The 57,671-nt window shown below is 42.9% G+C and carries 42 protein-coding genes, 1 tRNA gene and 1 pseudogene (1 of these 44 running past the window's edge); 32 read left to right on the top strand and 12 right to left on the bottom strand.

Annotation, left to right across the window (positions count from 1 at the left end):
• The first annotated feature begins 276 nt into the window (after window positions 1–276).
• The 9 genes from ES754_RS09200 to rpoC all read left to right on the top strand — a co-directional run bounded on the left by ES754_RS09200 (window position 277) and on the right by rpoC (window position 13,383).
• A tRNA-Trp gene (locus tag ES754_RS09200) sits at window positions 277–352 on the top strand.
• 51 nt (window positions 353–403) lie between these two features.
• Entirely contained in the window at window positions 404–889 is a 486-nt protein-coding gene (gene secE / locus ES754_RS09205; protein ID WP_147223911.1) for a preprotein translocase subunit SecE, read from the top strand.
• Window positions 890–997: 108 nt separating this feature from the next.
• Complete coding sequence (gene nusG, locus ES754_RS09210) at window positions 998–1,528, top strand: transcription termination/antitermination protein NusG (protein ID WP_147223912.1); 531 nt, start codon at window positions 998–1,000, stop codon at window positions 1,526–1,528.
• 78 nt (window positions 1,529–1,606) lie between these two features.
• Window positions 1,607–2,038: a 50S ribosomal protein L11 gene (gene rplK / locus ES754_RS09215; RefSeq protein WP_147223913.1), complete on the top strand. Its 432-nt coding sequence runs from the start codon at window positions 1,607–1,609 to the stop codon at window positions 2,036–2,038.
• Window positions 2,038–2,739 (top strand): 50S ribosomal protein L1, encoded by a 702-nt coding sequence (gene rplA / locus ES754_RS09220; protein WP_147223914.1) that lies wholly within the window; start codon window positions 2,038–2,040, stop codon window positions 2,737–2,739. Before rplK ends, rplA begins: the two co-directional genes overlap by 1 nt.
• A 480-nt stretch (window positions 2,740–3,219) precedes the next feature.
• Window positions 3,220–3,747, top strand: a complete 528-nt coding sequence (rplJ, locus tag ES754_RS09225) for a 50S ribosomal protein L10 (RefSeq protein ID WP_147223915.1) — start codon at window positions 3,220–3,222, stop codon at window positions 3,745–3,747.
• A gap of 126 nt (window positions 3,748–3,873) precedes the next feature.
• The gene (gene rplL, locus ES754_RS09230) at window positions 3,874–4,245 is read left to right on the top strand and encodes a 50S ribosomal protein L7/L12 (protein ID WP_147223916.1); all 372 of its coding nucleotides are present in this window, start codon (window positions 3,874–3,876) and stop codon (window positions 4,243–4,245) included.
• A 623-nt stretch (window positions 4,246–4,868) separates the two neighbouring features.
• Window positions 4,869–8,987, top strand: a complete 4,119-nt coding sequence (rpoB, locus tag ES754_RS09235) for a DNA-directed RNA polymerase subunit beta (protein ID WP_147223917.1) — start codon at window positions 4,869–4,871, stop codon at window positions 8,985–8,987.
• Window positions 8,988–9,153: 166 nt separating this feature from the next.
• Window positions 9,154–13,383 carry a DNA-directed RNA polymerase subunit beta' gene (gene rpoC / locus ES754_RS09240; RefSeq protein WP_147223918.1) on the top strand — a complete coding sequence of 1,410 codons (4,230 nt, stop codon included), beginning with the start codon at window positions 9,154–9,156 and terminating at the stop codon, window positions 13,381–13,383.
• A 620-nt stretch (window positions 13,384–14,003) separates the two neighbouring features.
• On the opposite strand, the gene ES754_RS09245 is transcribed toward rpoC, so the two are convergent.
• The gene (locus ES754_RS09245) at window positions 14,004–16,655 is read right to left on the bottom strand and encodes a penicillin-binding protein 1A (protein ID WP_147223919.1); all 2,652 of its coding nucleotides are present in this window, start codon (window positions 16,653–16,655) and stop codon (window positions 14,004–14,006) included.
• Between the two features lie 239 nt (window positions 16,656–16,894).
• Here ES754_RS09245 and ES754_RS09250 point away from each other — a divergent pair, with 239 nt between their 5' ends.
• The 9 genes from ES754_RS09250 to ES754_RS09290 all read left to right on the top strand — a co-directional run bounded on the left by ES754_RS09250 (window position 16,895) and on the right by ES754_RS09290 (window position 27,315).
• Complete coding sequence (locus tag ES754_RS09250; protein WP_147223920.1) at window positions 16,895–17,950, top strand: pilus assembly protein PilM; 1,056 nt, start codon at window positions 16,895–16,897, stop codon at window positions 17,948–17,950.
• Window positions 17,950–18,624, top strand: a complete 675-nt coding sequence (locus ES754_RS09255; RefSeq protein WP_147223921.1) for a PilN domain-containing protein — start codon at window positions 17,950–17,952, stop codon at window positions 18,622–18,624. Before ES754_RS09250 ends, ES754_RS09255 begins: the two co-directional genes overlap by 1 nt.
• Window positions 18,621–19,355 carry a type IV pilus inner membrane component PilO gene (locus ES754_RS09260; RefSeq protein ID WP_147223922.1) on the top strand — a complete coding sequence of 245 codons (735 nt, stop codon included), beginning with the start codon at window positions 18,621–18,623 and terminating at the stop codon, window positions 19,353–19,355. Before ES754_RS09255 ends, ES754_RS09260 begins: the two co-directional genes overlap by 4 nt.
• The gene (locus tag ES754_RS09265) at window positions 19,355–19,903 is read left to right on the top strand and encodes a pilus assembly protein PilP (RefSeq protein ID WP_227677836.1); all 549 of its coding nucleotides are present in this window, start codon (window positions 19,355–19,357) and stop codon (window positions 19,901–19,903) included. The genes ES754_RS09260 and ES754_RS09265 overlap by 1 nt, the downstream gene beginning before the upstream one ends.
• Before the next feature lie 26 nt (window positions 19,904–19,929).
• On the top strand, window positions 19,930–22,473 hold the full coding sequence (locus tag ES754_RS09270; protein ID WP_147223923.1) for a type IV pilus secretin PilQ: 2,544 nt from the start codon (window positions 19,930–19,932) through the stop codon (window positions 22,471–22,473).
• A gap of 202 nt (window positions 22,474–22,675) precedes the next feature.
• Window positions 22,676–23,248 carry a shikimate kinase AroK gene (gene aroK / locus ES754_RS09275; protein WP_147224181.1) on the top strand — a complete coding sequence of 191 codons (573 nt, stop codon included), beginning with the start codon at window positions 22,676–22,678 and terminating at the stop codon, window positions 23,246–23,248.
• Window positions 23,249–23,294: 46 nt separating this feature from the next.
• A complete protein-coding gene (gene aroB / locus ES754_RS09280; protein ID WP_147223924.1) occupies window positions 23,295–24,431 on the top strand; it encodes a 3-dehydroquinate synthase in 1,137 nt (378 codons plus the stop codon).
• A 216-nt stretch (window positions 24,432–24,647) separates the two neighbouring features.
• Window positions 24,648–25,682, top strand: a complete 1,035-nt coding sequence (locus ES754_RS09285; RefSeq protein WP_147223925.1) for a hypothetical protein — start codon at window positions 24,648–24,650, stop codon at window positions 25,680–25,682.
• 364 nt (window positions 25,683–26,046) lie between these two features.
• Window positions 26,047–27,315 carry an FUSC family protein gene (locus ES754_RS09290; protein WP_147223926.1) on the top strand — a complete coding sequence of 423 codons (1,269 nt, stop codon included), beginning with the start codon at window positions 26,047–26,049 and terminating at the stop codon, window positions 27,313–27,315.
• Between the two features lie 81 nt (window positions 27,316–27,396).
• On the opposite strand, the gene ES754_RS09295 is transcribed toward ES754_RS09290, so the two are convergent.
• On the bottom strand, window positions 27,397–28,518 hold the full coding sequence (locus ES754_RS09295) for an ABC transporter substrate-binding protein (protein WP_147223927.1): 1,122 nt from the start codon (window positions 28,516–28,518) through the stop codon (window positions 27,397–27,399).
• Window positions 28,519–28,859: 341 nt separating this feature from the next.
• On the opposite strand from ES754_RS09295, the pseudogene ES754_RS09300 reads away from it, so the two are divergent.
• The 3 genes and pseudogenes from ES754_RS09300 (at window position 28,860) to ES754_RS09310 (ending at window position 31,922) form a co-directional block, all read left to right on the top strand.
• A pseudogene (locus ES754_RS09300) lies at window positions 28,860–29,657 on the top strand (3-oxoacyl-ACP reductase).
• An 84-nt stretch (window positions 29,658–29,741) separates the two neighbouring features.
• Window positions 29,742–30,005, top strand: a complete 264-nt coding sequence (locus tag ES754_RS09305) for a hypothetical protein (RefSeq protein ID WP_147223928.1) — start codon at window positions 29,742–29,744, stop codon at window positions 30,003–30,005.
• A 297-nt stretch (window positions 30,006–30,302) separates the two neighbouring features.
• Window positions 30,303–31,922, top strand: a complete 1,620-nt coding sequence (locus ES754_RS09310) for an AbgT family transporter (protein ID WP_147223929.1) — start codon at window positions 30,303–30,305, stop codon at window positions 31,920–31,922.
• A gap of 83 nt (window positions 31,923–32,005) precedes the next feature.
• Here the strand turns inward: ES754_RS09310 and ES754_RS09315 are convergent, their stop codons facing one another.
• The 3 genes from ES754_RS09315 to parC form a co-directional block, all read right to left on the bottom strand.
• A complete protein-coding gene (locus tag ES754_RS09315; protein WP_147223930.1) occupies window positions 32,006–32,848 on the bottom strand; it encodes a Cof-type HAD-IIB family hydrolase in 843 nt (280 codons plus the stop codon).
• Between the two features lie 104 nt (window positions 32,849–32,952).
• Window positions 32,953–34,071, bottom strand: coding sequence for a YecA family protein (locus tag ES754_RS09320; RefSeq protein ID WP_147223931.1), 1,119 nt, complete (start codon window positions 34,069–34,071; stop codon window positions 32,953–32,955).
• Between the two features lie 163 nt (window positions 34,072–34,234).
• Window positions 34,235–36,538, bottom strand: coding sequence for a DNA topoisomerase IV subunit A (parC, locus tag ES754_RS09325; protein ID WP_147223932.1), 2,304 nt, complete (start codon window positions 36,536–36,538; stop codon window positions 34,235–34,237).
• Between the two features lie 490 nt (window positions 36,539–37,028).
• On the opposite strand from parC, the gene ES754_RS09330 reads away from it, so the two are divergent.
• From ES754_RS09330 to ES754_RS09350, 5 genes are all read left to right on the top strand, one after another.
• Window positions 37,029–38,768, top strand: coding sequence for an AMP-binding protein (locus ES754_RS09330; RefSeq protein WP_147223933.1), 1,740 nt, complete (start codon window positions 37,029–37,031; stop codon window positions 38,766–38,768).
• 517 nt (window positions 38,769–39,285) lie between these two features.
• Complete coding sequence (locus ES754_RS09335; RefSeq protein ID WP_147224182.1) at window positions 39,286–41,022, top strand: AMP-binding protein; 1,737 nt, start codon at window positions 39,286–39,288, stop codon at window positions 41,020–41,022.
• A gap of 270 nt (window positions 41,023–41,292) precedes the next feature.
• On the top strand, window positions 41,293–42,009 hold the full coding sequence (gene rph / locus ES754_RS09340) for a ribonuclease PH (protein WP_147223934.1): 717 nt from the start codon (window positions 41,293–41,295) through the stop codon (window positions 42,007–42,009).
• A gap of 64 nt (window positions 42,010–42,073) precedes the next feature.
• The gene (locus tag ES754_RS09345; protein ID WP_147223935.1) at window positions 42,074–42,565 is read left to right on the top strand and encodes a hypothetical protein; all 492 of its coding nucleotides are present in this window, start codon (window positions 42,074–42,076) and stop codon (window positions 42,563–42,565) included.
• Window positions 42,566–42,795: 230 nt separating this feature from the next.
• Window positions 42,796–43,716: a hypothetical protein gene (locus ES754_RS09350; RefSeq protein WP_227677834.1), complete on the top strand. Its 921-nt coding sequence runs from the start codon at window positions 42,796–42,798 to the stop codon at window positions 43,714–43,716.
• A gap of 118 nt (window positions 43,717–43,834) precedes the next feature.
• On the opposite strand, the gene hemJ is transcribed toward ES754_RS09350, so the two are convergent.
• The 6 genes from hemJ to serB all read right to left on the bottom strand — a co-directional run bounded on the left by hemJ (window position 43,835) and on the right by serB (window position 49,497).
• Window positions 43,835–44,269 carry a protoporphyrinogen oxidase HemJ gene (gene hemJ, locus ES754_RS09355; RefSeq protein WP_147224184.1) on the bottom strand — a complete coding sequence of 145 codons (435 nt, stop codon included), beginning with the start codon at window positions 44,267–44,269 and terminating at the stop codon, window positions 43,835–43,837.
• Between the two features lie 108 nt (window positions 44,270–44,377).
• The gene (gene bioB / locus ES754_RS09360) at window positions 44,378–45,517 is read right to left on the bottom strand and encodes a biotin synthase BioB (RefSeq protein ID WP_147223936.1); all 1,140 of its coding nucleotides are present in this window, start codon (window positions 45,515–45,517) and stop codon (window positions 44,378–44,380) included.
• 188 nt (window positions 45,518–45,705) lie between these two features.
• Window positions 45,706–46,212 (bottom strand): hypothetical protein, encoded by a 507-nt coding sequence (locus tag ES754_RS09365; RefSeq protein ID WP_147223937.1) that lies wholly within the window; start codon window positions 46,210–46,212, stop codon window positions 45,706–45,708.
• Window positions 46,213–46,495: 283 nt separating this feature from the next.
• Window positions 46,496–46,897, bottom strand: a complete 402-nt coding sequence (gene aciT, locus ES754_RS09370) for an AciT family ciprofloxacin tolerance protein (protein WP_228267774.1) — start codon at window positions 46,895–46,897, stop codon at window positions 46,496–46,498.
• Window positions 46,898–47,096: 199 nt separating this feature from the next.
• Complete coding sequence (locus tag ES754_RS09375) at window positions 47,097–48,101, bottom strand: DUF368 domain-containing protein (RefSeq protein WP_147223938.1); 1,005 nt, start codon at window positions 48,099–48,101, stop codon at window positions 47,097–47,099.
• Between the two features lie 142 nt (window positions 48,102–48,243).
• Entirely contained in the window at window positions 48,244–49,497 is a 1,254-nt protein-coding gene (gene serB, locus ES754_RS09380; RefSeq protein WP_147223939.1) for a phosphoserine phosphatase SerB, read from the bottom strand.
• A 362-nt stretch (window positions 49,498–49,859) separates the two neighbouring features.
• Between serB and ES754_RS09385 the strand changes: the two genes are divergently transcribed.
• The 5 genes from ES754_RS09385 to ES754_RS09405 all read left to right on the top strand — a co-directional run bounded on the left by ES754_RS09385 (window position 49,860) and on the right by ES754_RS09405 (window position 53,471).
• Window positions 49,860–51,326, top strand: coding sequence for a hypothetical protein (locus ES754_RS09385; protein ID WP_147223940.1), 1,467 nt, complete (start codon window positions 49,860–49,862; stop codon window positions 51,324–51,326).
• A gap of 138 nt (window positions 51,327–51,464) precedes the next feature.
• The gene (locus tag ES754_RS09390) at window positions 51,465–51,701 is read left to right on the top strand and encodes a PA3496 family putative envelope integrity protein (RefSeq protein WP_147223941.1); all 237 of its coding nucleotides are present in this window, start codon (window positions 51,465–51,467) and stop codon (window positions 51,699–51,701) included.
• Window positions 51,702–51,852: 151 nt separating this feature from the next.
• Window positions 51,853–52,410: a UPF0149 family protein gene (locus ES754_RS09395; RefSeq protein WP_147223942.1), complete on the top strand. Its 558-nt coding sequence runs from the start codon at window positions 51,853–51,855 to the stop codon at window positions 52,408–52,410.
• A gap of 57 nt (window positions 52,411–52,467) precedes the next feature.
• On the top strand, window positions 52,468–52,929 hold the full coding sequence (locus ES754_RS09400) for a YbjQ family protein (RefSeq protein ID WP_227678000.1): 462 nt from the start codon (window positions 52,468–52,470) through the stop codon (window positions 52,927–52,929).
• A gap of 62 nt (window positions 52,930–52,991) precedes the next feature.
• Window positions 52,992–53,471: a YbjQ family protein gene (locus tag ES754_RS09405; protein ID WP_147223944.1), complete on the top strand. Its 480-nt coding sequence runs from the start codon at window positions 52,992–52,994 to the stop codon at window positions 53,469–53,471.
• 46 nt (window positions 53,472–53,517) lie between these two features.
• Here ES754_RS09405 and ES754_RS09410 read toward each other — a convergent pair whose 3' ends face one another.
• Window positions 53,518–54,651, bottom strand: coding sequence for a formate/nitrite transporter family protein (locus ES754_RS09410; RefSeq protein WP_227677832.1), 1,134 nt, complete (start codon window positions 54,649–54,651; stop codon window positions 53,518–53,520).
• A 298-nt stretch (window positions 54,652–54,949) separates the two neighbouring features.
• On the opposite strand from ES754_RS09410, the gene ES754_RS09415 reads away from it, so the two are divergent.
• A protein-coding gene (locus ES754_RS09415; RefSeq protein WP_147223945.1) for a valine--tRNA ligase crosses the window boundary here: on the top strand, window positions 54,950–57,671 show its 5' portion. It continues 245 nt past the right edge of the window; 2,722 of the gene's 2,967 nt are visible here — the first part of the coding sequence; it begins with the start codon at window positions 54,950–54,952; its stop codon lies beyond the right edge, outside the window.

Raw genomic sequence — 57,671 nt, forward strand, 5'->3', positions numbered from 1 at the left:
TAACGTTTAATACTTCTGTATTAGATGCTTAGCAGTGTCAGAGCAATCTGCTAGTCTGCTAAATGGTTAGTCAAAAAGCCGCTCTCTTTGTTGAGAGCGGCTTTTTTATGAGTGGCGAAATTTATTAAAAATAATGACTATAAAACGCCTATTTATTTCTCATACACATGAATTTTCATAAAGTATAAATCATTAATTATGTTGTTACAGCAAAAAATCATCTTAAAACTTGCATTCTAATTAAAGATAGGTATAATTATCAGCCTTAACACCCATAGGCGATTGGCTCAATTGGTAGAGCATCGGTCTCCAAAACCGAGGGTTGTAGGTTCGAGTCCTACATCGCCTGCCATCTTTGTATTATATCTTTGCTGTACCCTACCATCTCCAAAGCGAGTCCTTTATGAGCACTAATCAGGATAACCTCGATAATAAGTTATCTGATGCCAAGGCGACGGCTGGTGGAATGCTGACTAAAAATAACCATACATCGGCGAATAGCACTTCTGCCGTTGAAGTGGCTAAGACAGGGTCAGCGAAAGATGTCATGTTATGGTTACTTGCCATTGCAGTTTTAATCGGTGCGACTTTAGTTAATCAATATTTACCGGGCTACTGGCAACCTGCCAATGACCTTTGGGTACGGGTTAGCATTATTGTCGCCCTTTTTGTATTTGCATTAGTATGCTTGGCACTGACCCATCAAGGTCGTGCATTCAAAACTTTATTAAAAGACGCTGCTGTTGAATTACGCCGTGTAACTTGGCCAAGTAAAGACGAAACCTTTCAATACACATGGCAAGTTATTGTTGTGATTGCTATTGTTGGATTCTTTATTTGGGTATTAGATAACTTTTTTAATTGGTTTGTTGGCTTGTTTATTGGTTAGACAGGCAAAGTTGAGTGTCAAATCGTATACTGCGAGTCACCTCAACTGCTGATGTTTAATGCAGTTTTTTACTTATAACGACTTATTTATAAAGATCAGGAGCGTGACATGCGTTGGTATATTGTCCAAGCGTTTTCAGGATATGAAAAACAAGTGCAACGTTCATTAATCGAGCGCATCAATCGCAGCGAATTTGCTGAATTTTTTGGTGACGTATTGGTTCCTACTGAAGAAGTCGTCGAAATGAAAGATGGCAAAAAGCGTAAAAGTGAGCGTAAGTTCTTTCCAGGATATGTATTAATTCAAATGGAAATGAATGACAATACTTGGCATATTGTTAAAGAGTGTCCACGTATTATGGGCTTTATTGGTGGTACACCAGAGACGCCGGCTCCTATCACTCAAGTAGAAGCGGATCGTATCTTAAACCGTCTGAACCAGACTGAAGCTACTCCACGTCCAAAGACTCTATTTGAGCCAGGCGAAGAATTATTAGTAATTGATGGTCCATTTACCGACTTTAAAGGGTTGGTAGAAAAAGTGGATTATGAGAAATCTAAATTACAATTGACCGTAAACGTATTTAATCGACCCACTCAGGTTGAACTTGAGTTTAGTAAAGTTGAAAAACTAGACTAAACAACCACAAACCGGGGAGCTGTTGCTTAGTGACTTATTGACACTAGACTGGCGTTATCACCCATTTAGGAGACAGTTATGGCTAAGAAGATTGATGGTTACATCAAACTACAAGTCCCTGCAGGTAAAGCAAATCCTTCACCACCGATTGGTCCAGCATTGGGTCAAAAAGGCGTGAATATCATGGCTTTCTGTAAAGAATTTAATGCTGCGACCTCAAGCCAAGAGCCAGGTCTACCGATCCCAACCGAGATCACAGTATACAGCGATAAGTCTTTTACTTTTATCATGAAGTCTCCACCAGCTGCGTTCTTACTACGTAAAGCTGCTGGCGTTGCTAAAGGTTCGGGTACACCAAATATCGCTAAAGTTGGCACTGTGAACCGTGCTCAACTTGAAGAAATTGTGAAGACTAAAGATGCAGACTTAACCGCAGCTGACCTTGAAGCTGCTGTTCGTACCGTTGCTGGTACTGCCCGTTCAATGGGTATTACCGTGGAGGGTGTATAATGTCTAAGCTAACTAAACGTCAAAAAGAAATCAATAGCCGTATTGAAAACGAAAAATTATACACTATTGAAGAAGCAGTACAGATCTTAAACGATCTACCAGCACTAAAATTCAAAGAGTCTATCGATATTGCGGTAAACTTGGGTGTTGATCCACGTAAATCTGATCAAGTCGTTCGTGGCGCAACTAACCTTCCTGCTGGTACTGGTAAAACTAAACGCGTTGCTGTATTTGCTCAAGGCGCTGCTGCTGAAGCCGCTAAAGAAGCGGGTGCTGACATCGTTGGTTTTGAAGATTTAGCAGAATCAATCAAAGCCGGTAACATGGATTTTGATGTAGTTATTGCTGCTCCTGATGCTATGCGCGTTGTTGGTCAATTAGGTACAATCTTAGGCCCACGTGGTTTAATGCCTAACCCTAAAGTCGGTACGGTAACGCCTAACGTTGCTGAAGCGGTTACTAACGCTAAAGCGGGTCAAGCGCAGTATCGTGTTGATAAAGCGGGTATTATTCATACCACTATCGGTCAAGTTGGATTCACTGCTGAACAAGTCATGCAAAATGCCCAAGCGCTAATTGCTGATCTAAAGCGTGCTAAGCCTGCGACTTCTAAAGGTATTTTCATCAAAAAAATTACTATCTCTAGCACTATGGGCCCAGGCATCACTATTGATCCTATCCCTTACCGTGTTAATAAATAAGATAAGTAAACAATATACGTGCTTATTATCCCAATTTTCTAAATAGAATATTGTAAGTAATAAGCACCAATAAATTTTAAAAAATTAGGTCAGTGTAGCAGTCGCTACGCTGTCTAAGACCGTAGGTAGAAAGCATTTTAGTAGTATTGATAACTATTTTAAAGTTGTTCGCAATTCATAAAGTTGTTATTAGTACTAATAAGCTGGTTTTGTTAATCGACGATAGATGAAAGTCTTAGTTGGCCTACGCAGACGGTGGCCCATACAGTTTAAGACAGGAGCAGATAAGCTAGCATTTATGTTAATTTATCACTCAACGTCATTCTGATAACGGTGCCGTAATCAGGCATTAATTGTAAGCAGAATGCTTATAATTAATGTGTCGTATCAAGTTAGTCTTATTTCATATCTAAGTTGTTAAATACTTCGGTTTTTAACGATCTGGATAGTAAACAGACTGATAAGATTAAGGAGTCAACTATGGCATTAACGCTAGAACAAAAACAACAAGTTGTGGCTGAAGTGTCTGAAGTTGCTGCTAATGCGTACTCAGTGGTAGCTGCCGAGTATCATGGTATTGGTGTTGCAAAGCTTACTAAGCTGCGTGAACAAGCCCGTGATAAAGGCGTGGTTTTGAAAGTGGTAAAAAACACCCTAGCAAAACGCGCTTTTGAAGGTACTAGCTTTGAGTGTATGTCAGATAGTATGACTGGTCCATTACTTTTGGCTTTCTCAATGGAAGATTTGGGATCTGCAGCTAGAGTCATTTTCGACTTTAGTAAAGATCACAAAGCCTTAGAGACCAAATTGGTATCAGTTGGTGGCGCATTATTTGGTCCAGAAGAATTAGAACGTGTAGCGAAGCTTCCAACTCGCGACGAAGCGCTTTCTATTTTAATGGCCACACTGAATGCACCAGTGACCAAACTTGTCCAGACTATGAACGCAGTTCCTGGCAAATTTGTTCGTACTGTAGCAGCAATCAAAGACGCAAAAGAAGCTGCTTAATTGCTTGTTTTAACGTAACTTTAACATCGCTGATTGTAGTTTATTGCCAACCCTATTATAAAATTTGGCAAGCAATCCAAGCGATATTAAAATCAATTAATTTTTATCAGATAACGGAGAGTTCTCATGGCACTATCTAAAGATGATGTGTTAAACGCAATCGCTGAAATGTCAGTAATGGATATCGTTGAACTAATCAGCGACATGGAAGAAAAATTCGGCGTAACTGCTGCCGTTGCTGCTGCTGCACCTGCTGCTGCTGCTGCTGGTCCTGCTGCTGAAGAGCAAGACGAGTTTGACGTTATTCTTGCCAGCTTTGGCGAGAAAAAAGTTGCTGTAATTAAAGCCGTACGTGAAGCGACTGGTCTTGGCCTAAAAGAAGCGAAAGATTTGGTTGAAAGTGCTCCAGCACCAATCAAAGAAGCGGCTTCTAAAGCTGACGCTGAAGAGTTGAAAAAGAAACTTGAAGAAGCTGGCGCAACTGTTGAACTAAAATAAGTTTGATACTGTACCAAAAAAAGCTGGTAATGCCTTGCATTATCAGCTTTTTTTTATTATAATCACTAGCTTGACCTTTTGTGTCTGCCAGCATAATTACGCATCACCATGGTGGATACCCATCAAAAGGACAGACAACATATATGCAAGCACGCAAACCTGTTATTAAATTTTTTGATGTAGGCTAAACGTCAACTAGATGTTTGGCGATTTTTTGCGTCTGCATGTTTTCTTGTTGCTTTTATAATTTCTATTGGCTTTAGTGTTTATATCGTTTCTAGTAAACCGTAATATTTACTTATCCTAAAAGACTCACTTTTAGCTAGTCTAGCATGGTTTGACTGACAGTACTTAGGCTCATAGACTGTAAACGCCGATAACCACGTTGGTAACATCATAGAGTTTTTTTAGTAGCCTAATTAGATTTGAGCAATATCAGTCAAAAAATAATTATAGTATTAGCGCCAGGCGATTGACGAATTTTTATTTTTGATTCGATTTGATTGCTATCTATATTTTAAAGATTATTTCTATTATTATCGTTTACGTCGCTAAGTTTGCATAGTATTTGTGCAGGCTGGCCACGCTTTAATTTGTATCCACGTTTACTGTAAGGACTCTCGATGGCATATTCTTATACTGAAAAAAAGCGTATTCGCAAAAGTTTTGCTGAATTGCCTACTGTGATGGACATTCCCTATTTATTGTCTATTCAAGTAGATTCCTATGAGCGCTTTTTGCAAGAGCATAAAAAGCCTAAAGCTCGTGAGAATACTGGTTTGCAAGCTGCATACTCTTCTATTTTTCCAATTGAGAGTCACTCTGGTAATGCTGAGTTACAATTCGTTGAGTATTATTTAGGCACACCTGAGTTTGATGAGCGTGAATGTATTTTGCGTGGCTCAACTTTTGCAGCGCCGATGCGTGTTAAAATTCGCTTAATTATCAAAGATAAAGACAGCAAAGATAAAGACAGTAAAGCGGCGATTAAAGATATTCGTGAGCAGAGCGTCTATATGGGTGAGATGCCATTGATGACTAATAACGGTACCTTTATTATTAATGGTACTGAACGAGTTATCGTCTCTCAGCTACATCGTTCACCGGGTGTGTTCTTTGATCATGATAAAGGCAAGTCGCATTCGAGTGGTAAAGTACTTTATAACGCACGTATTATTCCTTACCGTGGTTCATGGCTTGACTTTGAATTTGATGCTAAAGACTTAGTTTTTGCTCGGATTGACCGTCGCCGCAAATTGCTGGCATCAATCATTCTACGTGCATTAGGTCTGAGTACCTCTGAGATTTTAGATTTGTTCTTCGAAAAAGTAGCCGTTTATAAAGGCGAAGAGCAATTTGAGATCGATTTAGTTGCTGATCGCTTGCGCGGTGAGATGGCCCAGTTTGACATCGTAACGCCTGCAGGTGATGTGGTTGTTGAGCAAGGTAAACGTATTAATGCACGTCGTATTCGTCAGCTTGAAGAAGCGGGTATGACTCGTATTGCTGTGCCTGATGAATATCTATATGAGCGTATTTTAGCCGAAGACATCATTGTTAACGATGAAGTAATTGCTAAAGCGAACACCTTAATTGACCATGAGTTACTGGTGAAATTAAGCGCGTTTGAAGCCAGTGACTCTATCAAAGAAATTAGTATTCTGTTTACTAATGATATCGATCAAGGCAGTTATATTGCGGATACTTTGCGTGCTGATAGTACCTCAACTCGTGAAGAAGCCTTGGTTGAAATTTATAAAGTCATGCGTCCAGGTGAGCCACCAACCATTGATACCGCTGAGAAACTGTTTGATAGCATGTTCTTTAATGCGGATCGCTATGACTTATCAAACGTTGGTCGTATGAAGTTCAACCGCCGTTTGGGTTTAGAGTTCAAGGATACTGATGATCCTGACATCCAGCGTGAGCGTAGTGTTTTAACTAATAATGACATTGTCAACGTTCTAAAAGAATTAATTGAGATTCGTAACGGTCGCGGCGAAGTCGATGATATTGACCATTTAGGTAACCGTCGTATTCGTTCAGTAGGCGAGATGGCGGAAAACCAATTCCGTGTCGGTCTAGTGCGTGTTGAGCGTGCCGTAAAAGAGCGTTTAAGTTCAGCCGAAACAGATAACCTGTCTCCACAAGATTTGATTAACTCGAAGCCAGTTGCCGCTGCTGTGAAAGAATTCTTTGGTTCAAGCCAGCTGTCCCAGTTTATGGATCAGAACAATCCGTTGTCTGAAGTGACTCATAAACGCCGTGTATCCGCTCTAGGACCTGGTGGTCTGACTCGTGAACGTGCAGGCTTTGAAGTACGTGACGTCCATGATACTCATTACGGCCGCGTATGTCCGATTGAGACTCCTGAAGGTCCAAATATTGGCTTGATTAACTCATTGGCCACCTTTGCTAAAACCAACAGCTTTGGCTTTTTAGAGACGCCTTATCGTCGCGTAGTTGACGGTAAAGTAACCGACATTATTGAGTATTTATCAGCCATTGAAGAAGTAGGCACTGTCATTGCACAGGCTGATTCACCAGTGACTGAAGACGGCGCTTTAAGTGACGAGATGGTTAGCGTACGTAGCTATGGCGAATTCGTTCGTATGCCGCCAGAAAAAGTAACACATATGGATGTGTCACCTAGTCAGGTAGTATCGGTAGCGGCAGGCTTAATTCCATTCCTAGAGCATGATGATGCTAACCGTGCCTTGATGGGCTCGAACATGCAGCGTCAAGCCGTTCCCACATTACGTGCTGATAAGCCGTTAGTAGGTACCGGTATGGAACGTCACGTTGCGCGTGACTCAGGTGTTTGTGTTATCGCCAAGCGTGGTGGTGTGATTGAAGATGTTGATGCATCACGTATTGTGGTTCGTGTTAATGAAGATGAGATGATTGCTGGTGAAGCTGGTATTGATATCTATAACCTCGTTAAATACACGCGCTCAAACCAGAATACTTGTATTAACCAACGTATTATCGTCAACCAAGGCGACGAAATCGCTTTAGGTGATATCTTAGCTGATGGTCCTTCAACGGATCTTGGTGAGTTGGCCTTAGGTCAGAACATCCGTATCGCATTTATGCCGTGGAACGGTTATAACTTCGAAGACTCAATCTTGTTGTCTGAGAAAGTGGTTAAAGAAGATCGTTTCACCACCATTCATATTCAAGAATTAACGTGTGTGGCTCGTGATACCAAATTGGGTACTGAAGAGATCACTGCTGATATTCCAAACGTCGGTGAAGCCGCTTTATCGAGTCTTGATGAAGCAGGTATCGTTTATATTGGTGCAGAAGTTGATGCCGGTGATATCTTAGTTGGTAAAGTGACTCCAAAAGGTGAAACACAACTGACGCCAGAAGAGAAATTGCTACGGGCTATTTTCGGTGAAAAAGCGGCTGATGTTAAAGACACCTCACTACGTGTACCAACATCAAGTAAAGGTACGGTTATTGATGTACAAGTATTCACTCGTGATGGTGTCGAAAAAGATACGCGTGCGCGTGCTATTGAAAAGTCACAGCTTGACAGCTATCGTAAAGATTTAAAAGAAGAGCTACGCATCTTTGAAGAAGCAGCACGTGGCCGTATTGGTAATCTCCTCAACGGGCAAAAAGTGAGCGGTGGTTCTGGTCTAAAAGCGGGTACTATTATGGCAGCCGCTGACATGAAAGAGATGAGCCTTGAGACGTTACTTGATATTCAGCCTGTCGAAGAAGAAATATCTGAGCGTCTCACGCAAATCGCTGAATATTTAGTCGATAAGCAAAAAGATATCGATAGTAAATTTGCTGAGAAAAAACGCAAATTGACCGCTGGTGATGATTTACAACATGGCGTACAAAAAATTGTTAAGGTTTATTTAGCAGTTAAGCGTCGTATCCAGCCAGGTGATAAAATGGCGGGTCGTCATGGTAACAAAGGGGTGGTATCGCGCATTATGCCAGTCGAAGACATGCCTTATGATGAACATGGTAATACGGTCGATATCGTACTGAATCCACTGGGCGTACCGTCGCGTATGAACATCGGTCAGGTACTTGAGACTCATTTAGGTATGGCTGCAAAAGGTTTGGGCGAGAAAATTGACGGTATGCTGAAAGCCCAAGCAGCTATTAAAGATTTGCGTGATTTCTTAGACCAGATTTACAATAAAGTTGGTGGTGAAAGCGTTGATTTAGATAGCTTGACTGATGATGAAATCATGACCTTATCAGATAACCTACGTGCAGGTGTACCGATGGGTACGGCAGTATTCGATGGGGCGCATGAACATCAAGTCAAAGACTTGCTAGAGCTTGCAGGTCTATCAAGAGATGGTCAGCAAACCTTATATGACGGACGTACGGGTCAGAAGTTTGACCGTAAAGTAACGGTTGGTTATATGTATATGCTCAAACTTAACCATTTGGTTGATGATAAGATGCATGCGCGTTCAACGGGTTCTTATTCATTAGTCACGCAGCAGCCACTTGGTGGTAAAGCTCAGTTCGGTGGTCAGCGCTTTGGTGAGATGGAAGTGTGGGCACTAGAAGCTTATGGCGCCACGTACACCTTGCAAGAGATGCTAACCGTGAAGTCGGATGACGTTGAAGGTCGTACACGTATGTATAAAAACATCGTCGATGGTGAGCAGTACATGGATCCAGGTATGCCTGAGTCGTTTAACGTACTGACTAAAGAAATCAAATCATTGGGTATCAATATTGAGTTAAAACAAAGCAATTAATGTTATAAGCGTGAAGGTTTTAAACTTGATTGTTAAATAAAAGTAGTACGCTCATTGCTGCTGCTTTTAGTGATTTATCTCAACCCTATTCATTGCCTTCATTCATCTTATTCGCGATGCTTTTTATGCCGCTTTTAGATGATTATAGAGATAACGGAGAAGCAACTTGAAAGATTTACTCGATATCATGCAAAGCCCTACCGGCAACGGTAACCAAGAGTTTGATAGTATTCAAATTACGCTCGCCTCACCTGACGTTATTAAGTCATGGTCGCACGGTGAAGTTAAAAAGCCTGAAACGATCAACTATCGTACGTTTAAGCCTGAACGTGACGGTCTGTTTTGTGCCAAAATTTTTGGCCCTGTAAAAGATTTTGAATGTTTGTGTGGTAAGTATAAGCGCCGTAAATTCCAAGGCGTTATCTGTGAAAAATGTGGCGTTGAAGTCACAACCGCTAAAGTTCGCCGCGATCGTATGGGTCATATTGACTTAGCGAGCCCGGTTGCGCATATTTGGTTCTTAAAATCATTACCAAGCCGCATTGGTTTGTTACTTGATATGACCCTGCGTGATATCGAGCGTGTTTTATACTTTGAAAGCTATATCGTGACTGAGCCAGGTTTGACCAGCTTAGAGAAGTATCAGTTATTAGACGATGAAGATTATTTTAAAGCGCTTGAAGAGTTTGGTGACGAATTTGTTGCTAAAATGGGTGCGGAAGCCGTCCGTGATTTGTTAAAAGATATCGATTTAGATATTGAAATTGACGAGCTGCGCGAAGCTATTCCACAAACTGGCTCTGAGACTAAGCTTAAGAAAATGTCTAAGCGTCTTAAATTATTAGAAGCATTCCGTGACTCTAATAATAAGCCTGAATGGATGGTCATGACCATCTTGCCAGTATTGCCACCGGATTTGCGTCCTCTAGTACCGCTAGAAGGGGGCCGTTTTGCGACCTCAGATTTGAACGATTTATATCGCCGCGTGATCAATCGTAACAACCGTCTTAAGCGTCTGCTTGAGCTGAGCGCTCCTGATATTATTGTACGTAACGAAAAACGTATGCTACAAGAATCAGTGGATGCCTTGCTTGACAACGGTCGCCGCGGTCGCGCGATTACGGGCAGTAATAAGCGTCCATTGAAGTCTTTGGCTGATATGATCAAAGGTAAGCAAGGTCGCTTCCGTCAAAACTTACTTGGTAAACGTGTTGATTACTCTGGCCGTTCAGTCATTGTAGTAGGTCCAACGCTACGTTTGCATCAGTGCGGTTTGCCGAAGAAAATGGCACTTGAATTATTTAAGCCATTTACTTATAACAAGCTATTATCACATGGTTTGGCTACCACGATTAAAGCCGCCAAGAAAATGGTCGAACGTGAAGAGCCACAAGTGTGGGATATGCTAGCGATGGTTATCCGTGAGCATCCAGTATTATTGAACCGTGCACCAACGCTTCACCGTTTAGGTTTACAAGCGTTTGAGCCGGTATTGATTGAAGGTAAAGCCATTCAGCTGCATCCATTAGTTTGTACCGCATTCAACGCTGACTTTGATGGGGATCAAATGGCCGTTCACGTGCCATTGACGCTAGAGGCACAGCTTGAATCACGTGCTCTGATGATGTCAACCAACAATATCTTGTCACCTGCTAACGGTGAGCCGATTATTGTACCGTCACAAGACGTGGTTTTGGGCTTGTACTACATCAGCCGTTCATCAGTAAATGCCAAAGGCGAGGGCATGATTTTTGCCACCGTCAACGAAGCATTACGAGCGATTGGCTCTAATGATTTGCATGTAAACGCTAAAATTAGAGTAAGGGTTACTGAAACGCATATTGATGATGACGGCAATCATACTAAAGAGACCAGCATCAAAGATACCGTTGCCGGTCGTCTGCTCATCTGGAACATCATGCCTATTGGTATGGTATTTGATGAATGCAACCAAGAGATGACCAAAAAGAATATCTCAAAATTGATTAACTCGTGCTATCGCAAGATGGGCGTTAAAGACAGTGTTATGTTTGCTGACCAATTGATGTACTTAGGGTTTGCTCAAGCAACCTTGTCAGGCGTATCTATTGGTCTAGACGACATGGTTATTCCACCAAGCAAAAAACAAATCATTGATGTTGCTGACGCTGAAGTTCGCGAAATCGAAGATCAGTTTGAGCAAGGTTTTGTTACTGCTGGTGAGCGCTATAATAAAGTAGTCGATATCTGGTCACGTACCAATGACAAAGTCGCAAAAGCGATGATGGATAATTTGGCAACCGACAAAGTAATCAATGCGCAAGGTGAGGAAGAAGAGCAAAAATCTTTTAACTCTATTTTCATCATGTCAGATTCTGGTGCTCGTGGTAGTGCCGCACAGATTCGTCAGCTTGCCGGTATGCGTGGTTTGATGGCAAAACCGGATGGCTCAATTATTGAGACGCCGATTAAAGCCAACTTCCGTGAGGGTTTGACCGTATTACAGTACTTTATTTCAACCCATGGTGCGCGTAAAGGTCTAGCTGATACGGCATTGAAAACGGCTAACTCAGGTTATCTGACGCGTCGTTTGGTTGATGTAGCACAAGATTTAGTTATCACTAGTGATGACTGTGGTACTGAGGTTGGTTTACTAATGACTCCGCACATTCAAGGTGGCGAGATCATTGAGAAGCTTGGTGATCTAGTGTTGGGTCGTGTGACCTCACGTGATGTGACTTATAATGATGATGCCGATAAAATCTTAATTCCAGCGGGTACTTTAATCGATGAGCATTGGGTTGATACCCTTGACGAAAATGCCATTGATGATATTTGGGTACGCTCAGTGATTACTTGTAATATCGCGCACGGTGTTTGTGCGCAGTGTTATGGTCGTGACCTTGCTCGTGGTCATAAAGTTAATATCGGCGAATCAGTTGGTGTTATGGCAGCCCAGTCTATCGGTGAGCCAGGTACTCAGTTAACCATGCGTACTTTCCACGTGGGCGGAGCGGCAAGCTCAGCATCAGTGGACAACAGCATCTCTGTACGTAATGCGGGTCAAGCCCATTTCGAAAATATGAAAACGGTTGAGCATATTGATGGTCATTTAGTTATCGTATCGCGCTCAGCTGAAATTGCTTTAACTGATGAGCTAGGTCGTGAGCGTGAGCGCTATAAAGTTCCTTACGGTTCAAGCGTGCTTGTGAAAAACGAAGATCATGTTGAAGGTGGTCAGACTATCGCTAAATGGGATCCGCACACGCATCCTATTATCACTGAATTTGCTGGTAAAGCACGCTTTAGTGATATTACCGATGGTTTAACAGCGACTGTAAAAGTTGATGACGCCACTGGTATGAGCTCGTTTGAGATTCTGGCGACGCGTGATCGTTCAAGCTCAGCAAAAGACTTACGTCCTGCTATTATCTTGAATACGGATGCGGGTAAAGAAGTGGTTTACTTCTTACCTGCTGAAACTATCATTCGTGTTGGCGATGGTGAAGAAGTGGCTGCTGGTTCAATCCTGGGCCGTGTACCACAAGCTTCGTCAGGTACCAAAGATATTACCGGTGGTCTACCACGGGTTGCAGATTTATTCGAAGCACGTCGTCCAAAAGATCATGCCATCATGGCAGAGATGAGTGGTGTCGTCAGCTTTGGTAAAGAGACTAAAGGTAAAAACCGCTTTATCATCACTAATGAAGACGGTGAAGTACATGAAGAGCTGATTCCAAAATGGCGTCAAATCAACGTCTACGAAAACGAGACAGTAGCACGCGGTGAAGTTATCGCTGATGGTCCACAGAACCCACACGATATCTTACGTCTGAAAGGTCAGACTGCGCTTGCTAACTATATTGTTAACGAAGTTCAAGACGTTTACCGCTTGCAGGGTGTAAAAATCAACGACAAACACATCGAAGTTATTATTCGCCAGATGCTGCGTAAAGTTGAGATTACTGATGCCGGTGATTCAAATCACTTTAAAGGTGATCAGGTTGAATATGTTGATATTAGAGCTCTAAATGACAAGCTCACTGCGGAAGATAAATTCCCAGTTCAGTATGAGCGTCAATTGCTGGGTATCACCAAAGCTAGCTTGGCAACTGAAAGCTTTATTTCAGCAGCATCGTTCCAAGAAACTACGCGTGTACTAACAGCAGCAGCAGTGACTGGTAAAGTTGATGAGTTACGCGGCTTGAAAGAGAACGTCGTTGTAGGTCGCTTGATTCCTGCCGGTACTGGTCTTGCTTATCATAAAGCGCGTAAAGAGAAAGCGGAGCAGAAGCTGCTCGATAAAGACATCAATGCAGCGTTTGATATGACAACTGCTAATAGCGACAATAAAGACTTTTCTAGCTTTGACGAAGCCTTTGCACAAGAGCTCAGCCAAGGCAGTCAAGCTGAATAGTTTTAAGTTAATCTAGGTGGCATTTGTCTATTAGATAGTATTTAACTAGTTAGTAAAAGTAATGTAAAAAAGCCAGCCTTGTTGCTGGCTTTTTTACGCATTGCAGAAAGTGAGAGAATAAATCACATTACTAAAATAAAAAAGTAAAGCGACGTTTAAGTATACTGAAATCTTAAGGCTAGAATAATATTGTATAGTTTACGAAGATTATATTATCAAGGCTTCAAATAGTGAATTGTTCTAAGAGAATACACTGAATGATTTTTACGACTTCCAAATTCGTATGTCTGTAACTACGATTGATATAAAACTAAGAGAGTTTATTATTCACGCCGTTATTTTAACAAATCAGTAGGTGTTAAATTAATAGGTACTAACTTACATATCAACTTACACTTAGCATCAGCCGTTTTTAGAGATGAGGTTATTAATATTAATAACTTTTAATATAGAAAAGTATTACAAAGTACAAAGTTTTTTTAGTAAGACAGGTAGGATAGTGATCAGTTTAGTATTATTAGCAACGATGTTTTTATAAAGCGACCATTAAAAAAGCACTTCCAGTTGCGTCTGAAAGCGCCTTTTTTAATGATTGTTTTATTGATTCTAGCTTTATTAGTTTATTCTGGCATTGCGGGCATACGCTCTGTTGGAGTAGCTTTCAGTGGTTTTGTTCCTTTACTATCAGGCGCTGATAACTTTTTATTATCAATACCCTCACTACTTTGTTCTGTAGTAAGTTCGGGTTCAGGCTGCTTACGTTGCTGCGTTTTTGGCATGACTGGTTTTACGCCTGTACCCATTTCGTCTTCATCATCATCAGGTGCGATAATGCCATCATCGGTCATTTCTATAATGCGTCGCTTTTGTTTTTCAGATTTAGCGCGGTTATTGAGGGATACCCATTGATAAGGTGTGCCTTTGAGCTGGGCCCTCATAAAGTCCATCCATACCGGCAATGCAGCTACACCGCCATACTCACGGCGGCCCAGAGTTTCTGGCTGATCGAAGCCCATCCATACGATAGTCGCATTGGTTGGATGAAATCCTGCAAACCATGCATCTTTAGCTTCGTTGGTCGTACCTGTTTTACCACCGATATCCGTACGACCCAAGGCTCTGGCTTTTACTGCTGTACCGCGCTGTACCACATCACGTAAAATATCAGCCATCTCGTAGGCGACACGTGGCTTCAAGATTCGCGGCGCTTGAGTCGCATGTAAGTATTGGACGACAGGAGCTTGTAGACGATCTGCTGTTGGGCTGGCATTATAAATACTCAGTTGAAGGGCTTTAACATATTGTTTAGCGTTGTCAGCATCATTTTTACTTTTAGCCTCGGTAGATATTTTTTTATTTTTATCGTTGTCTAAAGTTCCATCAATAGGCTTATTATGCTCTTCGATCCGTTTTTTATTAAGGTCATCGACTTGATCGTTAAAGCATAATGCACAAGCTTGCTGCGGATTCGCTTGAAACAACAATTTATTGTCGTAATTATAAATTTGTTCAATAAAATAAGGCTGAATGCGATGTCCACCGTTAGCAAAAGTTGCATACGCAGTCGCCATTTGTAATGGCGTAGCCTGCCCTGTGCCGAGGGCGAGAGATAAAGTCGTTGGCAGTTTTTCTTTATCTAAGCCAAATTGATCTAGCAAGTTACGGGCATCTGATATGCCAATTGCTTGTAGCAGCCGAATGGATACTAGGTTACGAGATAAATATAAACCGCGACGTAAGGTGATATCACCTAAGAAGCGTCCATCTGAGTTTTTAGGTTTCCAGTCACCGACTTGAATAGGGCGGTCTGAGACAATACTGTCAGGGCGATACCCTTTTTCTAATGCGGTAGTGTAGATAAGAGGCTTAATTGTTGAACCCGGCTGACGCCAGCCTTGTAGTGCCCGATTAAATTTGCTGTGGTTAAAGTCAAAGCCGCCGACCAACGCTCTGACCGCACCATTATCTGGATTTAAAGATACCAAGCTGCCTTGTACATCAGGAACTTGTGCTAGTTTCCAGTTACCATTATCCGTTTTTATTAAACGAATGATGTCGTTTTTACTGACAATTTGCGAGGCATTACCGGGATAATTGCCGATACGATCTGCTGAAAAATGCTTGCGTGCCCAGCTCATGCCCGACCAATTAACCGTCACATTTTCGCCGGAAGGTGTGGTAGCCTCAAAGCTGCGTGAGCTGACTTTAGTCACTTTAGCAGGGAGCATACTGCCATAACGTCGAAATTTTTCAAGTGGCTCATCATTGGCTTCAGCACCACGCCAGCCGTGGCGATGATCATAAGCGACTAAGCCTTTTAGCACCGCAGTTTCAGCATCTATTTGTGCTTTACTATCTACGGTCAGACGTACCCGCCAGCCACCGTTAACAACTTGCTCACCGTAACGATTAACTAGTGCGTAACGCGTCATTTCTGCTAAATATGGCATATTGACGTCAAGCTTTTCTTGATATAAGTTAAGGCCAATCGGCGCTTTAATAGCAGTGTCACGTTGCTCTGCATTAATATAACCAAGCTCATGCATGCGCCCAACAATCCAGTTTCGCCGCGTTAACGCTCTATCTGGGTTGGCAACAGGATTATACTTGGAAGGAGCTTTCGGCAACCCTGCCAGCATTGCCATCTCAGCAATGCTAAGGTGATCAAGCGACTTACTATAGTATTTTTTAGCGGCAGCGCGAATCCCATAGGCACCTTCGCCTAAGTAGATTTTATTAACATATAAGGTCAAAATCTCATTCTTGCTCAGCTCATCTTCCATTTTTCGCGCGACAAACAGTTCAGTAAGCTTACGATCTAAAGTACGCTCTGAGCTTAAAAAGTAGTTTTTTGCAACCTGCATTGTGATGGTAGAGCCACCCGTTTGGCTTTCGTCATCAGTGACCACTTCGGTCACGGCGCGACCAAGACCTTTAATACTAATACCACTGTGCTGGAAAAAAGATGAGTCTTCGGCGGCTAAAAATGCATGGGTTAAATCTTTAGGAATTTCTTCAAAATCAACAGGAAGGGACAAACGGTTGCCATATTGACCAATCAGCTTGTCATCGCTGCTATAAATCTGTAACGGCATCTCTAAACTTGCCGTTTTGATTTCTTGGATACTGGGCAGAGTAGGGGATAAATACATTGCCATTCCATAAAAACCAATGGGCACAGCAAGTGCTAAAATCACTGCCAACGCCAAGCAGGCAACGAAAAGCCCCACTAGAAAGTGAATGAGACGAGTGGTAGCAGGATTTTTGGTCATAATTAGACTTATCAGTTAAAATTTGCAACAAATGACACATTATACCTTGAACAAAACAAGCAGGTGATACTAAAAGTGTAATTTCTCTACTCAGCTCATTTTGGAAGTGTACTTATGCTACATAGTATTTTTAAATATAGTGTTTTTAAGTGCTTGAAACTGGCTGTTAAGTAACGTATTGTATTCGATTATTTAAAATTAGTTACTAAATTGTACATTTCATATAAAGGATAGAGGTTGTGAGGCTATTTTCTCCAAGAGGTCGACATTTAGTTGGAGTAGATGTCTGCGCCACCTCTGTAAAAATCGTTGATATACAGCGTCAGCAAGGGATATTTCACCTAAAGTCTTATGGTATTGAAAGATTACTGCCAGGGGTAGTGGTCGATAAGCTGATCGTAGATACCGAGACGGTTGGTAATGTTGTGGCAGGACTAGCTCGGCGTTGTCAGGTAAGCGGTAAGGATGCTGCTACTGCGGTTTCAGGCTCAGCAGTAATTACTAAGATTATTGATATGGATATAGTACTCACTGATGTTGAGCGTGAAGCTCAAATTCGCCTAGATGCTGAGCAATATATTCCTTACCCGTTAGAAGAGGTCAATCTTGACTTTGAAGTATTAGGCCCATCGCTGATAGGCGATGATTTAGTACAAGTATTGTTGGCAGCATCGCGCTCAGAAAACGTTGAGCAGCGTGTCGATGCGCTTACCTTTGGCGGTCTAAAGACGAAGATAATGGATATTGAGTCGCATGCGATTGAGCGCGCCTTTGGTCTGATGGTAGATAACCTAAGCAATATGCCGGAACTGGTTGCGCTGGTGGACATCGGTCACAATCAAACCACTTTATATGTTGCTAGAAATGGTGAGTTTGTCTATAGTCGGGAGCAGCTCTTTGGCGGCATACATCTGACTGAGGCCATTCAAAATCGTTATGGACTGTCCTTTGAAGAGGCGACCGTTAATAAGCGCGAGCGTACTTTACCCGATGATTATTATCCAGAAATATTAACACCCTTTATGGAAAGTGCTATTCAGCAGATTACACGCTCCTTACAGTTTTACTTTTCTTCGAGTCAATATAATAGTATTGACCATGTGGTGCTTGCCGGTGGTAGTGGCTCTATTCCTGGCCTTGCAGGTATGGTGCAGCAGAAGCTGGGTGTGCCGGTCACGGTGGCCAATCCCTTTATTAATATGACAATTGATCCTTATATAGACAGTGAGCAGCTGGCCATTGATGCCCCAAGCTTGATGGCTGCATGTGGTCTAGCATTGAGGAGCTTTGATTGATGGCTCGTATTAACCTACTGCCGTGGCGGCAAGAAGAACGCGAACGCCGTAATAAAGAGTTTATGACTTTAGTAGTAGCGGTTACGTTACTTGCGTTATTAGCGGCATTTGCGACATGGAGCTATTTTAACAATGAGCTCGATGAACAGCGCGATGCTAATGCCCTTATTGAACAAGAAAACAGTCGTCTAGATACCGCCTTGACTGAAATTGATAGCTTAGAGCAGCGCCGTGATGACATTATTGCCCGTATGCAGGTGATTCAAGATTTACAAGGCAAACGTCCTGTTCCTGTACGCTTATGGGATGATATTGCCAAAGCCATACCACCCGCCCTGTATTTAAATGGCTTGAAACGGGAAGGTGATTTGATTACCTTGACCGGTCTTGCAGACAATCCAAATGTCGTGTCGAGCTTAATTCGTAACTTAGACAGCAGTAAGTGGATGGGTAATTCTGCCGTACGTAATATTCAACAGAACATTACGGCGTATCAGCCCGCACCTGAGCTCAGTGAGACGGTTACCACCGGCGAGCAGCCTCGTCCGATCTATCCTGAAGACAGTTATGTTCAATTTGAGATTACCACCCAAGTGCGAGTAGAGACTGATGGAGTCGTCACTGACGAGGTTGCCGCGGCTGGTGCTACGCCAGTGTCTGGAGATGGATTGTGAAACTTGTGCGCAAAAAAATATTACTTAAAAAGAAGAAAACAGCGGGCCGTGCTAAAAAGCCCTTTGATTTTAAAGAGTTTCGTCGCAGTTTTGAATCTCTCGATACTGAAAACTATGGCAGCTGGCCGCTACCTGTCAAGGTAACCGTGCTAGGATTTATTGTGGCTTTAATAGCCGCCTTGTCTTGGGCGCTACCCATCAGTAGTAAAATCGATGAAATCACTGCCGCTGAAAGTGAGCAGCAAACCCTGCTTACCAGCTATCGTGAAAAAGAGTCGCGCGCCCGACACCTTGCCGCTTACAAAACCCAGGTGACGCAAATGGATGCCGAATTCATCACCTTGCTCGATCAGTTGCCTAAAGATACCCGGGTATCGGAGCTGTTAGAGGGCATTAACATGACTGGGGTCGGTAGTAATATTCGTTTTCAGGATATCTCAGTTGAGCCTGAAATTGAGAATGAATTCTTTATTGAGCAACCAATCCGTATTGCAGCTCTGGGTGAATACCATCAATTCGGCAGCTTTATTAGTGGCCTTGCTGCCTTGCCGCGTATTTTTACTATGCATGACTTTGAAGTGACCAATCCCCAGCCTACTTTAGATACGCTACCGGAGCTGAACTTGGTGTTACAGACCAAAACTTACCGCTCAAAAGAGATAACTGCCGAGGATGCCACAACTGATGAAACGGTACCCCCAGCAGTAGAAGATACGGCAGGAGCAAACTAATGCGTATTTTGCAATTTTCGCTCAAGCAATTGCCTGTGTTGCTGACGCTAAGCATTGCGACTTTATGGTTGACTGGCTGTAGCGATCGCATTGGCGTGGCTGAACAGGCGATGGATGCGATTCGTAATGAGCCGGCGCAACCTATTGAGCCGCCCCCAAAAGCTGAGTTAATAGAAGATTTTGTCTATAGTGCCAGTATGCTCCGCAGTCCATTTTTACCACCCAGCCTGGTTAATGTACAAGCGCCTGAAGCATCTCTTGATGGGGTTCGTCCTGATCTCACCCGTACAAAAGAGCCGCTTGAGCAGTATGAGATCGCTGAAATGACGTTTCGCGGTATCGTTATCTCACCGGAAGGTCAGCAGTACGCTTTAATACAACGCCCTGATGGTTCGGTTGCCAGCGTCAAAGTGGGTGACTATCTTGGTTTAAATGACGGCCGTATTGTTGAAATTACGCCGACTCAGATTAATTTGATTGAAATTGTGCCAGACAGCCGCGCAGGGTTCGTTGAAAGACCCCAGTCGCTGGTTTCTCCTATTAGCTAAGTTGGCAGATTTTTGAGGAATAAGTAATGACAGTACGCAACAACAAGGTAGTACGCACTAAAAATAAAAAGAGTATGACGATGAGCAGCCGGGTAACCGCTGCCTTCGCCATCTCCACGTCTACCTTTGCTATACCTGCATTGGCAGTTAGTATGATCGCAATTAGCAGTAGCGCCTATGCTGACCAGCGTATCAATAATGTTTCTGTGATCCAGACAGCGCCTGCTGTTACTCAATTACGTTTAGGGTTTTCAGGTGCACCCGTTTTACCTACCGCCTACCAGCTTGCTGATCCCAGCCGTTTGGTATTAGATTTTGAAAAGGTGCAAAATGGGCTGACCAGCCGCGCAACTGACTATAATATTGGTATGGTTAATGACGTCACTACCTTAAATAGTAACAGCACCACCCGTCTTATTGTAGGACTAAAGCAAGAGGGTAATTATTCGACCTCAATCAGTGGTAACGACTTATTATTGACGCTTACTGAAAAGAACCGTCCTATTGCGAATAGCTCTGTTGTGAATAGTTCCGTTATCAATAGCCCTGTTGCTAATAGAAGAATCGTCCGCTCAGCAACCGTGACCTCTGTACCGATAGTAACGCCGATTGTGACAACATCGACAAGTGTGACGGTTCCTAACGTTATAGTGACACCTAACGTGGTAGTAACCGATAATGATATGTTGACCACGACTGCCGTGGTCACGCCTATTATTGAGACCAGTAGCGTGGCTGTCTCGCCCATTATTACAGGCTCTACTACGGTCAAAACGCAAACGCCGGCGGATACAATGGTAGTACGCGTTAACCCTCTGTTAGACCCTAGACTTGCCTCCTCGCAAGTCAGTCAGCAATACAGCTATGACGGTCTGTCTGCGCTGAATTTTGCAGCAGGCGGGAATGGTGGTGGTAATATCACAATCGCTCTTGCTAACGAAGCCATTCCAGTAGATGTACAACGCCAAGGCAATAAGTTGGTCGTCCGCCTAACGGGTAGTACCGTACCTAGAAATTTACTGCGCCGCTTAAACGTTAATAGTGGCCTGGTCAGCAGTATTGATACGAGAAATCAGGGACAAAACGGCGTTATTACGATTAATATGACTGGCGATTATGAGTACCAAGCCTTCCAGTCTGGCAATCAGCTGAATATTGGTATCAGTAAGCCTGAACTGTTACGTGAGCTGACCATTGAAGAAAAAGTCTATACCGGCGAAGCGTTATCGATGGAATTCCAAGATGTTGAGATTCGTAGTGTTCTTGATATCTTAGCCCAGTTTACAGATATGAATATCGTGGCGAGTGATTCGGTCGCTGGTAACATTACCTTGCGTCTTATCAATGTGCCTTGGGATCAAGCGCTAGATATCATTCTAAAAAGTAAGAACCTAGGCAAACGTGAAAACGGCAATGTCATTTTGGTCGCGCCCTCCGTTGAGCTTGCGCAACAAGAAGCGCAGGAACTTGAAGTGCTGCAAGCCGTGGAAGCTTATGAGCCGCTTCGTACTGAGTATATCCGTCTAAGTTATGCCAAAGCATCTGATGTGCTGAATCTCATCTCTCAAGGTAGTGGGGCATCTGGATCAAGGAATAACAATCTTGGCACGACCACGAGCCGTGTTGATGATAATAATACGCTGCTGTCGAATCGTGGTACGGTGACGGTCGATGACCGTACCAATACCTTGATTATCAAAGATGTACCACGCAGTATCGAAAACATTCATAATCTGATTAGCAAAATCGATATTCCGGTACGTCAGGTAATGATTGAGGCGCGTATTGTTAGTGCCTCCGATAGCTTTAGTAAAGAGATTGGCGTCCGTTGGGGTATCTTATCGAATGGCGCGGCCAACAACCGTAATCTATTAGTAGGCGGTAGTAACCAGACCATAGCGGATCTTAAAGATTTTGATATACAGACCACCACCATTAACGGTCAAACGGTCTCTTATCCTAAATACGATATCAGTCGCCCTGACAACTTAAACGTTGACTTAGGTATTGCCAACCCAGCAGGACGTATTGCTTTTGGCTTGCTGAGTATGTCAGATGTCATCCTTGATCTTGAACTGTCCGCTCTACAAGCGGACAATCGGGGTGAAGTTATCTCGACGCCTAAGATTTTGACTACCGATAAACAAACGGCTAAAGTTTCTTCAGGCACGCAGATTCCTTACCAAGAAGCCGCGGCCAGTGGGGCGACGTCTACCAGCTTTAAAGAAGCTGCGCTTAGCTTAGAGGCGACGCCAAACATTACCCCTGATGGTAGAATTGGTCTACAGCTTAATATTACCAATGGCACGCCGACCATTATTAATGGTCAGGTGGCGATCTCTGAAGACTCTATCACAACCAACGTTATTGTTGAGGATGGTCAGACCATCGTACTTGGTGGTATCTTTAGAAATCGTACCAGTAATGGGGTGGAAAAAGTACCTTTCTTAGGCGACCTGCCTTATATAGGGCAAGCATTCCGCCGAGATATGCGTAGTAACGACAAACAAGAATTGCTAATTTTTGTGACCCCTAAACTGATTAACGATGGCATTAGCCGTTTGAATTAATCGTTTTTATGAACACTCAAAGCGTCTACTATCCTTAAAAGTCTTTATTAATAATGACACCATAAAAAAGCAAGCCCACGCGCTTGCTTTTTTATGGCCTAGCACTTGATGATAGCTGACATTTACTGTTAATAATCAACGCACGTTACTAGCCAGAATATCGATGACGTTGTATGATAGGGAATTTATTCGAGTGAGTGTTATGTTGGAGGAACTACCATCGGTATTCTTAGTCGGACCAATGGGCGCAGGGAAGACCACCATAGGCCGGTTGCTTGCTAAGCAATTAGGGCGTGAGTTCGTGGACAGCGATTGGTATGTGGAGGCGCAAACGGGCGCTGATATTCCGTGGATATTTGCTAAAGAAGGCGAAGCGGGATTTCGAGAGCGTGAGACTCGTGCAATTGATGAGCTGACACAGCAGGAACAAATTGTACTGGCGACAGGTGGCGGCGCAGTGATGAGTGCTGAAAATCGTGAGTTTTTGCATCAGCGCGGTATTGTTATTTACTTAAATGCGCCCGTTGATGTGCAAATGTCACGTACGGCTAAAGACAAGTCGCGTCCGCTATTGCAGCAACCCAATCCTAGAAAGATCTTGCATGACCTATATCGTATTCGTGACCCTTTGTATCGGCAAGTGGCGCATATTATTATGCCGACAGGTCATACCTATCCGCGGCATATGGTGCACCAACTGTTGCAGTTGCTAGTGCCATTTTCTGCCTCTACCTCTATTATGCCAGACCCAAAATTATCTGAAGATGAATTATAATTAACCTATTAAAGGCCTTTAGTTAAAGTGTCTTTAGGAGCATTTTATGATAACGCCGCTATTTTATGATGAGCTAACGGTACATACGCAGAGCCATGACTATCCGATTGTCATTACTGAAAGCACTATTGGAAAAAATAGTGCTGGAAAAGATAGTAGCGAAATAAGCAACATGGCTGCACAAGTTACTCCTTATATTCATGGTCAACAGGTGTTGATTGTGACCAATGAGACGGTTGCGCCACTATATTTGCAGCCGTTACAAGATCAGCTGGCAGAGCAGTTTACAGTGGCCGTTTGCGTGCTGGCAGATGGCGAGCAATATAAAAATCAAGCCAGTATTAATCAGATTTATGATGTACTAATGGCGCAGCACTTTAACCGTGATGTCACACTGATTGCGCTTGGCGGCGGTGTGGTGGGGGACATGACCGGTTTTGCCGCAGCCAGCTTTATGCGTGGGGTAAATTTTATTCAAATTCCGACCACAGTATTGTCGCAAGTGGACTCCAGCGTTGGTGGTAAAACAGGCATCAACCATCCGCAAGGTAAAAACATGATTGGCGCTTTTTGGCAGCCACAAATGGTACTGGCAGATATGAGCACTTTACGAACGTTGCCAGCGCGTGAGTTATCAGCAGGACTGGCTGAAGTCATTAAATACGCCTTGATTATGGATGTGGATTTTTTAACATGGCTTGAGCAGAATTTGCCTGCGATGTTGGCTCTTGATTTAGCAATACTGGGTGAAGCGGTAAAACGCTGCTGCCAGTATAAAGCCGATATTGTCGCCCAAGATGAGCGCGAATCTGGTATTCGAGCCATACTAAACTTTGGCCACACGTTCGGTCATGTGATCGAAACGCACGAAGGCTATGGGAATTGGTTACATGGTGAGGCGGTTGCTGCTGGCATGGTACAAGCGGCTGAGCTGTCACAAAAGCTTGGCTGGTTAAGCCTTGATGACGTGGCACGTATTAAGCGTGTTTTGACCTTAGCAAAATTACCCATTACGCCGCCACCCATCGCGATTGATACGGCTTTAAATTTAATGGGTCACGATAAAAAAGTGAAACAGGGACAAATACGTCTGATTTTGTTAAAATCACTAGGTGACGCTGTATTAACGGCTGACTTTGACGAATCGTTGCTCATCGATGTACTGTCACAACACACCCAATAAAGCGTGATACTAACCGATATAGTAGGTAAACGATTCGGTCAGATTAGTAATACTAGATGTTCCAATGTGACTGTTTGTTTGACAAGCTTCTATTTACATAGAAACTATTATTTGTTTAAAAACCATTTGTTTAAAAGCCACTATTTAGTTAAAAGTTATTAGGTTTCTTAGACTTTTTATTTGCATGTTTCATTATATTTTACCAAGGATACCTTCATGGCAGCACCGAGCACGACGACTCGCCCCGCGAGCAAGTCATATCGCCGCCAAGCAATAATATGGCTGTTGATGACCTTGCTGCTCGGGATCGCCACTGCGCTGCTTTGGATGTTTACCCAGACGCCAGCGGTTGGTGCCAAAATCGATAACGCGCCTATCACTGCACCAGAAGCGTTGGGTGCTGAGCTTGAGCAGCCCTTATCTATCGCAGCTCTACATGAGCTGGATACGGATGTGCAGCCGATTAATTTTGAAGAAACTGTCCGCGACTTACGCAACTATCCTGATGAGTTTAAAGACAAGCGTTATCTACTGGCTAATAAAGGCAAATGGACAGTACAGGTGATGAATGTTGGCGAGAATGACGTTATCGTCAGTTATTTAGAAGGTCGTGAAGACCGTGCGAAGTTCTCCTATTTTCGATACCGTGATGAGGACAATCAGCTGCGTTATATGCTCACTTATGGCATTATGGGTAGCCCGCAAGAGGCAGTTGGTGCTGCCAAGCTGATAGATTTTGGCTTACCTGCTGATGTACGGGTGCTGCCAGAAGAGATTAATCGTTATGTCAGTATTATTGATAATTATGAGCGTCCTTTACCGATTAAAGACTTGAGCACTAGACGCTCACGTGCTGTTAAGCTAAGACCGACCAAGCGTGAAGTGCCAGTGCGTCAAAGACCACAAGCGCCTAAGAAGAGTAATAACAGCGATTCGAGCGCTCGCAATAAAGATGAGAGTAGCCGCAAGAGCAATAGCGGTAACGATAGTATCAAGCAGTCAGCAGACACGTCTGCTACCTTCAATGTCAATGAAGAGCGCACGCTCTCATCCGATACAGATGCCACTTCGAACTCTAAAGATGGCGATAAGTCACGCAAGTCTGAGCAAGACAGTAAAAAACCGCCAGTGGTTGCTACGCCTAAACCGCCAAGCTCCGCTAGCAACCCCACTACGGATAGCAAAAAATCAGATGCTGACAAAAATAGTAGTGATAGCATGAAAGAGCTGATACAGGAAAAATCTAATTAAAAGATAAATCGGCGAAGTAACAAGGTGGTTATTTGATAAGACCCTCATAAAAACCTCGCCAAATGAAACGTTTGGCGGGGTTTTTTATGATTCTTATTTATTATTGCTTAAAAAACATAAAAATAACTCTGCTCAAGAATATGAGAGTTTTCTGCTGTTCAGTTTGATAAAGCTTTAGACGGTTTGCGGCTAGGCAGGGATTAAGTTTTTTGTATCTTTTGCTGGCATGCTTTGATTTTTAATGCCTTTTGTCTTTTAATGGGTAAAAGGTGTTATTTCTCTACAATAATATGATGCTATATTTTATTTACTGAGATTAACTATTTCGCCTTTAAAAAGTTTTAATTAACGAGAGTATCCCTGCGTGAAACTGACTATGTGGCAACGATTTACAGCTCCTCTTGTTGAGCCTTATGCGCGCTATCAGCATGCCGACATCTTACACGCCATACGCTTGGGTGTGGCAGTATTAACTGCGCTGTTGCTGAATAAAATCACTCATTTACCACATGGGGAGTGGACGACCATTACGGTGTTCGTTATTTTAGGCTTATTACAATACCAAGGGGCGATTTATACCAAGGCTAAAGAGCGGATACTCGGTACAGTGCTTGGGGTAGTCGTTGGGTTGGGGTTTCTATGGCTTAGTCAAGATATTGGCACATGGCTGTGGCTATATTATGTGCTCATTAGTATCATCAGTGGCCTCATTGGTTATATAGCGGTGAAACAACTGGGTTATATTGGTTTGCTGACAGGCATTACGATGCTGATGATTGTCTCAAGTCCCGACCACAGTAATATTGCTCAAGATGGTTTGTATCGCGCGTTTAATATTTTATTTGGCGCAGGCGTGGCAGTAGCAGCAACCTTAATTTTACCTCTGAAATCAACGTTGATGTACCGGTTCTTATTGGCCAGTAACCTTGACGCTTGTAGTAATTTATATGCGGGCGTGGGTAACCATATCGATGCTGAGACCTTGACGGTTAAGCCTTTTCAGTATGCCAACGTTAGCAGTGTAGCGGATGTGTCTGGTGCTGCTCATACCACCAGTAGCACTCATATCAATTATCATACTGGCGCTATCCCAGACGTGCCGGTCAATAAAGCCTTGGTCAAGGCACTACAGCAGATTAATAAGAGGCTGCTCGCAATGCGCCCGCATATTCCTGCGACCGCTAGCGAATCAGGGATTAGTAAGGAGACAATAGAGACCATTCAGCGTACCCATCGTAATATGATAGGGACGATTGATTTATTGTTAACGGCCGCGCCGCGCTTGGCAAATATCGAGATTGACGATGACAATCATATTTTGCTGATGCACTATCAGCATGAGCTGACGCAAGCAATGCGCCATATGGCAGCCGTACTGCGTAGTCCAAATGATGAAGTGTTTCGCCCCATTACCCGTATTGCGGTGTCTGAGTATCCGAGCGTTCAACACTTAGCCTTTGAATGGCAAGGCTATTTTTGGTTAACTCAGACCTTACAATCTCAATTACAGCAGCTGAGCGACTTACTACAGACTCATAAACCACGTTGGTTTGCCGCCTCTGGTCTTCGATATCAGCGCCGTGAACAGCACCGTATTGAAAAGAAAGGTAGCGAGACCGACTTACATTTATAGTTGAACACTCATAAATAACAAAAAAACGCTGACCGTTTAAGGCCAACGTTTTTTTGATGAGTAAAGGTTCAATATTAATACTTAACGACTGGTTTTTAATTTATCCCAATACTGCTGATACACTTGCAGGGCCTCATCACCGATATCTTCTTGGAACTCTGCCTTTGCCAACACCGCTTGGCTAGGATAGATGACGGGGTTATTTCTAACATTTTCTGGCATCATCTCACGTGCTGCTATGTTAGGCGAGGCATAACCAATTTCTTCACTAACTATTTTCGCGTTTTCAGGGCGCAGTAAATAGTCGATAAATTTATGTGCCGCATCGACGTGCTTAGCGTTTTTAGGAATAACAAAGTTATCCATCCATAATATCGCCCCTTCAGTGGGGTATTTATAAACCAGACTGGTCAAGCCTTCGTTATTAGCCATCACTGCTTCACCATTCCATGTCATACCGATGTTAGTTTCGCCTTCGATATACGGGATACGGGTGGCATCTGAGTTAAAAGTTTTGACATTAGACATTAAGGTCGTGAGTTTATCGTATGCTGCTTTAATCTCCTCAGGATTTTTGCTATTACCTGAATGGCCAAGCGTCAAAAGCGCCATACCAAACACTTCGCGCATATCATTCATGAGCATCACCTGATTTTTATATTCAGGACGCCACAAATCATTCCAGCTATTAACAGTCGCGGGGTCAAAGACGTCGCCATTAATGGCCAATCCTGTACTGCCCCACATGTATGGAATTGAGTACTTATTCTCAGGATCCACTTTGGTATTGGTAAATGAGGTATCAAGATTCTTAAAGTTACTCAGCTTCGATTGATCCAACTCTTGTAGTAACCCTTCTTTTGCCATCTTTTCAACATAATATGTCGAGGGAATAGCAAGGTCATATTGGCTGGAATCATCGAGTAATTTTAGTTTGGCGTACATCGCCTCATTAGAGTCAAAGGTAGTGTAATTAACGCTAATACCAGTCTCTTTTTTGAAGCCATCTAGAATCTCTTGCGGCATATACTCCGACCAGTTATAGAGATTCAGAGTCTCAGCACTGGCGGCAGTACCATCAGCAGCTGTATTGTCAGAGTTGCTACAGCTAGCAAGCACTACTCCAATAGCAGCGCATAATAGTGCTTTTGGCATCAGGCGAGTAGTCGTTTTTATAGACGAATGAGATGATAGACGAGGCAAATTGTTTCTCCTAAAATAAGACAAATCGGCAGAAAAGGGATGCATAGTAGAAATTCGGCTGTTATATAAATAGCCATAATTATATTGATATGGTCACTATATACTGACATTTAAAGGGTAACGGCTTGAATTCACTTGGCTTTGTATTGGCATCATACTTACATTTCTAGCCAATAGATGTATCAACAGAGCGAGTATGAGGCTACATAATGATAATGAGCAACCATGCTACGATAGATGTTGTTTTGCATTTAGTCGTTTACAGCATTAGATTTTTGCTTTTAAGAATGGGCTATTAAAATGGAATGTTTAATAAAAAATATAACAAAGGACAATATATTATGAGTCAGAGTCAGACTACCATACCAGCATTATTAACCGATAAAGTTGCTATTGTCACCGGTAGCAGCCGTGGTCTTGGTGCACAAATCGCCCAGCAGATGGCAGCAGCAGGGGCAAGTGTTTGCGTCAATTACCTTAATAGTAAAAAGGCGGCTGAAACGGTCGTTGCTAATATCAAAGCGGCAGGCGGGCAGGCGTTTGCTTATCAGGGCGATGTGACTAACCTTTAGCAAATGCAGGGAATGGTGGCTGAAGTGATTAAACGTTTCGGACGTATCGATATATTAGTTAATAACGCCTTGCCAAGCTATCAGTTTAATCCGAGCGCGGATTACACCAGTATCGAAACCGTTAAATGGGCGCATTTTTCTCAGCAAATAGACGGTATTGTCAAAGGTGCAGTCAACACCGTACAAGCGGTATTGCCGCAAATGAAAGCCCAGCAGATGGGTAAAATTATCAATATCTCAACCAACCTTGTTTATAATCCGGTCGTGACTTATTACGACTATACCACCGCAAAATCTGCGCTCATTGGACTAACACGCAACTTAGCGGCAGAGCTTGGGCAATACGGTATTCGGGTTAACTTGCTGGCAGGTGGACTACTAAAAACCACTGATGCCAGTAGCTTGACGACTGAAGATGTGTTCGATTATATCGCCACCACCACACCATTACGCCAAGCAACCTCGGTTGAGGACTTCGCTAATTCGGTATTATTAATGGCACCTGATTTAAGCGCAGCGATCACTGGTCAATCTATCGCCGTTGATGGCGGTCTAACCATGCCCTAAAGAAACTATTATGAGGCCTTAAATAAATCTCAAAGACTAAATAGTTATTAATTAAATTTGATTTGGAAGTACGAGAGAGACAAGATGAATAATCGAAAAATTGCTGGAATTATCACTGCTGTCATCGGCATGTCTGCCATTATGGCTTTTTTTAATGCAGGAATGTCAGTACCGGTTCTTAGATGGCCACTAGAAGCCTATTTGGGTGTGGCATTTACCATTGCTTGGCTCACCAGAATGCCGTCATGGCTGGCTTATGTGCTTGCGGCTTTAATATTTGTGCTGATTGCTTTCGCATTCTATAAGCTTGGCAGTTGGATATATGGACTCGTAGCAGGAAAGGGTTGAAGTTGGATTTTGGGTCGTGAATAGCGCCATACTATTCATTATTCATGGTTAGTCACTTAACTGATATCTATGTAAATACTTCCACAGCTCTTTAATACTTTTCTTTTAGGCTTATATTTTTTATAAACCTATTTTTTTCTCTGCATTTTGTATTCTATTGTTATTCATTACCAATAGTTTATATGTTGCATTAAAAATGTTTGTTTTTATTACAGGGTTATGTTTAAATTCAGAACTTTTGCCTATCGTTTTACTAGAAGACGAATGTACTGAAATACTGTAAGGGAATAATAAGTTATGCAAGGAAGTAATCCACCAGAGGGCAGTCCGCCGAATAATAATTTTGAGGTAGAAGCCAAAAGCTCGCGCATGCAGCGCTTTTTAAAAGGCGTTGAATGGCTGGGTAATTTGCTACCCCATCCCGTGATTTTGTTTCTCTGGATGTCTGTACTACTACTTGTGCTCTCGGCACTGTTTTCTTACTTAGGCGTATCGGCGCTTGACCCACGCCCAGTAGGTACCGAAGGACGTAGTGAAGATGGCATCATTCATGTGGTCAACCTACTAAACGGTGAGGGCTTAGCGCGCATTGTTGAGAATTTAGTCACCAACTTTACCGGCTTTGTGCCGCTCGGCACGGTGTTAGTTGCCTTGTTGGGCGTAGGTATTGCTGAGCGCTCTGGCATGATATCGGCAGCGTTACGCGGCTTAGTGATGAACGCGCCAAAAAAGATGGTGACTCTAACCGTTGTTTTTGCAGGCATCATGTCTAACACCGCAGCTGAGCTTGGTTATGTGGTATTGATACCACTCGCGGCAGTTATCTTTCATTCGCTTGGTCGACATCCATTAGCGGGATTGGCCGCCGCATTTGCTGGGGTATCCGGTGGTTATAGTGCTAACTTATTGCTGGGTACGGTAGATCCTTTGTTATCAGGGATTACTCAAGAAGCGGCACGCATTATTGACCCTGTGTATACCGTTGGGGCAGAGGCCAACTGGTACTTTATGATGGTCAGTACCTTTTTGATTACTGGTCTTGGTTACTTTGTGACTGAAAAAATCGTTGAGCCCAGTCTTGGTGAATACAACCCTGATATGGCTGGCGATCCTTCAGTATTAGAGACTAAAATTGAGGGTTTAATGTCAGTTGAGAAAAAGGGGCTTATCTGGGCTGGAATAAGCATGCTGGTATTTTGCTTATTACTGGCATGGACAATCGTACCTGCTGATGGTGTTCTACGTAATGCTGAAACGGGTCTGGTATCAGGTTCGCCATTTCTGAAGGGCATTGTGGTCTTTATTTTTGTGTTCTTCGCGCTACCTGGTTACATTTATGGCAAGATTACTGGCAGTCTGAAAAACAACCAAGATGTGGTTGATGCCATGAGTCATGCGATGAGCTCGCTTAGCATTTATATTGTATTGGTATTCTTTGCAGCACAGTTTATCGCCTTTTTTAGCTGGTCAAACCTTGGCTCGGTGGTAGCAGTAATGGGGGCAACCTTCCTCACTGATATTGGCTTAACAGGCCCCTTATTATTGGTCGGGTTTATCCTAATCTGTGCAGTGGTCAATTTGATGTTAGGGTCGGCATCAGCACAATGGGCAATTACTGCACCCATTTTTGTCCCCATGCTCATGCTGACAGGGTATGCGCCTGAGATGATTCAAGCGGCCTATCGGATTGGTGACTCAACGACTAACATCATCACCCCTATGCTAGGCTATTTTGGGCTTATTATGGCAGTAGCGATACGCTATAAAAAAGACACTGGCGTCGGAACAATGCTGGCAATGATGCTGCCGTATTCAATGGTGTTTCTGATTGGTTGGGTGCTGTTATTTTGGATTTGGGTGTTTGTATTGGGTCTACCGGTTGGCCCTGGTTCAGAGACGTTTTATCCAGCAAGATAAGTGCTTACTAAATAGTAATTATTAATAATAAAAAACCCTTGCTGGCAACTGGCAAGGGTTTTTTACGATTCCTGATTTAAACTCTACACTAAGTGAAAAGGGTTGAGCACCGCTTGGATGCCATACTCTTCAATTGTACCAGTGATAAAATCTGCTTTCTCTTTCAACTCAGGCTTGGCATCGCCCATCGCTACTGCATAGCCGACCAAATCGAACATTTCTAAATCATTCAGCCCATCGCCGAACGCCATACAGTCGCTTGCATCAATGTCGAAGTGCGCACACACATCTAATATACCGCGCGCTTTTGAGGCGTCAATCGGCAGAATATCACCGACAATATCATGCCAATGCACTAGTTTTAACTCATGTTTAATAAAGTCAATATCTTGCATTTTTTGGTCTTGATTGTCAAAAAACACTGAGCATTGATACACGGTATTAAAATGACAGTACTCAGGGTCAATCATGCTACAGCTTTTGATTTTATCGTGATAAGTGTTTTGCCATTCGTGCTCATCTGACCACACAATGTGGGTTGCGGAATCGAATTTATACACCAAGTTACTATTTTTGCACAGCTCGGCAATAGTGGTAGTCTGCTCACTCGATAAGGGATAATCGCTGATAACACGCTTATTATCAAAGCTATATTGACCGTTCATGCAGATAATGGCATCTAAAACGTCCGCCTCAAGCAATGCGATGATATCAAGTGGCAATATCGGCTTTGAGCGTCCGGTTGAAATCACCAGTTTAATATCCGTCTTCGCCAGCGCTTCAAGGGTGGCTTTATTTTGTGGCGCAATCTCACCATTACGGCTTAAGGTGTCGTCAATGTCAAAGAATATGATTTTTGGAGTGGGAATAGGGATGGTGATGGGGTTGGTTTTCCCTAAGCTTTGGGTTTGGTTCGAGGTTGGCATGAGTTTCCTTTGTTTTTCTAATATTGTTAAGAGTTATTATTAGGTGGTTTACTAGGCTAAAGGTACAGCCTATGGCTACTGTTTTTGTCCGTTTAAGGTTCTTGTTAAAAATGTATTTTCCTAAGGTTACTGATTTCCCACCCCGAAAAATTAATACCATCATCAACCAGTAAATTATTATCAGTAGGCTTGAATGGATTTACTCCTGACATAATAAGATTCTTTGTTTTATCTTTTTGTTCATCCGATAGACCACTCCACCACACAGGTGAAGTAAATGTATTTTCAGCAACTCCAAAAAAGAACCGAATCAGCGCACTAAAAATTTTGTTTGGTTCTAAAGCTAATAATGAGTTAATGAAACTTAACACTTTGGTAGAGTTTTTCGACCAACTAAAAACCACATAACCTTTACCATCACTAGAAAATGAATTAAAAACTAAGTGCTCAGCAACAATACTTAGGTCACCTAAATCTTGAATTAAATTTCCATTAAAGTCATTTATAGGTGCAACAATTGAAGAAACAGCGACAGGCATAGGTGACGTTGAATCAATAATAAGATGACTCAAATTGCCAACTGATTTTCCTAGGAGCTGATCATCAAGTTCAGATTTAAGCTCCGATAATTCTGCGAGAGACGCATTGAGCGCTTTCTGTTGATCTGCAACAAAATTTTGAATAGATAATTGACCCAATAGGTGCTTACCCTTATCAGTACTTTTAGCAAACTCAGAATTGTTAAGCCCACCTTCTTTAGCATAAAGCTCTTTCGCTACTGAGCGATACATTAGGGCTAAGCACTGTTCGTCATCTCCAACAAACTCTCTATCTTCGATACAAGAAAAAAGAGACTTATCATGTGTTGAGCAGAACCCTTTAAATGTGGATGCTTGATTAATACCTATTTTTTCAGGAACTAGCTTTCCTTCATTTTTTATTATATTCGCTAAGTTTATTTTCAGTCCTAAAACATGATTACTTTCATCTGCAATTTCTTTTAGACTACTGCTTTTTGAAACGGTGTGAGCATTAATGATTTTTTTACTGCACTCGTGCTTTAAATCAGTGGGGACATAACAACACTTTCGTAAAGCGTTTTTCTGGCTATGATTAATAGCTTCGCCTTTACTCACAGGAGTCTCATTCTCGCGTCCATTGTGACAACGTTTAAATTTCTTTCCTGAACCGCACCAACACTTCTCATTGCGTCCAATTTTCATAGATTCCTACTTATTTTTAGTTTGCTGACAAAATACTTGAGAGTAGAACTAAATTTTAATGCCTTGCTCAGCAGAAAATGCGAGTGCGTGAGCAAGTAGTTCTCGTAAAGTAATCAAGTCTAAGCTAGACTTTTAGCACAATACTCTATAAGACAAAACCCAATCACCCAACCTCAACACTCGTCACATTCTGAAAGCCTCTCGGTAATTGACTACCACGGCTACCGCGTTTTGACGTGTAGTTGGCTAAGTCCATTGGCTTTAAGGTCACATGACGTTTGCCTGCAGTAATTATTAGGCTGTCTTGCTGAGTTAATGGCGTGATGGCAAGCACTTCTTCATTGTCTTTTAGAGTAATCATTTTATTACCTTTACCACGCGCTTGTTCTGGCAAGTCATCTAAGCTAAAAATAAGTAAATAGCCCGCATTGGTCACAACGGCGAGATGGTCAGGCGTTTGGTTAAGACCGTCACTTCCAGTGGTGTTATTGGCGCTACTATCTGTGGACACATCGATACGCGTGATAGGTAACAATCGGCTATCAGCAGTCAGGGTAATGATTTTTTTACCTGCTTTTTGATTGCTATCTAGATTACCCAAGGTATTGATAAAGCCATAACCTTGCGAGCTAGCGAGAATAATACGTTGGTCATTATCGCCAGTAAGTAGCTGCTCAAAGGTAGCACCTGAGGGCGGTTTTAAGACACTGGTCAGTGGATCGCCCTGACCACGAGCGGATGCCAAGTTATGAGCGTCAATGCTATAGCTGCGCCCTGTACTATCGAGGACATAGATTTTCTCGTTAGATTTACCGCGTGCGTAGGCTTGATAACCATCGCCGGAACGATAGCTCATACCAGTAGCATCGACGTCGTGACCTTTAGCGGCACGTATCCAGCCTGCTTTGGATAACACGGCAGTGATAGGCTCGCTTGGGACAAGGTCGGATTCTTTCAATGCTTGTGCTTCTTCACGTTCCGCTAGTGGTGACATGCGATTGTCACCGTGTGCTTTCATATCTTCATTCAGCTCATCGATGATTAACCCAGTGAGGCTATCAGGATTATCGAGGTATTCTTGAATAATGGCGCGCTCATCGGCCAGTTCATCTTGCTCGCGTCTCAGCTCAAATTCTTCTAATTTTGCCAATTGGCGCAGACGAATATCCAAAATCGCATTGGCTTGGATATCGGTTAAGTCATAACCTTCCATTAATGCTAATTTTGCATCATCTTCTTCACGAATAATACGAATGACTTCATCAATATTAAGATAAGCAACTAATAAACCTGCGAGGATGTGCAAGCGTTTATCAATTTTATCGAGACGATATTCTAGACGACGCGTGACCACTGAGCGACGGCAAACGAGCCATTCTTCTAAAATTTCTTTTAGGTTTTTAACCTGCGGCTTACCGTTGAGCCCAATCATATTCATGTTAACGCGGTAATTGCTTTCAAGATCTGTCGTGGCAAACAAATGACTCATTACGCGCTCGACATCGACGCGCGTTGAGCGTAATTCTAAAACGATACGGCAAGCGTTTTCATGGTCAGATTCATCATGAATATCAACAATCCACGGTAGCTTTTTATCGGTCATGAGCTTAGCAATTTGCTCTTGGATTTTATTGCCCGATACTTGATAGGGTAGCGCATCGATAATGACGAGGTTCTTTTCTTTATCATCGATATGGTAAGTGGCGCGCATTTTATAGCTGCCGCGTCCACTTTCATACAGCGCTTGTAAGTCTTTTTTACTGGTGATAATTTCAGCTTTGGTCGGCAAATCTGGGGCAGGAATGGATTGGGTTAACTGCTTAACTGATAGCTCAGGATTTTTAAGCAAGCGAATTGCCGCACGTACCACTTCATTGAGATTATGCGGTGGAATATCGGTTGCCATACCGACGGCAATACCGGTCGTGCCATTTAATAAAATATTAGGTAGGCGTGCTGGCAAGGTTGTTGGCTCTTGCATCGTGCCATCGAAGTTGTCTTGCCAATCAACCGTGCCTTGTCCGAGTTCTGTGAGCAAGGTATTGGCATACGCGGACATTTTAGCTTCGGTATAACGCATCGCGGCAAAGGATTTAGGGTCGTCAGGGCTGCCCCAGTTACCTTGTCCGAAAATGAGCGGATAGCGATAGCTGAACGGTTGCGCCATCAGTACCATGGCTTCATAACAAGCGCTGTCGCCGTGCGGATGATATTTACCCAGCACGTCACCGACCGTACGCGCGGATTTTTTAGGCTTAGCCGTAGACTTAAGTCCCAGCTCGCTCATCGCATAAATGATGCGCCGCTGCACAGGTTTTAGACCATCGGCAATATTAGGCAACGCCCGATCCATAATGACGTACATGGCATAGTTTAAGTAGGCTTGCTCGGCGAACTCGGCAACAGAACGGGTGTCCATCGCATCGTTTAGGACGGCATTAGGTGTATTATCAATAACATCAGGCATAAAAGTGGTTTCGCTTATCAGTGTTCATTGTTATAAATATAAATAAGATAGCGCTATCGTAAAGGAAATCAGCGCAATTAAAAAGGTGTCTGCCGTAATAGACGACAGACTATGACGTCTAATCTAGCCTAGGGTGCTTTAGGCTAGAACGAGGTACGATAAAACCAAGCACCCCGAAATTAGGTGCCCCTAAAACTATTCTGAAAACGAGGGTTTTAAAAGATGAATAATCAGAATAGGTAACTAATTAGAATAAGTAGAAAGTAATAAAAACTAGCATTATTATAGAGGTTAGTCATAGCAACGAATCGTAAAAACGGCTTACCATAGAACGTTATTTTTTTGATAAAACTATAAATAGTAGACTTCAAATATTTGTACGAACTCAAGTAGTAATCTTTGTGATTGAGTAGTTTGTATAAAGTGTGTATGTTAAACAACAAAGGGCTAGTTATTGCACATTGCACCATTTACTGGGAGAAATAAGATTATGGACAATCAAGAACAAAGTAAGGTTACGCGTCATGCGGACAAAGTCTGGCTAAAAACTTACGAAGAGCTGGGACTCACGTACGATATCGAATTACCTGCTGACAACACCTCGCTCATCGATATATTTGAACAAAGCTTCGCTAAAAATGGTAATAAAACCGCTTTTGTTTGTATGGGTTCTGAGCTGACCTATCAAGAAGTAGATCTTTATAGCCAGCAAGTGGCGGCTTATTTACAGTCACTTGGATTGGTCAAAGGTGATAAAGTCGGCGTTATGATGCCCAATGTTTTGCAACTGCCCGTCGCTGTCATTGGGGTACTGCGTGCTGGTCTTACCTTGGTCAACGTTAATCCCCTTTATACCACTCAAGAGCTTGAACATCAGCTGACTGATTCTGACGCAAAAGCTTTAATTATGGTCGAAAACTTTGCCAAAACCTATCAAGACATCGGCCGCAAAGTGGTCGATCATGTCGTCATTACCGGCATGGGTGACTTGATGGGCACGCTTAAAGGCTTTATGGTCAACTCTGTCGTTCGCTATGTTAAAAAACTAGTACCCGATTATAAAATTGCGGGTAGCGTCAGCTTTAAAAATATGCTCAAGCAAGTAACGATGAGCCAATATAAGCGTCCAACCAATATTCATCTTGATGATGTCGCTGTTCTACAATATACCGGTGGAACCACTGGGGTCGCAAAAGGTGCCATGCTCACCCATAAGAATTTAGTAGCCAACCTTATTCAGTGTAATACCTTTTTGGGCAGCGCTTTTGATGAGTATGATAATAGTAATGAGCAGGCGGTGATTATGACCGCACTGCCGCTGTATCATATTTTCTCTTTTACCCTATGCGGGATGTTTGGTCTGTATCGTGGCTGTATTGGACTGTTAGTACCCAATCCGCGTGACCTTGATAGCTTAATAAAGGCTTATAAAAGCCATCCACCCACACTTTTTCCAGCAGTCAATACTTTGTTTAACGCCTTAGCTAATAATGAAGAGTTTAAAAAGTTAGATCACAGTAAGCTGCGCGTCACGATGGGTGGCGGTATGGCGGTATTGAGTTCGACGGCAGAAAAATGGCGTCAGATAACTGGCAATACGATTGTTCAAGGGTATGGCCTGTCTGAAACGTCACCAGTGGCAACCGCTAATCCTATTAATAGTGCAACTTTCAGTGGCACTATCGGCATACCGATGCCAGGGACTGATATTGCGATTTTAGATGAAGCGGGTAATGAACTAGAGCTTGGCGAGCGCGGTGAGATTGGGGTTCGAGGGCCGCAGGTTATGAAAGGCTATTGGAACCGCGAAGAGGCCACGCGCGAATCAATGACTGAGGACGGATATTTCCGCACTGGTGATATCGGTATTATGAATGAAGACGGCTATATCTCTATCGTTGATCGCAAAAAGAATATGATTTTAGTATCCGGTTTTAACGTCTATCCGAATGAAGTTGAAGAGGTGATGGCGGGTCATCCAAAAATTTTAGAGTGCGGTGTCATTGGTATTGAAGATGAAAAAAGTGGCGAAACCCCCAAAATTTACGTAGTGCGCCGAGATAATAGTCTTACTAAAGAAGACGTACTCGCTTACGCTAAAGAGCATTTGACGGGTTATAAGCGTCCACGTCATGTTGAATTTATCGATGAGTTACCAAAATCGAATGTCGGTAAGATTTTGCATAAAGACCTGCGTAAACTTGAAGAACAGAGTCACGCTAAGAAATAGCTATAGTCTAAGCTTTTTTCTACAAGCCAATTGCTGATTATAAAATGATAAGGTCGCTTAGATGTTGCCTTATCATTTTTTATGGGGTGCGCGTTTTGTTAAATGAGAGTTTTGTCATGTGAGAGTTTTTTGGTAAAACTGCTACAGTCAGCGTACTATATTTTATATAGCAGACTATATAAAGCCTGCAAAAGTGGTTCAATGTATACTAAGGCCAGACTTAATTGGTTATGCCAAAATATGATAGATTCAGTGCAAAGTCTTACTTCTAATGGCGTTCAGTGACTTTCGGTTCACAAATAATCACTAACCAACACTGCATTTGCAGCCTCATTAGATTATTCTATGCCTTTAATTGTAACATTTAGGAAAAGTTATGACTGATAATGCCAACATCCAAAGCGCTAATAAAAACAAAAGTATTGATAAAAACAATAACAGCATTAAAAATACTAGTAATGAAAAAAGGCCTGACCTTAAAGCCACGACTAAGAGCAAAGCGCACCATGAAAATCGTATGGTGAAAGGTGAGGAACAGATGAGCGCATTTCCAACTATGCCAACGATTCCAAAAGACAGACCGTGGCTAAATGCCTATGAGCGTTACGGCATTAGTGCGACGATTGATATGCCGGAAGATGAGACGTCATTGCTTGAGGTATTCGAGCGTAACTTCCGTCGTTATGGCCAGAAACCGGCTTATATTTGCATGGGTGCGTCAATTACCTTTAAGCAATTAGACTTATATAGCCGTCAGATTGCCAGTTATTTACAGTCGTTAGGGCTAGTGAAAGGCGATAAAGTCGGCGTGATGATGCCTAATATTCTGCAATATCCTATCGTTGGACTTGGTATTATTCGTGCGGGCATGGTTTTGGTTAACGTTAACCCTTTATATACCAGCCGTGAGCTTGCGCATCAAATAGATGACAGCGGCGTAAAAGTGTTATTTATCGTTGAAAACTTTGCTAAGACCTATCAAGACGCCAAAGCTAAAGCACCAGTCGATCATGTTATAGTCTGTAAGCTTGGCGATATGCTGGGCACAGTCAAGGGCACCGTGGTCAATTTGGTCGCCCGCCATATCAAAAAAATGATTCCCTCTTATCAATTGCCTGAAAGTACCAACTTTAAAGAGGCATTAAATGCGGTATCTGCTAGTAAATATAAACGCCCAGATTTGAATTTGAGTGATGTGGCTTTACTACAATATACTGGTGGTACCACTGGCGTGGCAAAAGGGGCAATGTTAAGCCACGGCAATTTGGTTGCCAATATGCTACAGATTAGCGCTTTGATGGACAGTGCCTTTGATGATGATGCCAATGCTGATGACGTGATTTTAACCGCGCTACCTTTGTACCATGTGTTCTCGTTTATGGTCTGTGGTATGTATGGTATGTATCAAGGCTATGCTGGCTTGTTGATTCCCAATCCGCGTGATTTAGATGGCCTGATTAAAGAGATGGCCAAGTATAAGCCATCCTTTATTCCAGCCGTCAATACCTTGTTTAATGGCTTGGTGAATAAAGACAGCTTTGCCGAATTGGATTTTTCTAACTTAAAAGCAGCAATTGGTGGCGGCACCTCCGTATTACCCAGTGTTGCAAAACAGTGGCATAAAATCACGGGTTTACCGATTGTGGAAGGCTACGGCTTGTCGGAAACTTCGCCAGTGGTTGCTTTCAATCCGATGACTATTGCTGAATTTACGGGCAAAATCGGTATCCCAGCGTCTAGCACTGACATTGTCCTGATTGATGATGACGAAAATGAAGTGGCTATTGGCGAGCGCGGTGAGATTTGTGTCAAAGGCCCGCAAGTGATGGTTGGCTATCAAAATCGTCCCGACGAAACGGCGGAGAGCTTTACCGCGCACGGTTATTTGAAAACGGGCGACATTGGCATCATGGATGAAAAAGGCTTCATCAAAATTGTCGATCGTAAAAAAGATATGATTTTGGTCTCAGGGTTTAATGTCTATCCCAATGAGATTGAAGAAATTATGAGCGAGCATCCAGCGGTCAAAGAGTGCGGTGCTATAGGTATTCCAAGTGACCAACGCGGCGAAGACCCTAAGATTTTTGTAGTTAAAAAATCTGACGTCACTGAAAAAGAATTGCTCGACTTTGGCAAAAAGAACTTAACCGGATATAAACGTCCCCGCCATGTCCAGTTCGTTGACGAATTACCGAAATCAAACGTGGGTAAAATACTGCGTAAAGAACTGCGTAAAATGGAAGGCTTAGATTGATCTTTTAGGCTTAAACCACTTATTGTCATTACTAAAAACTGAAAGATAAAGGCAGAATTGTCTTTATCTTTTTTAATTTTAATAATGATTTTTGTCAAAAATTTCGCCTAATGACGAGCACTTATCTTGCTATTACACTGTTGCCACGTTAGGATACCTCAATATTTACGTCTGCTATGCTGTCTGATAATGTTTTATTATTGGATCGTTTAATTGGTAGACTGTTTGTTTTTATACTACTGCTTTTACAACACCGTACTAGGAGTTTTTATGCGTATTGATAACCGCGAGCTTGACCAACTTCGCTCAATTACCTTTGAGCGCCATTATACCAAGCACGCCGAAGGCTCAGTATTGGTCAGCTTTGGCGATACCAAAGTATTGTGTACCGCCAGTGTTGAATCCGGCGTACCACGCTGGTTAAAAGGCAAAGGTAAAGGTTGGATTACCGCTGAATATGGTATGTTGCCACGCGCGACCAATACCCGTAACCAACGTGAAGCGGCTCGTGGTAAGCAATCTGGTCGTACGCAAGAAATTCAGCGTTTAATCGGCCGTAGCTTACGTGCCATGATTGACTTAAGTAAGTTGGGTGAGAATACCATTTATCTTGATTGTGATGTATTACAAGCCGATGGTGGCACGCGTACTGCTAGCGTTACCGGTGCGGCTATTGCGTTAATTGATGCCTTAGAGAGCATTCAAAAAACCAAAAAGCTAAAAGCGGATCCTTTGATTGGATTGGTCGCTGCAGTTTCTGTTGGCATGAAAGATGGCAAAGCTTATTTGGATTTAAACTACGAAGAAGATGCCAGCTGTGATACGGATTTGAATGTGGTCATGACCCAAAAAGGTGAGTTTATCGAGCTGCAAGGCACTGCTGAAGAAAAGCCATTCACCCGCGCCCAAGCGGATGACATGCTCGCTATGGCTGAAAAAGGGATTGCTGAGCTTATTACGATGCAAAAAACTGCACTAGGCTGGTAGTTTTATTGTTAATGGCTACTTTATTTCTAGCCGTCTCTAATGATCCTTTAACAGGTAGTAACGCATGCTTAAGCTGACCGATGATGGTGCAAAAATTACCTTACGAGGGCAGCCAGCAGCGGGTGATAATGGACTGTTTTGGTTTGGTTTGGCATTATTAATTGGCGCGGTAGCAGTAGCAATGGCCATGAGTCTATTGCCTGAACGCTTGGCAATTGGCGCGCTTGCCCTGCTTATTATCGGGAGTTTCTTTTTTAATCGGCAGCGGCAACACCATAAAAAAGCCATGAGCGGTGTTATCAGTAGCGGTATATTGTGGGTACGCAAAGGCGAGTTGGTGCATGATAACCAAGGCAAGCGTGAACATATTCAGCTGCTTAAAAGCGATAAAATAACTTTAGATGGTGAGAAGCTACAAATCGTTGATATAGACAACCAGCGCAAATACTATATCAGCGGCTTTGATAGTGTGCAGGAATCGCAAGCAACCAAAGCCATTCTACAAGGACAGTCTATTAATAAGCGTCATGTGAATATCAAAATGAACAGTAATTAGTTCTATTTTCTGCTCCGTGCTGTTTAGGTTCGCTTTTTTTCTTTCGATATCCTCTTAATGTCCTCAGTTTTCATTCTTACCTTTTATCCTGTTTTTTATAGCTATTATCATTTATTAAACATGAATAATGCTTGCAGTATGCTGCTGAAATAGTTTATAACTAGACGTTATTAATTTCATAGTTATGGCAATGATTGCTGTTATTATTACTGTCTTCAGAGGAGCAGGTTATGCCTTGCTTGTCGGTTACTGCCTTACGTAAATCACTGTTTGTTCAACCTCTCAATGTAAAGACTATGCCTGCGTTGTTATTCTTGCTCATGGCAGTGTCTGGCAGTCAGGTGCATGCTGATAGTATGAGCGACCTTATTGCCCAAAAATATACTCAGCCCGAGTTAGCGGTACCTGCCGCAAGGATAAGTACTCGATCTAGTATTCAACGCACACAGAGCAGTTATCAAGCGCCTACTGTAAATTATTCAACCACAGCTACCAATTATCCAACTACTAGATCCTTAACTAAAAATACTCCAACTGTTAGATATCCAAATAACAATACTCGCTACACTATATCTGAGCCTGTTGCTAATAACGAATATAATTATAACTCGCAACCTACACGCACGGCCATGCAGCCTACTATAAACACCAATTATCGCTATCCTACCGTGCAACGGAAAATGCCTTCGGTACTTCCTGCATTTTTGAGCAACAGCTATGATAATGTAGATAGTAAGTATTTACCGCTACTGAGTAACGCTGAGGCGTATAGTAGCCCTGCGGCTCGTGAAGTGATGAGCACTGCTCGCGCCATGAGCCTTAATGAGCGTACTATTATCCAAGGTGGTTGCTGGGATTATCTTAATGCTGTTTTTAATCGGGCAGGGGTAACCAAGAATACTGTGCACAATGGCGTTTATGAACAAGGGCCTTATGCCAGTAGTAATGAGATTGAAGTGGGTGATTGGCTGTATTATATCAACCATGGCTATAACGATATTGAGCACAGTGGATTGTTTGTTGGCTGGGTCGATGAATCCGCTAAGCAAGCATTAATACTAAGTTATGCTGGAGAGAGCCGCCAAGAGCCTGCACGCTATCGTGTCTATGACTTGAGCCATGTCTATCAAATCATGCGCCCGACGGCTTAAATATTCATTCAGGTTTGCTAATAAAATAAATTTGCTCAAAGCTAAAAAAGCGTCCGTAGCGAATAAGTTACGGACGCTTTTTATATTAAAGGTTAGTAAGTTTAACAATAAATAGATTTTAGAAAGGTTTGACCACGACCAAAATGACGATAATAACTAAAGCAAATACTGGTATTTCATTAAACCAGCGCCAAAAAACATGTGATTTATATTGTGGATTATCGACCAGCTTTTTACGATAAAAGCCACATGCACCATGATAAGCTGATAATAGCACTACTAGGAAAATCTTGACGTGGAGCCAACCTTGGGTTTTGTATACATCCCAACCTAGATAGACCATCCATAAACCAAAAGTCCAAGTCGCTATCATCGATGGGGTCATGATACCTCGATACAGCTTACGCTCCATAATAACGAAGCGCTCTTGGCTAATAGCATCGTCGCTCATCGCATGATAAACATATAGGCGCGGTAAGTAGAAAATAGCCGCAAACCAAGTGACCACTGAAATAATATGCGCCGCTTTAATCCAGTTAATATAATCTGCCATCATATTTTATTTGACCTTCTTGTTTCTGACTGTAAATAAAAGCTGGCAAGCTTAGCGCAGATTGTGGCCTGATGATAGGGTGCTAATATACCAAAGCGTCAATTTTATTTAATCTGCTAGCATGACCTGCGACTGATGACCGCTCATGACATCGAGAACGGGCACTAGTTTGGGTGCTCTTGGTGTCGCAAATTGCTTGGTTAAGCCCAGCTCACGCATGAGTCTATCATCACCTGATTGGCTAGCATTGCTAGTCGTTAGCAACTTATCACCATAAAAGAACGAGTTTGCGCCTGCCATAAAAGCCAAAGACTGCTCAGCATCCGATAAACTCTCGCGACCTGCAGACAAGCGCACGTAGCTTGTTGGGCAGCAAATGCGTGTAACGGCAATGGTGCGAATCCATTCAAGGACGGACAGCTCGCCTTCTGCTAAGACTTTATCGCCAATAGGCGTTCCGGCAATCGGTACCAGTAAGTTTACTGGAATAGACTCCGGAGCTTTTGGCATTTTGAGCAACTCATGTACCCAGTCGATACGGTCATCACGGCTCTCACCCATACCGACGATATTACCACTACAGACATTGATGCCTGAGTTGCGTACGTTTGCAAGCGTGTCGAGCCGATCATCATAGCTGCGGGTACTGACCACTTTTTCATAGTAGGTTCTTGAGGTATCCAGATTATGGTTGTAATAATCAAGCCCAGCATCGGCCAGTTGCGTGGCTTGATCTGGATTGAGCATACCTAAGGTCATGCAAGTCTCAAGCCCTAAGTCCTTAACTTCTTTAATTAATTCGACCACATAAGGCATGTCTTTGGCACTCGGATGCTTCCAGGCGGCGCCCATACAAAAGCGCGATGAACCCGTAGCTTTTGCACGTTTAGCAGCAGCAATGACCTTATCGACGTCAATGCGTTTTTCAGCTTGTAGTTTAGTTTTGTCACGGTGATGACCGGACTGCGAACAATAGCCGCAATCTTCAGGGCAGTTGCCGGTTTTAATTGATAATAGGGTACTGATTTGTACTTCATTGGCTATAAAGTGCTCGCGATGAATCATTTGCGCTTGTAATAATAAATCCATTAATGGCAAGTCAAACAGCTCGGCAATTTGTTCACGGCTATTTATTGTAGGAGCTATGTTGTCTAGAGATAAAGAGTGAGTCGGAGATTGACCAGTAGTCGCAAAAAAGTCGTCCGTGCCTTTAGCGGTAGGTTCTGTAATTGAAAGCAGTCCTGCCATGAGTTAAATCCTTTTATAATAAGTAATACGAAAAAAGACTAAATATTTAGGCCATAAAAAAGGTTGCGGTAACCGTAGTATACCGCAACCTTAATATAAAAAGCTGGCCTGCGTTAAAGACTATTAATAAGTATGAGCAATATTTTATTAGGGCTGCAGCTTTTTATTTTTTATCTTTAACTTAGTAATTATTTACCCAGCTTATATTTAGCCACACCAATCCAATGCTCTGCAAACTGCTGGGCTTTGTATGCATAAGGCTTAACACGTTGGATATGGGGTTTTAGCTCTTCTGGTATAGCAGGTACAATATGTTTAGCAAGTTTATTGAACCACATGAGCTGGCTGTAGTCCCCTTCGATGCTTAAATTTTTCTCTTGCACGGCGGTCATAAAAGCAGGAAGACTGCCTTGAGTTAAGAGCTTTACACCCGTCATTGAGTCCTTAAACTTAATAGTCAGAGTAGCGTCATCGGCATGACCCTTATGTTGGCTAAACTGTGCATTATCAAACTGATAGTAACGCGCAACATCAGACTCATCGCTAGCAAATTCGATAGTCACTTTTTTATCCGCTAACAAGGCTTTGAACTCTTCGTTATCGCTACTGGCAAGCATAGACAAACGGTAGCCAATTGCAGCTAGCAACACGTCTAATGGATCAGATTTAACATCTAAGACAGGAATAGTAAACATGGTCGAGCTCCTAAAAAATAATAAATAAAATAAAACCTACTGTATAACAATTTTAGTTGCAGTTATAGAGTCATATGGCTGAATTATAAACTATTTGGCCTACTTAATTCTTTAGTAGTTGCGTAGACGGTATTAAGCATCGTGTAACAATGATTACTGAGCCTGCATGATAGTTTATAAGGAAATCAGAGGGTATAAAAAACGCACGGATAAGAAAGTTGTCGTTAGAATAATATGAGATGGCTTGTAAAATTACAGATAATGTAAGTTTTGCAGCCTTAAGCTAGCGAAAGCGCGGCTGAAAATCAGCATCATAGACAGGCGTGTGTTCAATATAACGGCTGTCATAAGTGGATTCGAGTTCGCGCTGTTGTTCCGCAACAGGGCTCACAGTATCATAGCGCAGTACCCGATAGGTAATCCAGCCAAAAATTGGCAACCAACTGATACCCATTGCTGCTACGTAGCTGTGCCATTCTGAAAGTGTAAGTAAGTTCAGCAGTAAGCTATAAATACCTTCAACGCTCAACCAATACACTATACCGCCAGATATATACCATAGCAGCCAGCGCTGCGAGGATAAAATAAGCGCTAAAACAACGCCCATCGATAAACCATAACCAAGCAGGGCGTTAGCGCTCCATGCTTCTATGTTATTACTTGCAAATACAGTCAATATCATCATCCATCCCGCTAGTCATAAGGTGAATTTTAATGACACCATTATGAGAGCTTAGTGGATAAAGCTAAAGAGGGTAGAGGCAGGTTTGCGACAGTGGTTGACGTCTATCTCGTTGATCTTATTGCAGGATATATCGGTATTAAATTTATGCTAAATGAGGTTGTTAATTGAAGATAATGACGCATTTCAATATACTAGCGGGTTATTCACTATTGCTGCGATGACCCCACCATGACAGGGCTGATACTAAGATTGCACCCAACAACATCAAACTTAATGTCGTGAGCCAGTGGGCGCCAGTAGGGTAGTGCCACGGTGCCACATTATTGATAGCATCCATATTTAGCGTGCCTAATGCATCCGTTTTCCAAGGCCAAACTTTCACTAAGGAGCCAGCAATAAAGCCAGTTAAGAGGGCAAGTGTTGCTTGATAATAACGTGATAACAACCACTTAAGCATGCGTGTAAATAATAGCAGCCCAGTGACCATACCTGCCATTAAAGTGATAATAATAGACAAATTAAAGGTATGTACCGCTTCTAACACGGTGTCATAAGCCCCCATTAATAACAAAATAAATGAGCCTGATATACCAGGGAGTATCATCGCACAAATGGCAATCGCGCCCGCCAAAAATAAATATGGCAAACTGGGCGTGGTATTTATCATCGGCAAACTACTGATGATGACAGCAGCGACCATTCCCACAATAAATAAACCTGCGCGCGCCGCCGTCCAGCGTTTAATCTCCGTTAATAAAATAATCACTGTAGCGACGACAAGGCCAAAGAAAAATGACCAGATTAATAGCGGCTCATTGTCCAATAGATATTTAATAGCGCCTGCTAAAGTGATTAAACTGGTCCCAATACCCAGCACCAAACACAATAAAAACGTGGCGTCTACCTGTCGCCAAACGGCAAGTAAACCTTTGATGCCGCCGTCTTTACGAAACACTTGCCACAAGCTAGGACCTATACTACTGATGGCATTAATCAAGCGCTCATAAATACCAGCAATCAGCGCAATTGTGCCGCCAGAGACACCCGGTACAATGTCGGCGGCTCCCATGGTCATGCCTTTAATATAAACCCCCAGTAATTGCTTGGGACTATCATTGTGCACATGAATTTTGGGTACAGGAGCAACCTCTACTTGCGGACTCGGCGACGGCGAATCTGGGCGCGGTGATGGTGATGCCGTCATGGACATTCCTTTTAAAAGAGTAATTATTTAAGAGTGATAAAATAAATAAGCTGAATCAGCGATAAAGTCGCTCACTCAGCTTATGGCACGCGCACGTTATTTTCATCAAACGTAGATGATAAAATACCGATAATTAAAAAATTTATTGTGTAGAAGTAAGAGCAGGGTAGCCAAGCGCATACAGTACCCCTTCAAGACCCGTAACGTTAACTGCGGCATCCGCGCGCGCTTGTACGATAGGTTTTGCATGATAAGCCACGCCTAAATCGGCAAGTGCCATCATTGGTAAATCATTGGCGCCGTCGCCAACACAGACTACTTCTGACATATTAAGTCCTAAGCGCTCAGCTGTCTGCGCGACAATAGCGGCCTTTTTAGCCCCATTGAGAATCGGTAACTGCACATGACCGGTCACCTCCCCGTCGTCAATATCCAAATGATTGGCATGCACCTCATCAATACCTAATTGCTCAGCGATATAACGCGCAAAATAGGTAAAGCCACCGGATACTAATACAGTATGATAGCCTAAAGTTTTAAAGGCACTGATAGTGGTGCGAGCGCCTATTGATAAGGTCAGGCGCGCGCAAATCTCATCTAGAACCGTGGTAGGGAGGCCTTTTAATAGCGCTACACGCTGAGCAAAAGAATCATCAAAATCGATCTCACCGCGCATGGCCGCTTCGGTGATGCTTTCAACTTGCGCGCCGACTCCTGCCATTTTTCCCAGCTCAACGATGACTTCTTGTTCAATCAGAGTAGAGTCCATATCAAAACAGACCAGCTTATGAGTGCGCAGCATATGACCGACAGATAAAATGTGGCAATCCACTAAGCTTTGACTGTCTAGTGCCACATCTTGGGCATCAGGATGGTTGTTATTATAATCTTCTGCTAAGTCGCGGCGCAAACTGGTGGTCAACTGGTCATCAATAATGTGTGCCGCAGCAGTCTTTTTAGCGGGATGCATCAGCGTTGCGGTAACGGGCACTAATAAATAACGAAATACTTGCGCAGGAACGAACGGTTGCTTAGATGCAGTGAAACTTTCTGAGTCAACGGTAGCTTCAGTACTAGGATTTTCAGTACCAATATATTCAGTACTAAAACTGATATCGTCAATAGCGATATCAACAAAGTTGGCTTCTTTATCTTCAGCGACGGTTACTAAATGCCAATTTGGCTGCTTATCAACCCACGCCTGTACATACTGATGAATATCAAGCGCAGAGACATGGGCGGGCAATACCACAATTAAGGCAAATACAGGTAAGGACTGCAACGCGTCAAAATCTCGTAAATTGATATCCTCAGGTAATAAAGAGGCGACAGAATCAACGGCTTGTTGCCAAGCTTTACTGTCTTTTGGTAACGAGTACGGCGTGTTTTTTGGCATGGCTCAATTGTCCCTTGTATGCTCAGATAAGATTAGGAATAATAACAGCTTTACCGTGCCTCGCCTATAGATGAGCCATGAAGTATTTTTAAGGCGCATTCAATAGCTAGTATGAGCATTAATTAAGACATAAACCTGCATTAAAGTAAAAAAGTAGGAGATAAAAGCGTTATGATGACGGCTTCTATCCTTGTATCTGCAATAATATCTACAATAGACACTATGATGCTATAGTAGGCAAGGGCAGTAGAATTCAGTAGAACGATTTAGATTCAGCCTATTAGTTAATAGCATATTTTTCCAAAGAATGAGCGACAATCTCGTTTTTTTAATTTTTCTTATCCAAAAAAGTTTACGATATCATGACGTATTTAGCGCCGCGGCAAGGGTTGTTTGCCATTATTGTTTTGGTCAGTTTTCTTCTGCAAACCCTGCTGCTGGTAATTAGTACCGACCAACAGCTTACTAAAAGCCGTGAGCAAAAGGGTGAGCAAATGATTGCTCAGCTCATTGACGAGGCGCGCCTGTCTTTAGAAAACGAAGACCGCGTGAGCCTCAGCGTTATTGCTAATCGTTATACCAGTGAGCAGGATATTGCGCGCTTAGTAATTGAAGGTGATAAAGACGAAACCTTAGTGCAGGTGGGTAATGCCCCGATGCAGCAAGGCGTCACTATTAGCCAAATTGCAACCAACGGCGATGCGGTAATCGGCAGGGTGGCGTTGACACTAAAAGATATTAGCAAAGGTGAAATTATTGCGCTGCAATGGCCGTTTGTTATCGGCTCTTTGCTTCTTCATCTGTTACTATGGGGCGCTTATGGCTATATTGCTCGCCCTACCAAAGAGCAGATCAATGCGCTGAGCCGCGATATTGATAATCTGCACCGTGAACAAGCTGGGCAATTACCCCATGGTCGGCAGTCCAACGCGAGTCATGCAGTAGATAATGACAACGTTAGTAAGGGTCGCATTAGTAATAACCCAGCTAATAAAAGCAGTAAAGCTTCTAATAAAAAAGCAGACAACACAGTACCGGCTCAGGAGGGGATAACTGCTTATTTCAAGTCGCAAAAAAATAATGATTACGACGTTGACTTGCAAGCGAGCAGTAATAATGCCACTGGCAGTACCGTATCTGACAATAGCGCAGAAGTAAATCGTGCTCATGAACATGTGGATACGAATACTAAGTTTTTTACCCCCAGCTCATCTAAGCTATCAGCCTCTCGTCCATTTGACAGCGTTAGCGTACAGATTATGTTCCATGATGAATACAAAATGCTGGAGCGCCTGACCCCTGAGATGCGTATACCGTATTTGGCGCTTTGTACTCAGCTACTGAATCAAGCGCTTATTGAACTGCTTAAGCAGCCCTTATTATTAGGGGTGAGTGTGTCTAATAGCCCTCGTTTTGATGACAATGGCGCATGTGCAGTGCTCAAAGCTGATAATGACCATGCAAAAGTAGCACTGGCAGGCGTGATGCTTGGTAAACTGTATTTAATGCTCAATAAAATTATCCATACTAAGCACATCGAGCTGTCACGCTTTGCTCTACCTGCTAAAGCGGGTATTAGCGATCAAGCCCAAGCGCCTGCCATGAAACAGCTAATGAAAAGCGTGGGTAGAAAGGAGCAAATGCTCATATTGTTACCCAATGCTGGTCTGAAACAAATTGGTAGTCACGTTCAAGTCCATAGCCTCAAGCGTCCAACCACTGTCTATGAGCGTGAATGCGCCGTATTCGATGGTGGCAATACAGGTATGATGGAGCGTCTTGCTGAAGTACGTAATGCGGTACTAATGAGCGGCAACGAAGAAGACTAAATAGTACTCGTATTTAGTTGTAAAACGCCTTTAAATTTAACATCGGTATAAAAATGATTGACAACGTTGAACAGAGACTTTATAAGGCATGTATGTATCTCACTATTTTTAATTTTTGTTCAAGTTTAGGAGTTGACCATGAGCGATGCTGATATTGATGATGATTTTGATGATGAATTCGCTGATGACGATGATGCCAAAATGGTTGAAGAGGCTGAAACTAGCGTACGCACACGTTTAAGCAGCTTAGAGAAACGTCGATTAATCGATAATTTGCTAGAAGAGAAGCGTTTGGCTCGAGAATTAAAAGACGAGCTAGACGATATAGATGATTTTGATGAAGACGGCGATGATGATTGGGATGATGATATTTAACAGTCATCCATTTGGTGAAGATGCCAATTATATAATAAGACTATTATATAACTGTCTAAATTTAGTTTTGCCAAATTCAACTGTGCTAAGCTGAATCGATTTTTTAATTGCCTAGTAACTGATAACCTATCGACCCAAGGATAAGTATCCCATGATGAACCCTTTAAGCCCTGACGAATTAATGGATTTTTTAGACAACTCTGAACAGCAATACGTGCTTGATAGCGTTGCTGCCCATGGGTTTTTGACCGCCACCGTCATTGGTCGTCCACTGCCAAACTGGATAGACGCGCTATTTGAAGGTCATGTTAAAGAGGTTCCAGAAAACGTTATTGATGGCATTCATCGCTGGCGCGCCTTTATCATGGATGAGCTCAAAAATGAGACGCCTATTACACTGCCTTTTGGTGAGGATGCTGGTGATGAAGAAGTCGCAGTCGATTTCTCTGATGAATCAGATATCGTTGCTTGGTCAATTGGCTTTGTTGATGCGATGTATGGTGATGAAGCTGATGATTGGTTCGAAAATGAAGATACGGCAGAAGATGTTGCCGTATTAACCTTACCAATGATTGTGCTTAGCGGTATCGATGATGAAGATCCAGAGCTTGCCCAAATGCGTGCGGATCAAGATAAAATGGCACAAATGGCCAATAGTATCGAAGGAAACTTAACCGAGCTATTTTTATTATTTCATACCAATGACTAGTATAGAGCGGCTGTTATCAGTCATTTTATAAGTCATCAAAAAGGTAATATTATGACCGTGCAACTTTCCAACCTTGAGCACTTACCCAACTATCAGATTACTGAGCGTTTAGATGTGGTTTACGGTAGTACGGTGCGCTCAAAGCATGTCGGTAAGGACTTGTTTGCCGGTCTCAAGAACATTGTGGGCGGTGAGTTGACCGCCTATACCGAGCTGTTAGAGGAGTCGCGAAAAGAGGCGGTCGATCGGATGGTCGTGAAAGCTGAAGCCTTGGGCGCAGATGCAGTAGTTGGCCTACGCTTTTCGACTTCTAGTATCGCTCAGGGTGCTGCTGAATTATTTGTGTATGGCACAGCGGTCAAAGTTGTACGGTTGCAAAACCAGCCCCCTTATAATCAACCCTCTAATAGCCCGCCCTTTCAAAATCAACCGCCAAGCGCACCCTCTGATCACCAAAACCAGCAGGATCAACCTCAAACGGCTGTCGAAGATTTACCGCGATTTAACCCTTTTGGCTGAGTCTTGGCAGTCAAGTAGTATTACTTTCAAACCGTTACGCTTTTTACAATAAGAGACGTGCTATGAATAACTCTATTAGCCATATGTTAATCAACTACGCGCCGCTTATTGTCTTATTTGTGGTTGGTTGGTTTTTTGGTTCGCGTCATGAGCGTCAGCATTTAGCCCAGTTGCTAATAACTGAAAAAGCTGTAAATCATATTATCGTATCTACGGAGCGCTTTTATCAGCCAACGCTTGCAGCTGGTAGTCAAGGTGAGCTGGTACTTGGCAGTGTGGTCATTGCGCAAGATTATTTTAAAATGGTCATTGCCAAAGGGCTAAGCCTATTCGGTAAAAATCTGACTACTTATGAGACGTTGCTAGAGCGTGCCCGCCGTGAGGCATTGGTACGTATGCGCACGCAAGCTCAGGCTAAAGGCTACAATCATGTCTATGGTCTGCGTTTTGAGGTCAGTAATATTAACCAGTTGGGTAGTATGGTGGAAGCTATTGCTTACGGCACGGCGGTGATCAATTCTGATCACCCAAAACCACTATAAATCTTTATCCGTCCTACAGAATTGATATTAATGTGCTCTATAAATACTAACGCTGGCGGGCATCCATTCGCGCTATTTTATCTTTTTCGTCCTCTTCTGCTTGCTCTTTTACTTTCGCAATATCAAATAAGAAAGTGCGATTTTTAAGCACGGCGACAAACACGACCCCGCCTATCGTATTTCCTACCAACACTATAATTAAAAACCATAAGTAACTCATTAAGCTGACGGTATTGCCGTACATTAAGGCTGAGAATACCTCGATATTACCCACGATACTATGATGTAACCCCAAAAACCCAATACTACCAGTAATCAATGAGACCAGCACAATACGACTAAGCGTATCGCGTGCTGAGGTTACTAGCCACGCAGCAACCCCCATCATCCAGCCAGCCAATACCGCGCTACCAAAGATTACCCACCACTCAAAATCCAAGACATGCTGAGCATAAGCATCAATGTTAGCCACGGTAAACAGGTGCATATTAATACCCAAGCCAATCATTAAAGCTGCAAACAGACAACCGCCAACTATATTACCTGCAATAACGATACCCCATAAGCGTAGCAGTTTCCTTAGCGGCTCAATACCGTTGAGTACAGGCAGACTTAGCAACGAGGTCTGTTCAGTGAATAATAGGGATTGACCAATGACTACGATAATAAAGCCTAACGGATATAATAGCGATGCGAGCACCATTGCATAATTGCTAGGCAGTACTTCGCTCAATAACGCAAAAGCAGCTAAAATCACAAATAAGCTAAAGCCAATCTCAAGCCCAGCAGTAAAAGCGCTGGTAAACAAGGAGCCTAATGAGCGATTAAAAGTCGTTTTGGCATCGATGACTTGTTCTACTAAAATGCTTGCATAGCTTTTGGGTGCACTAAGGTTGTCATCGCCGGCGACTTCTCTAATAGAGGCTTTATCTTCGTCACTAATATCTTCGGAGAACTCTTCATCTTCTAGATTTTCGGTAGTATGATTCTTGCTATCGTTGCTTTCTTCATTACCGAGATTATCAGTATCATCGTCTTTATCGCTGATATGGATTTTTTTATCTATATCATCGTCGACTGACGATTGCGTATATTCCGTCTTATCACTTAAACCGTTATTAGCGTCTGAGTGATTTTCGGGAGTAGCGTCAGTAGTCATATCATCTTTATTTTTGGGCATCTTTACCAGCTTATTGTGGGTTATGATTTATCGGCGTTTATCTTGTATATAGTCTTCAAATTTCTATTAAAGACAAAGGAAAACCCATCCGGTGCTAACAAAATTGGCTCAGATAAGATAAAATCATTGCATTCACTTTTTTTGCTGGCCCGTCTTGCGCTTATTATCCATCGACTTCATAACTTATTAACCCTTTTTACGTTGGTTAATTGTATGGATTCAGCGAGAGCCATATTTGCGTCCGGCCATATTATCAACATCTCTATATATCCATTCAATTGTACAGTCTGAGAGCCTTATGAATAACCCTGATAGCCAAAATAACTGCAGTACTTTAACCACCTCTATCCAAGCGGCTTTAAACCAACTTGAAAATGCCTACAATCCTGCGGAAGTCGAGGCGGGCATGTATCAAGGCTGGGAAGAGAGCGGCTATTTTCAGCCAACTTTTGATAAGGAAGAGTCGTTCTCTATCGCCTTGCCACCGCCCAACGTCACGGGCTCATTGCATATGGGTCATGGTTTTAATAATGCCATTATGGATGCGCTGACCCGTTATCACCGCATGGATGGTGACAATACCTTATGGCAACCGGGTACGGATCATGCCGGTATTGCTACCCAAATGGTAGTTGAGCGTCGTCTAGAAGCTGAAGGTATCAAACGTCGTGATATGAGCCGTGAAGACTTTATTGATAAAGTTTGGGAATGGAAAGAAGAGTCGGGCGATAATATTACTCGCCAGATCCGTCGTTTAGGCAGCTCAGTTGATTGGTCACGCGAACGCTTTACCATGGATGCTGGTCTATCTAATGCGGTTAAAGAGGTATTTGTACGTTTGTTCGATGATGGTTTGATTTATCGTGGTAAGCGTTTGGTGAACTGGGATCCTAAGTTCCAAACGGCATTGTCAGACTTAGAAGTTGAAAACCATGACGAAAAAGGCAGCTTGTGGCATTTCCGCTATCACTTTACTGATAGTAATGTACAAACCCAAGATGGGAAAAACTATTTGGTTGTGGCGACTACTCGTCCTGAAACGTTACTGGGTGATACCGCAGTTGCGGTCAATCCAAAAGATGAGCGTTATGCGCATTTGGTTGGCAAAACGATTACCTTACCGATTACTGGCCGTGTCGTCCCTATCGTCGCTGATGATTATGTCGAAAGTGACTTTGGCACAGGTTGTGTAAAAATCACTCCTGCTCATGATTTCAATGACTATGAATTGGGTCGCCGTCATGATTTAACGTTGATTAACATTCTTGATGAGCATGCTCATATTTTGCCAGCGATGGAAGTCTATCCTGACTTACAGACGCGTGAGCCAACGTTAGAAACAACGCCTGCCGACCATGCAGGTGTTAGCTATGCTGGCGTTGAACGCTTTGCTGCTCGTAAGCAAGTCGTTGCTCAAGCCCAAGCAGAAGACTGGCTACAAGAAATCGAAGACTATGCGCTAAAAGCACCGCGTGCCGAACGTGGCGGTGCAATCGTTGAGCCGTGGCTAACCGATCAATGGTATGTAGCGGTTGAGAAGCTAGCGCAGCCAGCAATTACAGCGGTAGAAGAAGGTCAAATTGAATTTGTTCCTGCCCAATACAAAAATATGTATATGGCCTGGATGAATGGTCTACAAGACTGGTGCATCAGCCGTCAGCTCTGGTGGGGGCATCGTATCCCAGCTTGGTATGACGAAGAAGGTAGCATCTATGTGGCGCGTGACGAGGCGGAAGTACGCAGTAAGTACAGCCTAGCCGATAGCGTAAAATTGCGCCAAGATGATGACGTGCTCGATACGTGGTTTAGCTCTGGTCTGTGGACATTTAGTACCCTAGACTGGGCGGACGTTAATGCTGATCCGCGCGTGATGGAAACCTTCCATCCAACCAGCGTCTTAGTCACCGGTTTTGACATTATCTTCTTTTGGGTAGCACGCATGATCATGATGACCATGCACTTTGTCAAAAATGAAGATGGCACGCCGCAAGTCCCATTCAAAACGGTTTATGTGCATGGTTTAGTACGTGATAGCTTTGGACAAAAAATGTCTAAGTCAAAAGGTAATGTTTTAGATCCTATCGACATCATCGATGGTATCGACCTTGAGACCCTAGTGACCAAACGTACTAGCAATATGATGAACCCCAAAGACGCGGCGAAAATTGAAAAGCAAACTCGTAAAGAGTTTCCTGAAGGCATTCCAGCTTTCGGTACTGATGCGCTACGCTTTACTTTTACCTCATTAGCCAGCACGGGTCGCGATATCAACTTTGATCTCAAACGAGTTGAGGGTTATCGTAACTTCTGTAATAAAATATGGAATGCCAGCCGTTTTGTATTGATGAACTGTGTTGATAGCGAAGGTACTGCTAAACCTATTGATCAAACCGCGCAGCCTGACGTTTGGGAATTACCTGAGCGCTGGATTATCAGCCGTTTGAACTCTACGATTGCCAATATTCATCAGCATTTTACCCAGTATCGTCTGGATATGGTCAGCCATGATATTTATGAGTTTATCTGGAATGAATACTGTGATTGGTACGTTGAGCTTGCCAAAGCAAGCCTTAATGATGATTCGGTGACGGACGCGCGTAAAGCGCAAATTCGCTATGTATTGCTGCATGTCCTCGAAACAGCGCTACGCTTCACCCATCCAATTATGCCGTATCTAACGGAACAAATTTGGCAAACTATCGCGCCGCTATTAGACCGTAAAGAGACTGCTAGCATCGTTATCGCGAGCTACCCACAAACAGACAATACGCAAATTAATGCGCAAGTCGAAGCCGACATGGCATGGTTACAACAGCTGATTGCTAGCGTCCGTAATATTCGTGGTGAGATGAAACTGGGCAACGCGGTACGTCTACCGGTATTGCTACAAAATATCTCATTAGCGGAAGACGAGCGCCTAGCGCGTATCGCCAATCAGTTTAAGGCACTGGCGAAAGTTGAAAGCTTAACCATGCTAAAAGAAGGCGATGAAGTGCCATTATCGTCATCAAGTATGATTG

Source organism: Psychrobacter frigidicola (genome assembly GCF_007997305.1).
GTDB classification, from domain to species: domain Bacteria; phylum Pseudomonadota; class Gammaproteobacteria; order Pseudomonadales; family Moraxellaceae; genus Psychrobacter; species Psychrobacter frigidicola.

What these genes read in the sequence shown, in the direction of transcription:
- rplL (WP_147223916.1), top strand. Translation starts at nt 3,874, where the DNA reads ATGGCACTATCTAAAGATGATGTGTTAAACGCAATCGCTGAAATGTCA.
- ES754_RS09395 (WP_147223942.1), top strand. Translation starts at nt 51,853, where the DNA reads ATGATGAACCCTTTAAGCCCTGACGAATTAATGGATTTTTTAGACAAC.
- aroB (WP_147223924.1), top strand. Translation starts at nt 23,295, where the DNA reads ATGATAACGCCGCTATTTTATGATGAGCTAACGGTACATACGCAGAGC.
- ES754_RS09335 (WP_147224182.1), top strand. Translation starts at nt 39,286, where the DNA reads ATGGTGAAAGGTGAGGAACAGATGAGCGCATTTCCAACTATGCCAACG.
- ES754_RS09405 (WP_147223944.1), top strand. Translation starts at nt 52,992, where the DNA reads ATGAATAACTCTATTAGCCATATGTTAATCAACTACGCGCCGCTTATT.
- rplA (WP_147223914.1), top strand. Translation starts at nt 2,038, where the DNA reads ATGTCTAAGCTAACTAAACGTCAAAAAGAAATCAATAGCCGTATTGAA.
- ES754_RS09345 (WP_147223935.1), top strand. Translation starts at nt 42,074, where the DNA reads ATGCTTAAGCTGACCGATGATGGTGCAAAAATTACCTTACGAGGGCAG.
- ES754_RS09270 (WP_147223923.1), top strand. Translation starts at nt 19,930, where the DNA reads ATGACAGTACGCAACAACAAGGTAGTACGCACTAAAAATAAAAAGAGT.
- ES754_RS09385 (WP_147223940.1), top strand. Translation starts at nt 49,860, where the DNA reads ATGACGTATTTAGCGCCGCGGCAAGGGTTGTTTGCCATTATTGTTTTG.
- serB (WP_147223939.1), bottom strand. Translation starts at nt 49,497, where the DNA reads ATGCCAAAAAACACGCCGTACTCGTTACCAAAAGACAGTAAAGCTTGG.
- ES754_RS09245 (WP_147223919.1), bottom strand. Translation starts at nt 16,655, where the DNA reads ATGACCAAAAATCCTGCTACCACTCGTCTCATTCACTTTCTAGTGGGG.
- rplK (WP_147223913.1), top strand. Translation starts at nt 1,607, where the DNA reads ATGGCTAAGAAGATTGATGGTTACATCAAACTACAAGTCCCTGCAGGT.
- bioB (WP_147223936.1), bottom strand. Translation starts at nt 45,517, where the DNA reads ATGGCAGGACTGCTTTCAATTACAGAACCTACCGCTAAAGGCACGGAC.
- ES754_RS09365 (WP_147223937.1), bottom strand. Translation starts at nt 46,212, where the DNA reads ATGTTTACTATTCCTGTCTTAGATGTTAAATCTGATCCATTAGACGTG.
- ES754_RS09330 (WP_147223933.1), top strand. Translation starts at nt 37,029, where the DNA reads ATGGACAATCAAGAACAAAGTAAGGTTACGCGTCATGCGGACAAAGTC.
- aroK (WP_147224181.1), top strand. Translation starts at nt 22,676, where the DNA reads ATGTTGGAGGAACTACCATCGGTATTCTTAGTCGGACCAATGGGCGCA.
- ES754_RS09265 (WP_227677836.1), top strand. Translation starts at nt 19,355, where the DNA reads ATGCGTATTTTGCAATTTTCGCTCAAGCAATTGCCTGTGTTGCTGACG.
- ES754_RS09285 (WP_147223925.1), top strand. Translation starts at nt 24,648, where the DNA reads ATGGCAGCACCGAGCACGACGACTCGCCCCGCGAGCAAGTCATATCGC.
- rplJ (WP_147223915.1), top strand. Translation starts at nt 3,220, where the DNA reads ATGGCATTAACGCTAGAACAAAAACAACAAGTTGTGGCTGAAGTGTCT.
- ES754_RS09320 (WP_147223931.1), bottom strand. Translation starts at nt 34,071, where the DNA reads ATGAAAATTGGACGCAATGAGAAGTGTTGGTGCGGTTCAGGAAAGAAA.
- ES754_RS09255 (WP_147223921.1), top strand. Translation starts at nt 17,950, where the DNA reads ATGGCTCGTATTAACCTACTGCCGTGGCGGCAAGAAGAACGCGAACGC.
- ES754_RS09310 (WP_147223929.1), top strand. Translation starts at nt 30,303, where the DNA reads ATGCAAGGAAGTAATCCACCAGAGGGCAGTCCGCCGAATAATAATTTT.
- aciT (WP_228267774.1), bottom strand. Translation starts at nt 46,897, where the DNA reads ATGATGATATTGACTGTATTTGCAAGTAATAACATAGAAGCATGGAGC.
- ES754_RS09410 (WP_227677832.1), bottom strand. Translation starts at nt 54,651, where the DNA reads ATGCCCAAAAATAAAGATGATATGACTACTGACGCTACTCCCGAAAAT.
- ES754_RS09390 (WP_147223941.1), top strand. Translation starts at nt 51,465, where the DNA reads ATGAGCGATGCTGATATTGATGATGATTTTGATGATGAATTCGCTGAT.
- rpoB (WP_147223917.1), top strand. Translation starts at nt 4,869, where the DNA reads ATGGCATATTCTTATACTGAAAAAAAGCGTATTCGCAAAAGTTTTGCT.
- ES754_RS09305 (WP_147223928.1), top strand. Translation starts at nt 29,742, where the DNA reads ATGAATAATCGAAAAATTGCTGGAATTATCACTGCTGTCATCGGCATG.
- nusG (WP_147223912.1), top strand. Translation starts at nt 998, where the DNA reads ATGCGTTGGTATATTGTCCAAGCGTTTTCAGGATATGAAAAACAAGTG.
- parC (WP_147223932.1), bottom strand. Translation starts at nt 36,538, where the DNA reads ATGCCTGATGTTATTGATAATACACCTAATGCCGTCCTAAACGATGCG.
- ES754_RS09375 (WP_147223938.1), bottom strand. Translation starts at nt 48,101, where the DNA reads ATGACGGCATCACCATCACCGCGCCCAGATTCGCCGTCGCCGAGTCCG.
- ES754_RS09350 (WP_227677834.1), top strand. Translation starts at nt 42,796, where the DNA reads ATGCCTTGCTTGTCGGTTACTGCCTTACGTAAATCACTGTTTGTTCAA.
- ES754_RS09315 (WP_147223930.1), bottom strand. Translation starts at nt 32,848, where the DNA reads ATGCCAACCTCGAACCAAACCCAAAGCTTAGGGAAAACCAACCCCATC.
- secE (WP_147223911.1), top strand. Translation starts at nt 404, where the DNA reads ATGAGCACTAATCAGGATAACCTCGATAATAAGTTATCTGATGCCAAG.
- hemJ (WP_147224184.1), bottom strand. Translation starts at nt 44,269, where the DNA reads ATGGCAGATTATATTAACTGGATTAAAGCGGCGCATATTATTTCAGTG.
- rph (WP_147223934.1), top strand. Translation starts at nt 41,293, where the DNA reads ATGCGTATTGATAACCGCGAGCTTGACCAACTTCGCTCAATTACCTTT.